The following is a 49,301-nucleotide window of genomic DNA, read 5'->3' on the forward strand; positions in this document are numbered from 1 at the left end:
GAAGCGCCTGACGCTGTCGAGATGGCATCAGCGCGCCCTCTCGGCGACCCCCGACACGCCCGGGTCGCGCAGTTGGGGCAACGTCGTGCCGCGCATCGTCGTCTCCGCCCACTTCACGGATCTCGCGACCGACCGTCGTCTCGGCGTGTTCAACACGCATTTCGACCATGTCTCCCGGAAGTCCAGGAACGCGGCCGCCCTCATGATCCGGGAACTCGTCGTCGCTGAGCACGAAGCCGACCCCGAGGCCGGCTTCGTCGTGATGGGCGACCTCAACGCCGACGCCGGCTCGGTCGTGCACCGACGGCTCGAGGGCGACGGCGTGCTTCGAGATGTGTGGGATGCCGCCGAGGAGCGCATCAGCCCGCAGTGGGGCACGTTCTCGAACTACCGCCGGCGCCGCGTGGGCGGCAAACGCATCGACCTGATCCTCGCGGGGGCGGGCTTCGAGGTGCTGCGCACGGGCATCAACGCCGTGCGCTTCGAGGGCGCCGCGGCATCCGACCACGAGCCGGTGCAGGCCGTGCTGCGATTCACCGAGCTCCCCGCAGCGGCATCGCACGACTGACTCGCGTCGGCGTCGGTCGGGTCAGCCGACGGACGGCTCGGCGTCTCGTTTCACCGTCGCGAGCATGCGGCGCGTGGCGATGACATGTGCCCGCGTGCCGACGAGCATCGTGCGGTAGAGGCGACCCGAGGCTCGGGGGAATGCGGCGCGGGTCTCTGCGCGCAGGCGGCTCCTGCCGTCACCGACGTCGTCGAGGCGGAAGACCAGCTCGTAGTCGGAGTACCGGTGCCGGCCCGCCAGCGCCAGTTCCGCGAGCTCCTCGACGGCGACGACGTGGAACCCCGGCACGGTCGATCCGACAGCAAGCGGGCGTGGGCCGGATGCCTCGGTGTCGAGACATCCGAGGAATCGTGCCAGCCGACCCGGCCCCGCATGCTCGACCATGCGCAGCAGCGCCGGCCATGCCGTGTCGCGGCCCGCATCGATGACCACGGCATGCTCGTCGACCAGCGCCGCCGACGCCGGCGCGCTCATGCGTCGACCACCGGTCGCTCGGAGGCCCGCGCAGCGCGGCGCAGCAGGCGGAATCGCACGACACCGCGGATGTCCCGTCCGTGAAGGCACGGCTCTGCCCACGAGCGGGCATCGTCGGATGCCTCGCGGTTGTCGCCGAGCACGAGGTACCTGCCGGGCGGCACCTCGAACGCGCCGCGGTAGGTGCCCGACGCGCTCGCATACGGCTCGTCGAGCGGCTCACCGTTCACGTGCACGACGCCGCCCGATCCGAACCCGATGCGCTCACCGGGAAGGCCGATCAGTCGCTTGACGAGCGTCGCCCCGCGTTCGCGCGACCGGAACACCACGATGTCGCCCCGTCGCAGTCGCTCGAGGCGATGCACGCAGGTCGTGAGCAGCAGGTCGCCCGACTCGAGTGCCGGGCGCATCGAATCCGAACGCACCAGGGTCGTGAACATCACGAACCGGTTGATGAGCAGCGCCCCGACGGCCACGGCGGCGACCGCGACGAGGGCGACGACCCAGCCGAGCTCAGCGGAGGCCACGTCAGTGGTGATGCTCGTGATGGCCGACGTGCTCGTGCTCGCTGTGCTCGTGCTCCTCGTGCCCGTGCTCCCCGTGCCCATGCTCCTCCCCCTCGGCGAAGTGGAAGAAGTCGACGTACGCCGCGATGAAGGCGCGGCCGGCGGTGACATCGTCGACGTCGAAGTCCTTCGTCGCGAGCACACGTTCGAACCGCTCGCGCAGCTCCTGCAGCTCGGCTTCGGAGAACATCCCCTCGAGCGGTTCCATGCTCCCGGTCGCCACGCAGCGATCGGCCGCCGCGACCGCGTCGTCGATGGGCGTGCCCGCCGGCTTGACGCCGTCGTACGGCGCGCCCTCACCGGCGCGGTGCAGCCGCACGAGCGTCTCCAGGAAGTACTGATCGGCCAGCTCGCGGGCGTCGTCCCCGAGGTCGCGAACTCGTCGGGCGAGCTCGAACGCCTTCGTCAGCTCGGCTTCGTGCGGCTCGCCGATCCACTTGAGCGCGTGGTTCAGGTTGCCCGATTCGAGCGCTCGTCGCCCATCGGCGACGGTCGGGCCGTCCATCGTGTCGCAGTGCGCGCGCGCGGTCTGCGGCACCATGAGTGCGAGTGCGACGGATGCCGCGGCGAGCGCCGCCACCCCGAGTACCAGAAGCATGCTCATGCCGATCGCTCCTTCCGGCCGGCGCGGAGCCGACGCCCTCCGACCAGCCTAGGACGGCAGCGGCGAACCGGCCAGCGTCAGCGATCCACCTCGATGACGCGGGTCTCGTCCCACGGCTCCGACCATCCGAGCTCGTCGAACATGCGGTCCAGCACGATCGCGGTGAAGCCCCAGATGATCCGTCCGTCGACGGTGAAGGCCGGCGCGCGGAAGACGTGGCCCTCGACGGTGTGCGCCGTGCTCCCCCGGTTCGCGGGGTCGAGCAGGTCGCCGACGGGCACCCGGAACACCTCCACCGACTCGTCGTGATCGACGGCGGCCACCTCCGAGGGACGCCTCCACCACGCGGGCACGGGCGTGACGAGGTGATTGCTGATGGGGAGCGGCATCGCGGGCAGCAGGCCCAGGGGCTCGACGCCGTCGGGTTCGACGCCCGTCTCCTCGGCGGCCTCTCGCAGCGCTGCGGCTACCGGACCGGCATCGGATGCCTCGAGCCGCCCGCCGGGGAAGGCGATCTGTCCGGGGTGGCTGCCGAGCGTCGCCGCGCGGCGCAGCAGCAGCACGTCGAGGTCGCGAGGCACGTGGCCGTTGGATGACGCGGGCACGGAGTCGAGCACCCCGAACAGCACGAGCACCGCGGCCGGGCGAGCGCTCGAGACATCGGGAAGCACTCGCGGCATGTCGAGCGACCAGTCGAGGCCGCGCTCGCACAGGGCCACGAGCTCCGCGCGGGGGTCGGCGGTCATCGGGGGCATGGTTCCACCCTACGGAGTTCCGACACGTGGTCGGCAGGGCAGGGGCGCTCGACGGCTGCGCTACGCCGACGGCTCGAGCCGCTGCGGCCCGACACCCGACTCACCGAGCGCGTCGTCGGGGTTCAGGAGCCCGCACGCCTTCATCGAGAGGCAGCCGCAGCCGATGCATCCGGTCAGCTCGCGCTCGAGCCGTTCGATCGCAAGCCGGCGCTCCTCGAGCTGCTTCTTCCATCGACGGGAGGCGCGCTGCCAGTCCTCGTGGCTCGGCGTCGTGTCGAGGGGCACGTGGGCGAACACCGCCTGCACGTCGGTGAGCGGGATACCGAGCCGCTTCGCCACCGAGATGAGCGAGATGCGTCGGAGCATGTGCCGCGGGTAGCGACGCTGGTTGCCGTCGGACCGCAGCGAGGCGATGAGACCGAGGTCTTCGTAGAAGCGAAGGGCGGATGCCGCGACCCCCGTACGCCGGCTCATCTCGCCGATCGTCATGAGCTCGTCGGGGGCGTGCTTCGTCGCATGCTCCGCCGCGGTGGCGACGTCATGCGTGCGCGACATCCGATGACCTCCGATTTGACTTCAAGCATACTTGAGGTCTTACGTTGGGACCATGCGCGTGTTCACCCTGGTGGTTCCCCGATGACCTACGTGATCGCACTGCCGTGCGTCGACCTGAAGGACAAGGCCTGCATCGACGAGTGCCCTGTCGACTGCATCTACGAGGGTGAACGCAGCCTCTACATCCACCCTGACGAGTGCGTCGACTGCGGTGCCTGCGAACCCGTGTGCCCCGTCGAGGCGATCTACTACGAAGACGATCTCCCCGATGTGTGGGCCGACTACTACAAGGCCAACGTCGAGTTCTTCGACGACCTCGGCTCGCCCGGCGGCGCCGCGAAGGTGGGCATGATCGCCAAGGACCACCCGCTCATCGCCGCACTGCCGCCGCAGGGCGGCCACGAGTGACGAACGACGGCACGACGGATGCCGCGGCCGTCGGCGGTGATGCGGCTCCCACTGCCGAGGCCGACCCCGCCGCAGCCGAGGCTGCCCGTGCCGCGGCCCTCAAGGACGTCTTCCGCCTGCATCCGGCCGCCGTCACCCTGATCACCGCGTCGACGCCCCGGGGCCCGGTCGGGCTCACGGCGTCGAGCGTGGCATCCGTCGCCCTCGATCCGCCGACCGTCTCGTTCTCGGTGACGCGCGCCACGGGGTCTGCCGGGGGCCTCCTCTCGGCCGACACCATGCTCGTGCACTTCCTCGCCGACCGTCACGCCGACCTCGCTCGGGCGTTCGCGCACTCGGGCGCTCCGCGTTTCACCCGCGAGCAGGGCTGGACCACGCTCGCGACCGGTGAGCCGCTGCTGCCCGATGCCCGCGCGGCGTTCCGGTGCCGGGCGCTGCACGTCGTCGCGGTGGGCAGCTCCTCCCTCGTCGTGGCCGAGGTGCTCGACGTGCTGCAGGGCGTCCCGGGCGATCCGCTGCTCTACCACGACCGCAGGTTCCACGCCTTCGACCCCGACGCCCCCGACCTCTGACCCACTCCACCTCGAAAGGAACGATCACCATGACCGCGTACACCCTCCCCGACCTGCCGTACGACTACGCTGCGCTCGATCCGCACATCTCGGCGACCATCATGGAGCTGCACCACTCCAAGCACCACCAGGCCTACGTGACCGGCGCGAACACGGCGCTCGAGCAGCTCGCCGAGGCTCGTGAGGCGGGCAACCTCGCGAACGTGAACAAGCTCGAGAAGGACCTCGCGTTCAACCTCGGCGGGCACGTGAACCACAGCGTGTTCTGGCAGAACCTCTCCCCCGAGGGCGGCGGCGAGCCGCAGGGCGAGCTGGCCGCGGCGATCGGCGACGCGTTCGGCTCGTTCGAGAAGTTCCAGGCGCACTTCACCGCGACCGCGCTCGGCGTGCAGGGCTCGGGCTGGGCAGTGCTCGCGTGGGACTCGATCGGCGCCCGCCCGGTGGTCTTCCAGCTGTTCGACCAGCAGGGCAACGTGCCGCTCGGCGTGACGCCGCTGCTGCAGCTCGACGTGTGGGAGCACGCCTACTACCTCGACTACAAGAACGTGCGCGCCGACTACGTGAAGGCGTTCTGGAACATCGCGAACTGGTCGGATGTCGCGTCCCGCTTCGAGCGCGCCCGCACCGCGACGCAGGGACTCATCGTCCCGGGCGCGAACTGACCGAGCGTCGAGCCATGAGCCGTCGGCGCCGCCCGCGCCGACGGCTCTCGGTCGCCCTGCTCGCGGTGCAGGTCCGGCGCTACACGCTCGCGGCCATCGTCGCCCTCACCGCGATCGGCGCGCTCATCGCCGCGATCGGCGGCTGGGGGCATCCGTAGCCCATTCGCGCTCCCGGGAAGCCCTGGGCGCCGTCTGGCGTTGCATCCTGTCGTGACCGACACCCTGCTGGGCGCCCTCGCCGCGCACGACGCGACCGAGATGGTGCGCACGGCCGACGTGGTCGTCATCGGTGCCGGGCAGGCCGGGCTCTCCGCCGCGTACCACCTGCGGCGGCGCAGCTTCGTGTCGGCGACGGATACCGCGGGCCGGCCGAGCGACTTGGAGCCGGGCTCGGGCGCCGGAACCTACGTCGTGCTCGACGCCGAGGGCGGCCCGGGCGGCGCGTGGCGGCACCGCTGGCAGAGCCTGCGGATGGCGACGGTGAACGGCATCAGTGACCTGCCGGGCATCGCCAAGCCCGAGGTCGACCCGAACGAGCCGAGTTCGGCGTTCCTCGCGCGGTACTTCGGCGACTACGAGCGGCAGCTCGACCTGCCGATCCTGCGTCCGGTCTCGGTGTCGGCGGTGCGACGGGAGGACGACGACCCGAACGGGCGGCTCAGAGTCGAGTCATCCGCCGGCGTCTGGTCGACTCGGGCCGTGATCAACGCGACCGGCACCTGGAGCCGGCCGTTCTGGCCGGTGTATCCGGGGCAGTTCACGTTCCTCGGGCGGCAGCTGCACACGAAGGACTACGTCGCGGCGAACGAGTTCGCCGGGCAGCACGTCGTGGTCGTGGGCGGCGGCATCTCGGCGGTGCAGTTCCTCGACGAGATCTCGAAGGTCACCTCGACGACCTGGTTCACCCGGCGTGAGCCCGAATGGCGTGACGCCGAGTTCGATCACCGCGCGGGGCACGACGCGGTCGCCCTCGTCGAGGAGCGCGTGCGCCAGGGGTTGCCGCCGCAGAGCGTCGTCTCGGTCACGGGCCTCCTGTGGACGCCATCGCTGCGCGCGGCGGCGGCCCGCGGCGCGCTGGAGCGGCATCCGATGTTCACCGGCATCGAACCCGACGGTGTGCGCCTGGCCGACGGTTCGTTCCTGCGCGCCGACGTCATCCTGTGGGCGACGGGGTTCCGCGCCGCCCTCGACCACCTGGCGCCCCTGCACCTGCGCGCACCCGGCGGCGGCATCGTGATGGACGGCACGCAGGTCGCCAACGAGCCGCGCGTGCACCTCATCGGCTACGGCCCGTCGTCGTCGACCATCGGCGCGAACCGGGCGGGACGGGCGGCCGTCAGCGGCATCGTGAAGCGGCTCGGGCCGAGCGCCGGCGCCGCCGCGGCCTGACGTTGCGGTTTCGCCTCACTCAATCCGGTCCAGGCGGAAGACGCGGAACTCGCGGCCAGCCGCCCGCTCGTAACGCCGGTATCCGGGCAGCACCCCATCGAGACGTTCCCACGCTTGCTCCCGCTCGGCGCCCGTCAGGAGCGTCGCGGTGACGCGGCTGCGGTGTCGGCCGCGCTCGACCTCGGCGTCGGGGTGCGCCATGAGGTTGTACGTCCACCCCGGATGCCGCGGCCGCGCGAAGCTGCTGCCTGCGACGAGCAGCGTGTCGGCCGAGGCATCCCGAGCACAGATCAGCTCGGCGCGCCGGGCGATCCCGGTGCGGGCACCCGTGGTGTGCAGCACGAGCGACGGCACGGCGAGTTCGCTGATCGGACCCGGCCGTCGCGTCACGGCACGGTAGGCACATTCGAGGGGCGGCATCACCGTCGGCCCGATCGCGCCGAAGAGCCTCGAGTGGGAGGCACTCGCGACGATCCGTCGTACCCATCGGGGCAGCATGCTCCATTGTCCCGTGGCGAGCGCGCGCGACGTACATGCTGCAGATCGAGCACACCTGCGACGTCTTCGACGACGGCTAGATGATCCCCACGGCCCGCGCGGGCCCGGCGTAGGCCCCCGCGAGGTCGGCGACCGTCGCGTGCGCGTTCAGGCCGCTCGGATTCGGGACGACCCAGAGCTCGGCGCCGCCGAGCCGTTCATCCTGCCGTCCGGCCCTCGCCCTGGGGCGGTCGAATCCCTGCCGATACGCGGTGAGCCCGACTATCGCGACGACCTGCGGATGCCACCGCGCCACATCGGCGGCGAGCCGGATGGCGCCCGCCCGCAACTCCTCGCGGGTGAGCTCGTCCGCGCGCACGGTGGCCCGGTTCACGAGGTTCGAGATGCCGATGCCCGCGTCAAGGAACATCCGCCGGTCGTCGTCGGAGAGGCCGTTCGCGAAGTCGGGAAGGCGCGGGATGATGCCCGCCGCGGCCAGCGCGGGATAGAACCGATTTCCCGGGTGGGCGAACGGGGTGTTCGTCGCGGCCGTCCAGAGCCCGGGGTTGATGCCCACGAAGACGAGCCTCGGATACTCCGGCATCAGGTCGTCGACGCTCGCACCGCGATACGCCTCGAGCTCGGCACGCGTGAATCTCACAGGGTGATTCTCCCCCGCCTCACCAGCGGGCACGGCGGGCGCGCGCGGCGAAGGCGTCGAGCGCGGCGAGCACCTCCGTCGCCTGCCAGATGCGGTACCGGGCGCCGCCGGCCACCTTGGTGAGAACGCCGACCTTTGCGAGCTTGTCGATCGAGGTCTGCGCCGCGACCTCGCTCACCCCGGTCGCGATGGCCACCGACGCGGCCGTCACGACCGGATGCTGCAGCAGGTGCGCCTTGACGCGGTGCACCGAGGCATCCGATCGCGCTCGAACGAGCGCATCCCACCCCGCAGCGATCTCCTGCAGCTCGCGCACGAGCGCCCGGCCATTCGCGACCGCTCGGAACGCGGCCTCGGCGACCTTCCCCACGATGTCGTCGGGCTGCCCCTGCCGGTACCGGGTGAGCGCGTTGAAGTAGCCGTCGAGGTCGCCGAGCAGGCCGGCCGAAACCGGCACCGCCACGTTGCGGGTCACGTCGGCGGCGCGGAGCATTCCATGCAGCAGTGCGCGCCCCGTGCGCCCGTTGCCGTCGGGGAATGGGTGGATGGTCTCGAACTGCGCGTGCGCGATCGCCGCGTGCACGAGCGCCGGCACGTCGGTGCGGCTCGCGAACCGCACGAGGTCGCCCATGAGCTCCGGCACCCGATCGTGATGCGGCGGCACGAAGGCGGCGTGATGCGGCGAGAACGACCCGCCGCCGATCCACACCTGCTGATCGCGCCATCCGCCGACATAGTGCGGGGCGGATGCCTCGAGGAGGGCCTCGTGCATCGCGATGATCGCCTGCTCGTCGAGACGGTCGCTCAGCGCGATCGCCGCCTGCATGGCGCGCACGTTCGCCACGACCAGTTGGGCGTTCGCCGAGTCGGATCGGTCGAGCTCGGCGAGCGCCACCTGCTTCGCGCTCGCGGTGAGGTGCTCGACCTCGGAACTCGATGCACTCTCGGTGCGCAGCAGGATCGCCGCGAAGGGCGCTGCGAACGAACCCGCTTCGGCGTCGAACCGGGTCAGCTCCTTGCTGGCGTCGTCGGCGCCCGCCAGGGTCTCGGGCCTGAGCCTCACCTCGCGTTCGGCGATCATCGGCACGAGCGCGGCTCGGTACTCCCCCACGGCCGAGCGCAGCTGACGACGCGATGCGACCTCCATCTCGCCGCGGTGCCACGGTCGGGGCTCGCTGCCGATGGCGGGCCAGTCAGTCCGTGTATTGGCCATACGACCATTCTAAACAAAGACTACCGAATAGTCTTCAGTTAGAAATGCCCTTCTAGTGAGCGGACGCCGCGACATCTGCTGCGGCGATGGCGATCGCGGCGGCGACGTACACGACCAGGTCACGGGCATCGAACACCGTGCCCAGCACCAGCATCGACGGAGGGAAAGCGTCGCCGAGTACCAGCGGGATGCCGGTGAGCTGGAACAGTTCGACCGCGATGCACCACGCGGCGGAGATCGCCCCGACCGCCAACGGTTGCAGCCGCGGCGCCACGATGACGACGGCGAGGTACACCGCCGCCGCGTAGAGCGCGTCGCCGGCGATGTCGGTCGCGGCCGTATCGGCGAGCAGCGTGTGCACCGCGAGTCCGGACGCGATGTCGGCCGCGAGGAGAACGGCGGCAGCGATTCGGCGTCGCGGGGAACGGGCGGTGGCCATCCGCCCATCCTGCCGTGGTTGTCTCGGCGGCGTGCAACCCGGCCTCGACGCGAGCGCAGTCGATTGCTAGAGTCATCCGGTAACTCGGACGCCCTTGTTCGACATACTTCAATGCCTCGAACGGGCGCTCAACGCGAACGAGACCTGGGTCTCAGCGAGGAGGAGAGTGTGATGACCGGGCAACGGGGCAGGGTCGTCTGCGACCTGACGATCTCGGCAGATGGATACTCGGCGGGGCCCAACCAGACCGAGGAACGGCCGTTCGGCGACGATGGCGGCGACGGCTGGGGCGACGGGCTGCATGCCTGGCTCGCGGACAACGCCGACGAGAACCGGGCGGAGATCGACACGTTGTCGGCCGCCGGCCAGGCCCGCGTTGTGGCCGGCGACGACGAGATCGCGGTGCAGGGCGGAGCGACGACCGTCAACGAGTACCTCGCCGCCGGCCTGATCGACGAACTGCGACTGCACATCGCGCCGCTCACGCTCGGCGGCGGCACACGACTCTTCGAGGGCGTGCCGCCGCTGAACCTCGAACAGGTGGACGCGCGCGCCGCGACGCAAATCACGCACGTGACCTACCGCGTGCGGGCCTGAGCCGAGGGGGCAGACGATGGCATCCACAGTGCTCTACATGTCCATGTCCCTCGACGGATTCATCGCCGGGCCGAACGACGGTCCCGGAAACGGGCTCGGCGATGGCGGCGAGCGGCTGCACGACTGGGTGTTCCCCGATGCCGAAGGGGGCGACTTCGCGGCGGCGGAGGCACGGCTGACCGGGGTGAACCGCCAGATCTACGACGAGTTCATGTCGACCGGCGCGGTCGTCGCCGGTCGCGGCACCTTCGAACCCGCGCAGGGCTGGGGCGGCGACCACCATGAGGGCGTGCCGATCTTCATCCTGAGTCGACATGGGGCGCCGACGTGGGCGGCCGGCTGGCCGAACGTGCGGTACACGTCGGACCTGGCAGCGGCGATGAGCGACGCCAAGGCCGCCGCCGGCGAGAAGGACGTGCTCGTGCATGGTGCCGGCATCGCGCAGCGGGCGCTGCGCGAGGGGGTGCTCGACGAGATCGAGGTCCACCTCGTGCCGATCCTCATGGGAGCGGGTCGACCGCTCTTCGAGCACCTGGGCACCGACCAGCGCGAACTCGAGCGGGTCCGGGTGCTCGAGGGCGAGCGCGGCGTCGTGCATCTGCGGTATCGCGTGCGGCGGTAGTCGTCCGGCAATGCCCGCGCCTGTGATCCCATGAAGACATGCGTCGGTGCCCGGCCGAGGGCCGGGTACCGACGGGGAGATCACCCGTAGAACCCGCCGTAATACGCTCCGAGGCGGTTCCGATAGTCGGGGTCGTCGTAGGTGGTCGTCTCGCCCAACTCCGGCGAATCCTTGATCTGGTCCTTCGTGAGGTCGACGTAGACCTTCTTGTCGTCGTCATCGACACGTTCGACGGTCCCCGCAGGGAGCACCACCTTCCGGCCGAAGATCCAGGGGCCGGTGTCGACGACGAGACGGCTGCTACCGACCTCGTCGGTGGCCTCGTCGATCTTGCCGATGTCGCCGTCGGTGGCGTGCACGTGGTAGCCGACCAGGCTGGCCCCCGGCGTGCGAGTGGCGGATTCTCGATAGGCCCACGGTTCCCATGCGTTACTCATCTTTGCTCCTTCTTCAATTTCTCGGCCGTTGCTCTCCTCGGCCTGTCCCTGGTTGGACCGTAGGTCGGTTCACGGATCGCCGGAATGGGGTTGCCTCTCCGGCGGGTTCCCGTCGGCGACAACGTGCAATAGGTGAGGATGGATCGTGTGATGAGCACGTTCTTGCGGCCGCCGAGGGGTTGGGCAGAGGTGCTCGCAGATGCGGTGCGGATCCTCGGCGCGATCAGCGTCATCGTCGCCGGCATCGGTTGGGGCCCGCTCGCGGCGGCGACCGTCGGGTTCGCGTCGTTCGGCACGCTCGTTCCCCGCCTCGTGGGCGTGCGACCCGGATTCGACATTGCGTTCGCGCTCGTCATCCTCACCGCTGGCTGGAGCAGCGTGCTCGAGATCTACCTCGCGGCCCGCTGGTGGGACATCCCCATTCACTTCGCCGCGACAGGGCTGGCAGCGGCGCTGCTGTACCTGCTCCTCATGCAACGCCGCATCCTGGCGGATGCGGCTTCCGCACCGCGCCCCGTTGCCGCAGCGGTCCTCGTGACGACGGCACTCGGCCTCTCGCTCAGCGTGTTCTGGGAGGTCGCCGAGTGGTTCGGACACACGTTCATCGACGAGGAGATCTACGTCGGGTACGCCGACTCGATCGGCGACATGGTCGCGGGCGGCCTCGGCGCGCTGGTCGCAGGCTCCTCCATGCGCGCCCTGTCGGCGCACTCCCGAGCCGACGCCGTGCGGTTGAATGAGCGGATGGCTCGCGAACTCACCCACCACTTCCACCGCATCCTCTCCGCCCCCGTGTTCGGGCATCTCGCCACGGTGCGACACGACGGCGCCGTTCAGGTCAACCCGATGTGGTTCGAGTTCGACGCGGCATCCGGCACCATCCGGTTCACGCACACCACCACGCGACGCAAGTTCAAGAACCTGCAGGGCAATCCGACGATGACACTCGAAGCGCTCGATCCCGAGAACCCGCACCGCTACGTCGAGGTGCGTGGCTCGCTCGTCGACGTGACCCCCGACCCCGAGGGCGACTTCTACGTGCGTCTCGGGCGTCGGTACGGAAACCCCGACCAGCAGCCACCCGCCGACAAGGCGGATCGGGTCATCCTCGTGATGCAGGTCGAGAAGCTCGCCGGGAGGTAGGCCACGGCGATCCGTCGACCGACCGGGACGCGACCGGGTTGTACGATACCGCACAAGGTCATCCGTAAACCGGATACGCCACTGCAGAGCTGCACTGATCATCGTGAGGAGGCTGAGTCGATGGGCGCCTTGCGCACACCACGAGAGAAGTGGATCGATGAAGGGCTTCGTGCTCTGGCTGAACGCGGTGTCGACGCGGTGCGGATCGAGGTCCTCGCCAAAGCCCTCGGGGTGACCAAGGGCGGCTTCTACGGCTACTTCGATGACCGAGCAGCGTTACTCACGGAGATGCTCGACACCTGGGAGCGCGAGAGCGTCGACGATGTCGTCAGCCGCATCGACACTGAGGGCGGTGACGTGCTGGAGCAGGTACGCCGGGCGGGCGAACTCACGTTCTCCGATGACCGCCTGCTGCCCATCGACCTGGCTGTCCGCGACTGGGCTCGCCGTGACCCGCGCGTCGCCGAGCGACTGCGCCGCGTGGACAACCGACGGATGCAAGTCCTACGCGATGCGATCAGCACCTTCTGTTCCGACCCTGACGAAGTCGAGGCCCGCTCCCTGATCGCCTTCTGTGTCGCCATCGGCAGTCATTTCCTCGCCGCCGACCACCCTGGCCGAACTCGCAATGAGGTCATCGCCCGCGCAGCGGATGTCATCCTCGATCGCTCGAGCGATGCCTCCGCACCGTGAGGAGTGGCGAGCCGGCTGGTCTATTCGTTGCGACCGACGGTGCGGTCCCGCGAGGGAACGATGGCCTCGAGGCCGGTGATGATGCGCTCCAGCCCGAACCGCGCATCGAGTTCGTTGTCGTCGAGGAGCCCCGCGGCGAGCACGCGTGCCACCACGGGGAAGCGCTCGGGCGTGAGGAGCCCGTTGAGCCAGCGCGAGGGCGACGGAGCGCCATCCTCGACCGGCCGGACATTCCCGATGAGCTGAGCGGTACCGCGCAGGTGGATGTCGACGAGCAGCGCAGCCTCGAGACACGTACGAAGGGAGAACCCCGTGGTGTCCAGCACCTGGAGGATCTGTTCGAGCCAACGAGCGTAATTGGGTGTCATCGGCGGACCGCCCACCGGTGCATCGATCATCCACGGATGCGCGGTGTACCGCTCGAGGAGCGCCTCTGCCCAGACCCGTAGCCGGTCCTGCCAGGGGGTGGCGTCCGTCGTCTCGGGGGGTGGCGGCCCCATCGCTCGGTCGAACATCAGGATGACGAGGGCCTCACGTGAGTCCACATGGCGATAGAGCGCCATCGGCGACACGGACAGGCGCGTGGCGATCCGCCTGATCGACAGTTCGGCCAATCCGGACTCATCCGCGATGTCGACTGCCGTCGTGACGATCGACGGCACGGAAAGCGCCCTGCCGGGGAGAGGTTCGACGCCGGGGACGCCCCAGGCGGTCCGAGCCCAGCGTGGTGGTATCGGATGCTCGGGGACGCCCGCGGTAGCGGCAGCCTCAACGGAATTCGACTCGACCATCGATACAGCGTACACGTCGCTTGACAGCGATGCGTACACCGTATATCTTTACGCGTACAGTGTAAACAACCGCTCGCACCGAACCCGCGATCGGACCGGCCAAGGGTGTTGTGCGGTTGCGTATATACGGTCTAGGCTGGCGTTGTGCTCAACCGTATAAACGCCCTCAGGTGGGCCACCACTGAGAGCACGGCGCCGCCGCAAAGTGCGGCCCGCACATATGGAAGGAGACACCTGATGAACAAGTGGGCGGGAGGGCTCATCGTGCTCTACGGAGCCGCGCACACCGTCGGCGCACTGACCGCGCTGGGCGCCGCACGCCACGCAGGAACATGGGTCAGCGGGAAACTGTGGGCGGAGGACCTCGCCGACATGAGCCCCGCCATGAGCGCGTACTGGCTGACGGTCAATAGTTTCGGTCCGCCGCTCGTCCTGATCGGAGCCACCGTGCTCTGGATGGACCGCCGCGGCATCACCCCTCCCCCATTCGTCGCATGGGCGCTGGGAACCTGGGTCGCCGTCGATGCCGTGCTCTCGGGGCCCGGGATCGGGCAGGGCGTCATCCCGCTGACCGCCGCCGGGCTGCTGCTGGCCAGCGCTCACCGCTCCAAGGTTCGCGAAGGCGTCGCAGCGTGACCGGCCGATCACAGGTGGCCGAGCGTCCTGGTCTCGATCGGCAGCCCGACACCGTCATCGCGATGTTCGACCGGGTCGCGCCGCGCTACGACCTGCTCAACTCACTGATGACCGGCGGCTACGTGAGCCGGTGGCGCCGGGCGACGACCGCAGCCATCGCACCGCGGCCCGATGAGGACATCCTCGACGTCGCAGCGGGAACCGGCACCTCGTCGCTCCCGCTCGCCATGGCGGGCGCCCGCGTGATCGCCTCGGACCCCTCCCCCGGCATGCTGGCCGCCGGACGGCGCAGACATCCGCAGCTCGACTTCGTTCATGCGGACGCGCTCGCCCTGCCATTCGCCGACGACAGCTTCGATGCCGTCACCATCGTGTTCGGTCTCCGCAACATCGGCGATCCGAAGCATGCGCTTCGCGAGATGGCGCGAGTCTGCCGCCCGGGTGGACGTCTGGTGGTCTGCGAGTTCTCCACACCGACGACTCCCCTCCTCCGTGCCGGCCACCGCCTGGTCGTGCGCGCACTCCTGCCGACGCTGGGCCGGCTCGCGTCATCCGATCCACCCGCCTACCACTACCTCGCCGACACGGTGTTGGACTGGCCCGACCAGCACGCACTCGCCGTTGCCATCGCGCAATGCGGCTGGGAGCGTGTCGAGCATCGCAACCTCAGCGGCGGCATCGTCGCCCTGCATCGGGCGACGCGCCCGCAGATCGCCGCTCGCCTGGACCCCATCGCGTGAACTCGCACGTCACCTTCCCCAGCCTGGGTGGCCGTGTCGTCATGACAACGGCGTGGGCCGGAATTGCGGTGCTCATCATCATCACCCTCGTGTTCGCCTCCATCCGCGCGGCGACGGACCTCCCTCAACTCCTCAGTGCGCGGACGGCCGATCCGGGAAGCTTCGAGGCCCGCTATGTCGACGCCCCGTGGCTCGCGTACCTGCACATCATCCCCGGGGTGGTCTACCTGATGGGCGCTCCGATGCAGCTCTGGCGCGGCTTCCGGGAACGACACCTCGACGTGCACCGAATCATGGGCCGGATCGTGTTGCCGGCCGGAATCATCAGCGGCGTCTTCGCACTCGCGTTCGGCGTTCCGTTCTCCTTCGGCGGCGCATTCCAGTCACTGGCCACCGCCGTGTTCGGGTCGTGGTTCCTGCTCTGCCTGCTCATCGCCTACGCCGCAATCCGCCGCAGAGACGTGCAGATGCATCGACGCTGGATGATCCGTGCATTCGCCGTGGGTATCGGGGTCGGCACCATCCGGCTGTGGATCGGACTGCTCACCTCCCTTTCCGAGATCCCAGTAGCTGACAGCTTCGCGCTGGCGTTCTGGCTCGGCCTCGGCATGAACGTCGTCGCTGGGGAACTCTGGGTGGCGATGCGCGGCAGGCGTAGCCTCGAGGTGGTCCGTTGAGCTCCGCCGACGAGATCCTCGACATCGTCGACGAGAACGACGAGGTGATCGGCCGGGCTCGGCGCGCCGATGCGTACTCGCGGGGCCTGCGACACCGATGCGTCTATATCCAGGTCAGGAACTCGCGGGGTGAGGTCTTCGTGCACCGACGCACCGCTTCCAAGCTGATCTTCCCCTCCTTGTACGACATGTTCGTCGGCGGGGTCGTGGGGGCGGGCGAGACCTACGACGCCGCGGCGCTGCGGGAGGCCGAGGAGGAGCTCGGCATCTCCGGGCTGCCGCGGCCCGTCCGGCTCTTCACGTTCCTCTACGATGACGGCGAGCATCGCTGGTGGTCGGCGGTGTACGAGGTGCGGTGCGAACTGCCCGTGCACCCACAGGCGGAGGAGGTCGCGTGGGCGGCCTTCATGCCGGAGGCCGAACTGCGGGAACGGCTGGACGAATGGTCATGGGTCCCCGACGGCCTGGCGGCCTACTCGCGGCTGCAGAGACTTCGCGAGGCCCAGGTGGACGGGAAACCGATGGAATCGAAACCCACGCCGAACCACGAGGGACCAACATGAAGAGCACTGCACTGACGGCCGCCGGCGGCTGGGTGGCGATCGTCGGTCCAGTGATTCACGTGACACTGACGTCGATCCCCCGCGCCGATGTCTGGGGTCGAATCGTCTCCGCCGGGTGGTGGAACACCGCCACGTTGCGGCCGAGCACCGAGCAACTCGAAGTCGCGGAGTCGTTCTGGATCAGCGCGGGCAGCTTCGCCGTGCCGCTGTTCGTGCTGGGGGTCCTCGCGGTGCTCTCCGCACGGGAAGGTCGGCCGATGCCCCGCTTCGTCGGCTGGATCCTGATCCTGTGGGGAATGTTCTCCGCGAGCCTGATGCCGATCTCCGGCGCGTGGGTGTTCATCGTGGTCGGTGTGCTGTTCCTGGTCGACACCTGGGCGGCGCGCCGAGGTCGACGCGATGCGATTGAATGAGCGGATGGCGTCCCGAACTCACCCACCACTTCCCCGCATCCTCTCCGCTCCCGTGTTCGGCCATCTCGCCACGGTGCGACACGACGGCGCCCTTCAGGTCAACCCGATGTGGTCCGAGTTCGACGCGGCATCCGGCACCATCCGGTTCACGCACACGACCACGCGACGGAAGTTCGAGAACCTGCAGTCAGCTCGCAGCCGAGCTGACGAGGTGCGCGCCGTCGACCACCGACTCGCTGCCGACGCGGTGCCAGGCTCGATTCCGATAGACGAGCCCGTCGTCTTCGACGGAGCGGTCTGAGACGCTCGCATCGACGCCCTCCGCGACGAACACGGTTGAACCTCCGGCATCGATGCGGTGGACGATGCGCACACGCAGCCACACACCGGCCTCTGCGAACACGGGCTCGCCCGTCGGGAGCCGGCTCCACCTGGTCTCGTCGGCGAAGCGGTCCACCCCGCTCGCAGCGCCGAGTGTGGCAAGTTCGAGATTGCCCGCGGTGAGCAGGTGGACGATCACGGCATCCGCTCGCTTCAACACTTCGGCACTGGACGACAGCACCGAGATCGAGAACATCAGCAATGGCGGCTCAGCACTGACCGCGGAAACCGACGATGCTGTCAGGGCAACCTGCGTGCCGCTGACGTTCGCCGAGATGAGCGCGACTCCGCTCGGGTGGAGCCGGAACGCCGACTTGAACTCCTCCGCGGTGATCATGATTGCGCAGCCAGGTATCGGACGGCCGCTTGCCGCCAGTTGAGTGTGACGTGGTGGGAGATCATCTCGACATCCCGCTTGGCACGGGAAACCGGATGGTCGGCGTTGCCGGCCTTCGCACCGACGAGCGAGAAGATCTGCTGGACGGCTCGCAGCGAGGTGCGGGTGACGAGCGCATTGTCTCGCATCTCGCGAGCGACGTCGGACTCCGACGATTCCTCCCGCCGGCGGGCACGCTCGGATGCCTCGAAGCTTCGACGTTCGATCAAGAGTCGCGCCATCTCGATGTCTCCCTGCGCCTGGGCGAACTCGCTCGCGACATAGTCCTGATCCGCGAGTCGGACAGTGCCGCCGAGGGCGTTCGCAACGCGGGTGCTGGAACCCGCGGTTTCGGCGAAATGCTCGGCGGCGCCCCAGGCAGCGCCGACCGCGCAGCTGGCGAACGGAAACCGACCATTCGACGGCCAAGTAGCCCACATCGTGTCGAACGTTGGGTGAACGGACCGGCGTTCCTTCAGTTTGCGCACCGTGTCCTTCGTCGCTTGGACCCGGTGCTCCGGGACGAAGACATTATGGACGGCCATCGTGCGACTGCCGGTGCCTCGCATTCCGGTGGGGAACCAGTCATCGACGGTCGTGGTGTCCTCGCGCGGGACGATGAACATGTGGCCTTCGCCATCCTCACCGACAGGTGCGTTGAAGATCAGCCACTCGGAGAAATCGGAGCCGCTGCAGAAGCCCCACTGGCCGGTGAGGCGGTAGCCGCCCGGCACACGCTCCGTGACGGCCTTCGGGTTGAGGTTGGTGTTGCCGGCGAGGGTGGCGTACGTGTCGATGCTCCAGATCTCGTCTTGCGCCTCCTCGGGGTAGGCGAGGATCGCCATGTTGTCGGAGCTGAGGATCGAGAAGATCCAGGCGGTGGAGGCGCATCCACGCGCGAGCGTCATCGCAATTCGTGCGTGCTCGTGCTCGCTGAGCTCGAGGCCGCCGAACTTCTTGGGCTTGAGCACGTGGAAGAAGCCGGCGTCCCCGAGGCGACGGTAGGTGTCCTCGTGGATGCGACGTTCCCGGTCGACCTCCGCGGCACGCTCGCGCAATACGGGGATGAGTGCCTCGGCAGACGCGATGAGGTCATCGGCGGTGAGCGCCGTCGAAGGCGCGGGGCGGATGCCAGTTCGGCGTTCTTGGAGAATGGTGGTGTCCATGGCGATTCGCCTCTCCGCGGCGAGTGCCGCGATCGTCGTTGATGGACCCAATCCTCAGAGGCGAACCATTCTGCGGTCAAGCAAAACAATTCGCTGAACATCCACTACTCAGTCGCATATACCTCGCTCGGCGGGTACTGACCGTGCACCAAGTCGGCCAGCGCCCGAACGCGGGAGGACATCTCCACCTCGCGCGACCGCGCAAGCACGACCGGCACGGCCAGCGGTGGCGGCACGATATCCTTCTCGATGATCGGAAGCCCTTCATAACTGAGCTTGTTCGCGGGGCGTTGAACGAGGATGGCGTACTCGGTCTCCGATCGTGCGACGAGCGAACGCGTCAGCTCGAATGCGTGCGTGCGGTGACGGACGTTCGGCGTGAGACCCTCTGCCTCGAAGATCGACATCGCATACCGCGTGCTGGGCGCCTGATCGTAGAGGACGAGGGGAACCGAGGCCAGTTCTTCCAGGGTGACGGTCTCACGTGCAGCGAGCGGATGGCGTTCGCCGAACAACGCGTACCCACGCGCTTCGTACAGGGTGAATCGGTCGAGTGCCTCCATGCCTCCGACGTCGTACATGATCGCGGCATCAATCGCCCCGCCGACCAGCGCGTCCTGCAACTCGTCCTGTGCGCCGACCACGAAATCCACCGATACGCGCGGATGCAGCGACTCGTACTCGTGGAGCAGCCGCGGCAGCACGGTGGGCGCGAGCGTCACGAAGCAGCCGATCACGAGCGGGCCAACAAGTTCGCTGCCACCCCCGCCGACCGCGTAGCTCAACTCAGCCACATCCTCGAGCAGGCGCTTGGCCTTGTCGAAGATCAGGCGCCCGGACGGCGTGAGCTTCACGCCCTGTGCCCGCCGGCGAACACACAGCTCGGCGCCGAGCGCGCGCTCGAGCTCGGTGATTGACGACGAGATCGCCGAGGCCGAGTAGTTCAATCGCCCGGCCGCGCCGCTGATCGTTCCTTCCTCTGCCGCAGCGACGAAGTTGGCGAGCTGCCGCAGTGTCAACTCACCCCTGGCGACACCGTCGTCGATGCCTTCGGCACTGAATCTCATTCGCCAAGGCTAATCCACAACTCAATCGTGGTTCTTCATCGAGTTGTTCTGTTTGACTGAAGAAGAGCCTCAACACAAGATGGTGTCGCGTCGATGAGCCCGCGACCAGCGTCGGTCGCGGCAGGCACAGGAGGCACGACACCCATGACAATCACTCCAGTTCGGCGACGGACCACCGCGATCATCGCGGCCGTCGGCATCCTCGCACTCGGGCTCACCGCGTGCGCTCGCGGAGGAGACAGCGGGCGGGAAGGAGGCGAGGACGCCGGCGCCTCGCCCGGAATCACCGACACCACCCTCACCCTCGGATCGACTTCACCCCTCACCGGCAACGCCGCCGGCGTCGGCAACTGCGCGATCGACGGTGCCATCGCCTACTTCGAAACGAAGAACGCCGAGGGCGGTATCACGTTCGGGGACGGCAAGACACGCACCATCGAGGTGAAGGCGTACGACGATGGCTACGATCCTCAGAAGGCGCTCGCGAACTTCCAACAGATGGTAAGCGATGGGGTATTCGCGACCACGTTGAGCCTCGGCACCCCGACCAACCGAGCGTGGCGTGAGGCCGCCATCGATGAAGAAGTGCCCCAGGTTCTCCTGCAGACCGGCGACCCACTGTTCAGCGATCGTGAGGAGAGCCCCTGGCAACTCGGACTGCTCCCGGTCTATCCGCAGGAAGGCGAGGCGTTCGGCGAGCTCCTCGCGGCGTCCCCGAACGATCACAAGGTCGCCATCCTGTACCAGAACGATGACTACGGCCACGGCTACGTCGAGGGCCTGAAGGCCGCACTCGAGGGAGCGGACAACGTCGAGATCGTCAAGGAGCTCACCTATGAGGCGACCGACGTCGATGTCTCCGCGCAGATCACCGAGCTGGCCAGCACGGGTGCCGACGTCTTCTTCAACGCGATGTCGTCCCTTGCGCCCCTCGTGCTCGGCTCTCTGCAGCGATCGCACGCGCTTGGATGGCACCCGAGTTGGTTCCTCCCCTCGACGACGTCCAGTCCCGGCGTCTACCTCACGCCGTCGGGCGTGGCCGACCAGTTCCCCGCGATCTACACGACGGCATCCTCGCTCGTCGCAGGGTCCCCGGCCTTCCAGGAGAGCGAGGACGGCAAGGCATTCCTCGCCGCGGTCGACGAATACACCGACCAAGATGGCGTGCCCGGGTTCCCCCAGTGCGTGTGGAGCTGGATCGGCGCGTCGGTCCTCGAGCAGGCCTTCATGAACATGGAAGAGCCGACCCGCGAGAGCTTCATGGACGCTCTCTCCTCGATCGAAGGATTCGAAGCCCCCTTCCTGCTTCCCGGCGGAACGATCGACACCACCGAGGACGGACTCCCGGCCATGAGCGATATCAAGGTGATGGAGTTCAACGGCACCGGGTTCGCTCCGGTGGACTCTCTCGAGTAGACGGAGTCGACGAGACCGGAGCGGAGTCGGATGTGGATCGGGTCCCATCTGACTCCGCTCCAATTTCCAAGGACCCGATGCCTCACGGGAGTGCGGAACTTGAACGCAGGGAGCGCGACGAGCGGATCCCGTTTCTCAACTGGAAAGTCCCGGAAACCCTTGAGTTTCCGGGACTTTTCGGTCGGGCTGACAGGATTTGAACCTGCGACCCCTTGACCCCCAGTCAAGTGCGCTACCAAGCTGCGCCACAGCCCGATGCCGTCCGATTCCTCGGAAGACAACTTGACCATCATAGCGGCATCCGTGAGCGTGCTCATGCACACCACGGGTATCGAAACGTCGACCCTCACCCACGGAAACAATCCCTATGCGGCACATAGGTTCCCGCCGTAGGCTCGCGGAGGCGGGTACCGACCCTACGCCACAGCGACCCGAGCGCAGCCCGAACAACCCACCCCAGGAGGAACCCTTGACGAACGCCACCACGCGCCGCCCCAGCCTGAACATCCCACTCATCGCCCTTTGGGTGGTCTCCGTCGGCGTCGGCCTCTTCGGGCTGTTCTTCCTGCTCTCGGGCAACACCGCGCAGGCCGACTTCTACAACACGGGCGGTTCCGACTACCTCCAGTACCTCAGCCTCCAGACGCAGAGCACGATCGGCGGGATGCTCCTGACGGCCGGTGTCGTCGGCGTGTTCCTCGCCCTCGCGACCCACTCGCGCAACTGGGCCGCCGCGAAGGTCGCGGCCGACCAGCTCGCGCATGATGACCTCTACGCGCGTGAGCTCGACGACGAGGAGGACGGCGACGACGGCTTCGACTCCACGGGTCTCCGCGACGACGACGCCGTCGCAACCACACCGACGGTGCGAGCGGCGGATGCCACGGGTGCCCCGTCAACCACCGCAGCAGCCGACGACGCGCCCGGCCTCGCCGAGCCCGACACGGTCGTTCCGCAGACCGACCGCCCGAAGGACGCGACCGACCGCCCCTGACGTCGCAGGATCAACGCGACCACCGACGACCCGGCGGCCCGCGGGCGTTCAGAGGTGCTTCCGCACCTCGTCCATGAACGACCGCGGGTCGTCGACCCAGATGCGCACGCCCGTGATGGTCTGACGGATGCCTCTCGCCGCTCCTGCACCGCAACACTCATGCCGAGGCCCCCTCGGGGTCGGCGCTGCGCGCCTGTTCGGCCGCCACGAGTTCGCGGAGGCGCGTCGCGATCGCGTCGACGCCGCGTTCGAACCCCGCTCGGTCGGCGGGTGCCACCGCCCCCAGGAGCTCCGCCGACAACTCCGCGTGCTCGCGCTGCATCTGCCGCATCATGCGCCGAGCGGATGTCGCGAGCGACACGATCGTGGCGCGCCGGTCGGTCGGGTGCGGCGAGCGCTCAACGTAGCCGCCCGCCTCGAGCGCGTCGACGAGTCCGGTGATGTTGCGCGCGCTGACACCGAGCCTCGTCGCGAGAGCCTGTTGCGTCGCGGGCCCGTCGTGCTGCAGGTCCCAGAGCACACGGGCGCGTGCGGCGGTGAGCGGCGTGCCCTCGAAGGCCCGGGCCATGTCCTTCTGGAAGAGCTCGCCGACCTCGAGGAGTCGGTCGAGCACGGTGATCTCCGCTGCCATATCCTGATGTTACTTCATCATTACCTCACTTCACGAGTTCTCGACGGCACGCCATAGGCTGACGACATGGTCTCGGAACAGCCGCCGCGCATCGTGCAGTTCCTCAATCGGGTCCCGATCGGGCTCTACCGCGCACGCCTCGGTTGGCTCCTCGGCGGTCACTTCCTCCTGCTCACGATGACGGGACGCAAGACCGGACGCACGCGCCGGGTCGTGCTCGAGGTCGCGCGCCGCGCCTCAGGGCCGGGCTCGATGCCGACGATCTGGGTGATCGCGAGCCGCGGCCGGCGCACCGACTGGTACGCGAACGCCGTCGCCGGCGGCCCCACGACGGTCACCTGGAAACGGCTCACGTTCACTCCCCGTGTCCATGCGCTCACACCCGCCGAGCGCGCCGAGCTGCTCGCCGACTACCAGCGTCGGCATCCTCGTGCCGCGGCGCTGCTCGGCAAGGCCATCCTGGGCGCCGAGTACACGACCGACCCCGACCAGCTGCAACGGCTTGCCGAGGAACTGCGCGCCCTGCGGCTCGATCCCCCGGCGCCGGATGTCGCCGCCGCACGTTAACGTGGCGTCATGACCCACACGGCCAGCGACGAGACCGACCGAGCCGACCTGCGCATCGTGCCCGCAGGCGACGTGCCCTTCGATGACGTGGCGGCCGTCTTCGGCACGAGGGGCGACCCCGCGCACTGCTGGTGCCAGTGGTACAAGATCCCCGGCAGCAACTGGCGCTCCGTCGGCGACGAGGGGCTGCGCGATCGCCTCGCGGCGCAGCTCGCGAGATCCGATTCCGGTCCGGGCCTCGTCGCCTACGACGGTGACACGCCGGTCGGCTGGTGCGCGGTCGAGCCGCGACCGCACCTCGAGCGGCTCCGCAGCAGTCGCCTCATCACCGGCGGCACCGCGCATCCCGACCTCGAGGATCCCGCGGTCTGGGCGGTCACGTGCTTCGTCGTCCCACGGGCGTACCGGAAGCGCGGCGTCGGGCGGGCCCTCGCCTCGGCCGCGGTGACGTATGCGCACGAGCATGGCGCCCACGTCGTCGAGGCCTACGCGGTGGACGGCGAGCTCCGCGAGAAGGCGTCCGCCGCCGACCTCTTCCACGGCACGGTCACGATGTTCGAAGCCGCGGGGTTCGCCGAGGTCGCTCGGCCCAGGCCCGACCGCGCGGTCATGGAGGTGCGGCTCGGCGCCTAGCCCGCCGCGCCCATTCGATGCTCAGGCTCGCATGGTCTACTCCAACGCATGGGCTCGGTTCGGGATCGCTGGCGATCGCACCTCCTGCAGACACTGTCGGGCACCGATGACGGGCGCCCGGCATGGGTCGACGAGCTCGAACAGGGCGTCGACGCCGGCTACTTCGGTCCGGGATCCGCGGCGTGGGCAGTGCACGGCGGCATGGCGACCATGGTCGCGGGCATCCGCGCGCTGCTCGTGCAGGCGATGCATCCCGGCGCGCTGGCCGGGGTCCACGACTGGTCGCGCTACGAGGAGGACCCGCTCGGGCGCCTCACCGGCACCATCCGCTGGCTCGTCACGGTCACGTTCGGCGATCGTGCCACGGCCGAGCGCGCGTCAGCGCGCGTGCGCGGGCTGCACCGGCGCGTGCAGGGCGAGTACGTCGATGCTCGAGGCATCCGTCGCCCCTATCGCGCGAGCGACCCCGAGCTCCTCGAGTGGGTGCACGTCGCGTTCACCGAGTCCTTCCTCACCTGCCACGAACTGTGGGAGGGGCCGATTCCGGGCGGCCCCGACGCGTACGTGCGCGAGTGGGCCGTCGCCGGCGAACTCCTCGGGCTGACGGATGCCCCGCAGACCGCGGCCGAGCTCCGTGCACGCCTCGACGGCTTCGCGACGACCGGGGTGCTGAAGCACGACGAACGCGTCGATAGCACGATGCGGTTCATCCGCAACCCGCCGCTCGCGCGCGGCATGATCCCCGCCTATCGGGTGATGTTCGCGGGCGCCGTGCAGTCGCTCTCCCCCGACCAGCGGCGCCTGCTGGGACTCACCGCGCCGCCATTCCCGGCGGTCGCCGCGACCGGCGCGGTGCTGCGTTCAGTGCGCACCGTGCTCGGCGACCGGTCCACCTCGGAGGACGCGGCGCGGTCGCGGCTCGCGCGGCTCGAACGCGACGCGGCGGCGTGATCGCATGACGCGCCGCCGTCGTGTTGCCGATCTCGGGTTCCGGTTCCTCTCGCGAGCGCACGCGACGATCCTCCGGCTCACCGGGTGGCATGTCGGAGCGAGCATCGTGGGCATGCCGATCGTCGAGCTCCACACGATCGGGCGCCGCAGCGGCAGGCCGCGGTCGGTCGTGCTCTCAGCACCCGTCGTCGACGGCGAGCGCGTCGTGCTCGTGGCCTCGCGCGGCGGTGACGACGAGCACCCCGGCTGGTACCGCAACCTGCTCGCGAACCCCCGAGTCGAACTGACGATGCGCGGGGTCACGAGACCCATGACGGCACGGCGAGCGGATGCCGCGGAACGCGCCGAGCTGTGGCCGCGGGTCGTGCGCGCCTATCGCGGCTACGCCGCCTACCAGCGCCGCACGTCCCGGCAGATCCCGCTCGTCATCTGCGAGCCTCGCGGCTGACGTGCACGGCCACCGGGAACGCCGGATCGCGGCGCCGGTGGGCGTAGACGAAGACAGGGTTCGACCGCGGCATCCGTTCGGCGGGTGGCCGGCGGATGCCGCGAGCCACGCGTGCTCAGCGGGCGGTGTAGCCGCCGTCGACCACGAGCTCCGAACCGGTCATGAACGACGCGTCGTCGCTCGCGGCGAAGAGGATCACTGCGGCGACCTCTTCGGGGCGGCCGAGACGGCCGACGGGCTCGGTCGAGATGAGCTGTTCACGGTCGGTGTCGCCGAGGATGGGGGTGTCGATGAACCCGGGGTGCACGGAGTTCACGCGCACGCCCTCAGTGGCCCAGGCCAGCGCGGTGTTCTTGGTGAGCGTGCGAACGGCGCCCTTCGCGGCGTGGTACGCGGGGCTCGTGCCGAAGCCGCCGACGATGCCGTACATGGAGCTGACGTTGACGACCGCGCCGTCGCCGCTCGCCTTGAGCGCGGCGCTGGCGGCCTTCTCGCCCAGGAAGACGCTGGTCTGCGTCACGGCCACGACCTTGTTGTACGTCTCGATGGTCGTGTCCTCGATGAGCTGGTTGTCGCCGATGCCGGCGTTGTTGACGAGCACGTCGAGGCGACCGAACTCGGCGACCACGGCGGCGACGGCGTCGTTCCAGCCCTGCTCACTCGTCACGTCGAGGTGCACGGCCTTGGCCGTGCCGCCGGCGGCCTGGATCTCGGCGACCACCTGGGCGGCCATCTCGTCCTGCACATCGGCGACGATCGCCGTTCCGCCTTCGGCGGCGAACCGGGTCGCGGTCGCGCGACCGATGCCGCTCGCGCCGCCGGTGATGATGCCGACGCGTCCATCGAAGCGAGCCATGGTGAATCCTTTCCTCGTTCGGAGCGGACGATCGTGTCGCGTCGCTCCGGGGCAACTATCCAACAAATGTTGGATAAACTGTAGAACACCAGAGAGCGCGGAGGTATTTCATCGGATGCCTGAACACGAGGCTCGAGTCGATCCGCGCGCCGCGCGCAGCAGGGCACGGTTGGCCGCGGCGGTGCTCGACCTGGCGAGTTCCCGGCCCATCGGTGACGTGACCGTCGCAGAACTCGCCGCCATCGCCGACGTCAACCGTTCGACCTTCTACCAGCACGCGTCGTCTCCCCCCGCGCTGCTTCGCTCAGTGCTGACCGACGAACTCGACACGATCCGCGACCGATATCTCATGGCGTCGACCGAACCCGACATCCGAACCGCGGTCGGCGCCGTGACCGGCGCGGTGCTCGAGCACGTGCAGGCGCACCGCACCATCTACCACCGCGGCCTGACTGCGGCCGACGACGGTGCCGGCCTGCATGCGATGCTCGGCTCGCACTTCGAAATCTCGGCGAGGATGCTGCTCGAGGAGCACCGCATCGAACTTCCCACCGACAGTGGACGCGCGGTGCCGCTCGCCACCGCCGCGCGATACATCGCATACGGCATTGTGGGCGCGATCGAGGCGTGGATGGAGGAGGAGCCGCCGCGACCGCTCGACGAGCTGCTCAGCGACATCCGCCTGCTGCTGCCGTCGTGGTGGCCGCTCGGCTGACGTCCGTCCAGGGACACGTCACCGGCGCCTCAGCGCGCGGCCCATCGGTCAGCCGCGTGCCGCAACTCCCCCCGCGCCTTCGCGAGCTTGTCGAGGTGCGCTGCCGCGCGTCGATCGGCCGCCTCGGCCAGCTGCGCGAGCACCTCCACCGGTTCACCCCGGTGTGCGGCGTGTGCTGCCGCACGCCGCACATGCTCGGCGAACAGCACCTCGTCGCGGTGGTCGCCCAGCACGTCGTGCAGGTCCTCCCCGGCCTCGGCGAGCGCTTCGGCCCGGGAGCCGAACAGCTCGACGGGTTCCATGGTGAGGGCTTCGGCGGCGTACCGCAGCCGCCGGCCCGCCTTGCGCACGGCGTGCAGCTGCTCGGGCGTGGGCGACGACGTCAGGCGATCGGCGCGGCGCACCGCACGCTTCGCCTCGCGCTCGATGAGGTCGCCGAGCACCTCGTCGACCGGGCCTGCAGCGAGCGGCGTCAGGGGCGGGGCGTCGAGGAAGTCGGCGAGCATCAGGCGCCGGGCCGACGCACGCGGCATCCGCTGCCGTTCCACGAAGCGGGCGTGCGCCAGCCGGTGGGCCTCGAGCTCGGCGTCGACCAGGTGCCCACGCACCGCGGCGAGCCCGCCCGGAGTCGACCCTTCCGGCGGATCCTCGAGCGCGGCTTCGGCCACCTGCACCCGCACCTCGATGTCCCGCACCGTGCCGAGTTCACGGCCGAACTCGCGGTACCGGCGGCGGATCCGCTCGGCGATGGATGCGTCGAACAGGGGCCCGAACGCCGCGAGCAAGCTCCGCAGGCGCCGCACGTGCGTCCGAAGCTGGTGCACCCCGTCGGGCTCGTCGGCGAGCGCGGCGGGTTCGAGGGCGTCGAGGCGCTCGGCGAGGGCGCGCAGCGCGAGGACCGCCGCCGTGCCCGCGTCGGAGTCGGCGACATCCGGTGCCGCCTTCTCGTCAGCCACGGCTCAGTCCGTGTCGCGCCATGAGATCGCCGTCGCGCTCGAGACGGCGCAGCACCTCGTCGGGTCCGAGCTGCGTGACGCCCGGTTCCAGCTCGTCCCACTCGCGCGGCGCCGCGACCTGCGGTCGTTCGCGTCCGCGCATCGTGTACGGGGTGGCGGTCGAGCGGGCGGCGCTGTTCTGGCTCCAGTCGATGAACACGCGACCCACGCGCTTCTCCTTGCCCACCTCGGCGACGAGGGTATCGGGATGCGCTGCGGCGAGCTCCTTCGCCACCCGACCGACGTAGGCGTGCACGGCCTGCGACGAGCGCCGGCCGGTGAGCGCCGCGTAGACGTGCAGGCCCTTGCTTCCGCTCGTCACCGGCCAGGCCTCGAGGTCGTCCTCGGCGAGCCGCGCGCGGATGAGTCGCGCCGCACCGACGCACTCGTCGAGTCCGGCGCCGTCGCCCGGGTCGAGGTCGATGACGAGCCGGTCGGGATTCCGGATGCCGCCACGCGGCCCTGCCCGCCACTGCGGCGTGTGCAGCTCGATGGCCGATTGATTCGACATCCATTCGAGCCCGCGCACGTCGTCGATGAACGGGTAGGTCACGAGCTTGGCGGGCTTCGACGACCCGGGATCGGACGAGAGCGGCATCCGTCGCAGCCAGTCAGGGGTGTACTTCGGCGCGTGCTTCTCGAAGAAGCGCACGCCGCCCACTCCTTCGGGAAAGCGGATGCGAGTGACCGGCCGGTCGGCGAGCTGGGGCAGGATCACGTCGGCGACCGCGCGGTAGTACGCGACGAGGTCTCCCTTCGTGAAGCCGGTCTCGAAGAGCTGCCGCTCGGGGTGCGTGATCCGCGCCCCTTGGGCGGGCCCGTCGGCGGATCGACGGGTGGTTGGACGGGTCACAGCGTGAACCTCCGTTCTTGGCCGGTGGCGAGCTCGGACTCGACCCCATCGACGACGATGCGGATCGGCGCGGCGCGCCCCTCCGCCGAGGTGATATGCAACTCCGCCTGCGAGAGGGTCACGCTGAGGGCCTGGTCGCGATAGGTGAGGTGGAACTTGACGGAGCCGATCTCGACGGGAAGCAGGGGGTGGAACCAGAGCCGATCCGCGCGCATCTCGATGCCGGCGTAGCACCGCGTCACGAGGTCGACCGACCCGGCCATGGCGGCGATGTGCACGCCCTCTCGCGTGGTGCCGCCCTGGATGTCGGCGAGGTCGGAGCGCAGCGCCTCCTGCAGGAACCGCCATGAACGTGCGCGGTCGCGACGGGCCTCGAGCCACGAGTGCACCACGTTCGAGAGCGTCGACCCGTACGTGCTCGTCGCCGAGTAGCGCTCGACCGTGCGCAGGATCGCCTCGGGCGGCAGCTCGTAGCCCATGTCCTCGAACAGCTCCCGGAGCTCCTCGGCCGAGAGCAGGTACAGGAGCATGAGCGCGTCGGGTTGCTTCGACACCTGGTAGCGGTTGGTGGTGTCGCCCTCGGCGTTGAGGATGAGGTCGAGCCGGCCGATCCAGCCGTGCCGGTGGCGGTACCGGTCGAGGTCGATGGGCTCGAGGTCGTCGTAGCCGTCGAACTGCGAGAGCGTGCCGTCGCGGTTGAACACCACGGTGAGCCGGGCGGCGATCTGCGCCCACGCCTCGCGCTCCCCCGGCTCGATACCGAGACGTTGCCAGTGCAGGCGGCCCGGATGCCCCTCCAGCACGTCGAGGGTCGTCATCGCCCGCCGCAGCACCCACGACGTCATCACGTTCGTGTAGGTGTTGTCGCGCAGACCCTGGCCGGGGCGGTCGAGGTAGCCGTCGTGGAACTCGTCGGGACCCATGACGTTGTCGATCGAATACCGGTCGCGCGCCGGGTCGTAGACCGCGAGCGAGGCGAAGAATCGTGCGACCCCCACGATGAGGTCGGCGCCCTCGTGCAGGAGGAACTGCGTGTCGCCCGTCGACTCGTAGTACTGCCAGGCGCTGTACGCGACCGCGAGACCGACGTGGCGCTGCAGGCGCGAGTTGTCGGGGATCCATGCGCCGCTGAGCGGATTGAACAACGCTCTCGGCGTGACGTCGTCGCCCGCGATGCCGCTCTGCCAGGGGAACATGGCCCCGGCGTGCCCCGCGCGTCGTGCCGCCGCCTTGGCCGCCCCGAGACGGCGGTGCCGATAGGCGAGCAGGGCCGGCGTCAACGGCGGACGACGCAGGGTGATGAAGGGATAGACGAACAGCTCGTCCCAGAACACGTGGCCGTCGTACGCCTCGCCGTGGAGGCCGCGAGCGGGGATGCCGGCATCGAGGTCGGCGTTCACGGCGTTGAGCGTCTGCAGCACGTGGAAGGCGTTGAAGTGCAGCGCGAGCGCCTCCTCGCCGGCGGGCCGCAGCTCCACGGCGAACTCGAGCCACAGCCGTTCCCATGCCCGTACGTGCGCGACGAGGAGTTCATCGAACGGGGCGACCCTCGCCACGCCGTCGGCGGCCGTCTCGTCGGGCGACAGCACCGCCCGGTCACGCGACGTCGAGACGTACACGACCTTCTCGATCACGAGCGGCGTGCCGGCTGCGGCATCCGTCGTGAACTCCTGGGCGACCACACCCCACTCGTCCGAATCGAACGAGCATTCGGGCGAGATCGCCCGCTCCCCCGCCCGCACCGTCGTTCGTGCCGCCGTCGCGATGCGGATCTTCGATCGATCGGTCTCGACCTCGAGGAGCACCGTGTCACGAGCGCATTGACGCTGCGAGATCGGGCGCAGATGCCGATGCGTGCGCGGCGAATGGCTGGGCACGTTCGTGTTCGCCACGTTGCCGTCGATCCCCGAGCGCACGGTGACGGGACCCGACCAGTTGACCGGCAGGATCGACACGCGCATGGCCGCGACCCGTGGCGTGTCCTGGGAGACGAACCGGTCGCTGCGCACGGTGGTCACCCGGCCGTGGTCGTCGCGGAACGTCACCCGTCTCGTGAGGATGCCGTGCCGCACGTCGAGCTCCTGGTGGAACTCGCCGAGGTCGGCGTCGGCGAGCGCGTCGAGCCCGAACCAGTCGCCGCCCTCGAGCCGGAACCGCAGCGGCAACCAGTTCGGGGCGTTGACCATCTCCTCGTCGGGCATCATCACGCCCTCCACCTGCCAGTCGACGACGTCGTAGACGCCCGCGAAGTACGTGCCCGGGTAGTGCACGTCGTCGGCCGACGACTCCTCACCCGCGCCGCGCGTGCCCCAGTACCCGTTCGCGAGGGTGCACAGCGCCTCGCGTGTGCCCTCGTGGGTGGGCAGGTAGTCGTCGAACGCGACCACCCACGTCTCGGCGTCGCCGGGCTCCCCGTCGGGATGGGCGACGCCGCAGAGGCGCTCGTCGAGTGGGCGAAGCGCTGCCATGAGCCAACGCTACGCCGGGGCATCCGCTCAGCGCCGCAACCCCACGGGGCCGGGTGGGAACCCGCGCCTACCCGGCGTCGTCGATGCGAACGCGCTTGATGCGCGACGACTCGCCGCGCAGGATCGTCACCTTCGAGCGCGCCACCCCGAAGTGCGCGGCGAGCGCGGCCACGACGCCCGCGTTCGCGGCACCGTCGACGGCGCGCTCGCGCACGTACACGGTGACGGATGCCGCTGGGTCGCCCTCGGTCTCCTCGACGAGCGGCCCCTTGCGGCTGCCGGGCTTCACCCGCACGGTCAGGTCCATCGCGCTCCTCAGTACCTCGGTTCGTGCCGTTTCGGCAGCAGACCAGCGGGTGGCGTTCCGGCCTCGTGGAACTCGCACTCGAACCAGCCCTCGTAGCCGAAGAGGAACCCGAAGGCACGGTTGCGCACCTCCAGGTGCACGCGGAACACGCCGGCCTCCTCGTCGAACCGCTCCCGAAGCTCGGCGTACCCCGAGAACAGCATCGGGAATCGGAAGTCGACCGGCCCCTCGCGGAATCGCTGCTCCCCCGAGCGCAGGAGCAGCGAGCCGTCCTGCTCCACCGTGAGGTCGAGGTCGACGGCGAGATGCTGGTGCGTGCCGAGGTAGTCGACGACGATGCCCCGGGCGGGATCCACGACCATCGTCGCATCGAAGCGACTCGGCCGTCGGCCGGGCAGACGGTACTCGCGAACGAACGTCACGGTCTCGCGTCCGAACGGGTCGAGGTAGGGCTCGTTCTCGATCGTGAACGGCACGTCGTCACCGACATCCGGAATGAGGATGTTCCGAAGCCGTCCGACCTGCAGGAACGGCACCGTCCACCACGGCCCGCGGCGGATGCGCGTCATCACGCCTCGGCCGAGGCAGGCGTACCCGCCGTCGAGCGAGACCCCGAACCGCCGTTGCAGCATCGGGTGGAGCCGCCCGAAGTCGTCGCCGAGTGCTCGCGGGAACACCGGGCCGACGGTCGCGGTCGAGCGTCCGCTCACGGCGCCGTCAACCCCGCGAGGGTCGGCGGTGCGTCGGCGAAGACGCCGCGGGGCGACACCGTGCGGCAGCGGCGCGCTTTCGGTCGCTCCGCCCTCCAGCATGCGAACGCGGATGCGACGGGCCAACGCTCGGGCGGCACGCCGGTCTCCGCCCAGATGCGCAGCCGGTCGAAGCTCCACGCCGTCATCCATCGCACGAGCGGACGGATGAGACGGTCGACGACATATCCGATGCGCCCGAAGCCCGGCTCGTAGTCGTACCCAGTGATGAACCGCACGCCCGCTGCGGTCGGCACGTACCGCCAGTACCCGCGGCCGGAGCGGAGCGGCGACCACGGGTCGTCCGTGGTGAACCGCAGCGCGGACGTGCTCGAGCCGTCGGCGCCCGTGCGCTGCCCGATCGAGATCCCCGTCCCGCGGATCGTGTGCAGGCGACCGAGCCGTCGCTCGTAAACGAACCGCACAGCACCGTCGTCGAGCTGCCCGATCGGCGCGATCGCTGAGAAACGCAGGTCCCACCGCGCATGTTCCGCCGGATCCTGGGTCAGCCGCCAGACCGTCTCGAGGTCGGCGCGGATGAGCGTCTCGACGTACAGGGCACGCGACCGCCCATCGCCCACCTGCGGGCGATGCGGGGACGACGCTCGCGCCATCGGGCGCCTACCGCTGGCGACGCTCGCGGACGCGCATGTTTATCACGATCGGCGAGCCCTCGAAGCCGTAGATCTCGCGCAGCCGACGCTGGATGAATCGGCGGTAGCCCGGGTCGAGGAACCCGGTCGTGAACAGCACGAAGGTCGGCGGGCGGCTCGCGGCCTGCGTGCCGAACAGGATGCGGGGCTGCTTGCCGCCGCGCACCGGGTGCGGATGCTCCTGCGTGAGCTCGGTGAGGAAGGCGTTGAACTTGCCCGTGGGAATGCGGGTGTCCCACGACTCGAGCGCCGTCTCGAGGGCGGGCACGAGCTTCTCGAGGTGCCGGCCGGTCTTCGCGGAGATGTTCACCCGCGGCGCCCAGGCGACGTGGTGCAGGTCCTGCTCGATCTCGCGCTCGAGGTAGCGTCGGCGGTCGTCGTCGAGGAGGTCCCACTTGTTGTACGCGAGCACGAGCGCTCGGCCCGACTCGAGCACGAGGTCGATGATGCGCACGTCCTGCTCGGAGATCGGCTCCGAGACATCCAACATCACGACTGCGACCTCGGCCTTCTCGAGGGCTGCCTGGGTGCGCAGCGACGCGTAGAAGTCGGCACCCTGCTGCAGGTGCACACGACGGCGGATGCCGGCGGTGTCGACGAAGCGCCACACCTTGCCGCCCAGCTCGATCTGCTCGTCGACGGGATCGCGGGTGGTGCCCGCCAGCTCGTTGACGACCACGCGCTCTTCGCGGGCGGCCTTGTTCAGCAGGCTCGACTTGCCGACGTTCGGCCGGCCGAGGATCGCCACCCGGCGCGGACCGCCGAACTCGTCCTTCGCGACAGCCGACACCTGCGGCAGCACCTTGAAGACCGCCTCGAGGAGGTCGGCCACACCACGCCCGTGCAGCGCCGAGACCGGATACGGCTCGCCGAGGCCGAGGTTCCACAGTGCGGCCGCCTCGGGCTCCTGGCGTGCGTCGTCGACCTTGTTGGCCACGAGGAATACCGGCTTCTTCGCCTTGCGGAGCAGGCGCACGACGTGCTCGTCGGTGGAGGTGGCGCCGACTCTGGAATCGACGACGAAGAGCACCACGTCGGACAGGTCGATCGCGACCTCGGCCTGGGCGGCGACGGATGCGTCGATGCCCCTCGCGTCGGGCTCCCAGCCACCGGTGTCGACGAGACTGAAGCGGCGATCGAGGTACTCGCCCTTGTACGAGACGCGGTCACGCGTGACGCCCGGAGTGTCTTCGACGACGGCCTCACGGCGGCCGAGGATGCGGTTGACGAGCGCCGACTTGCCGACGTTCGGGCGCCCGACGATCGCGATGACCGGCAGGGCCGGGAGGTAGCGGATGGCCTCCTCGCCCTCTTCGGAGATCTCGAGCACGCCGAGGTCGTCCTCGTCGAGCTCGTAGTCGGCGAGCCCTGACCGCAGGGTGGCGGCCCGCTGTTCGGCGAGATCCTCGTCGACGTCGGCGAGGCGCTCGGCCAGGTCGTCGTCGACGACGGCCTCGTCGTCGTAGTCGCGCTGCTGGTCGGTCATGGTGTCTCCTCTAAGTCTGTGCGCGTCCGGGCGCCTGCCCGTTGCGGCTACCGCACCGCCTCGGGCTGCGCGGCCCGGATCACGCCGATGACCGCCTCGACGGTCTGCTCGAAGTCGAGCTCCGTCGAATCGACGGTCGTCACGCCCTCGGCGGCGGTCATGAAGTCGACGACCTTCGCGTCGGCTTCGTCGCGCCGGCGCAACTGCTCCCCCGTGTGCTCTGGTGTGGTGTCGACGAGCTCGGCGGAGCGCCTGGCTATTCTAGTCTGCTCAGCTGCGGTGAGCAGGATCCGCACGGGCGCATCGGGCGCGACGACGGTCGTGATGTCACGACCCTCGACCACGACACCCGGCCTGCGCTCGTCGGCCATGATGCCGCGGAACTGCTCGATGAGGTGGGTTCGCACCTCGGGGATCCGCGCCACGCGGCTCACGACCGCCGAGATGTCGGGGTCGCGGATCGCGAGGGTCACGTCGACATCGCCGACGTGCACGGCGTATCCGGCGGGATCGGTGCCGATGCGGACCTCGAAGCTCGAGAGGCAGGAGATGACGGATGCCGCGTCATCCATGTCGACCCCGCAGGCCTCTGCGTGCCACGCCAGCGCGCGGTACGCGGCGCCCGTGTCGAGGAAGCCGTAGCCGAGGCGACGTGCGACCTCCTTGGACACGCTCGACTTGCCGCTGCCGGCAGGGCCGTCGATGGCGACGACGAGGGGGTAGACGGGAGTGTGTTCGTTCACGTTCACCTGTTCAGCCTGCGATCCGCCAACCGCGTGCGGCAAGCTCGTCGGTGAGGCGCTCGACCACCTCGGGAAGCACGAAGACCTCGGCGAGACCCACCTGGGCGCCCGGGGAGTGCTCGAGGCGGAAGTCCTCGAGGTTCACGCCGGCGTCGCCGACGTCGTTGAAGAGGCGGGCGAGCTGGCCCGGGCGGTCGTCGACCATGACGATGAGGCTCGCGTACCGGCGGTCGACGCCGTGCTTGCCCGGCAGGCGCTCGACCCCGGTGTTGCCGCCGAAGAGCTCCTCCGCGATACGGCGCCGGGCGCCGGGCGCCTCGAAGTCCTCGAGGGCGGTGACGAACCGATCGAGGTCGTCGCGGTAGGCGCGAAGGATGTCGGCCACGGGCCGGGCGTTCTGCCCGAGGATCTGCACCCACAGCTCGGGATCGCTCGAGGCGATGCGGGTGACGTCGCGCAACCCCTGCCCCGCGAGGTTGAGGGAGGCGTGCGGCGCCTCGATGAGCCGGCGTGCGAGCAGGCTCGACACGACCTGGGGAACGTGGGAGACGAGGGCGACCGCCTGGTCGTGCTGCTCGGGTGTGAGCTCGACGAGTGTGGCGCCGAGATCGAGGATGAGGTCGTCGATGGCGGCGGCGTTCTGGTACGAGACGTTCCCGTGGTCGACGACGACCCACGGGCGTCCCACGAAGAGGTCGGCCCGACCCGACATGGGTCCACCGCGCTCACGGCCCGCCATCGGATGGGTGCCGATGTAGCGCGCGAGGTCGGCGCCACGCGCCTTGAGGTCCTCGTAGACGGCGACCTTGACGCTCGCGACATCCGTCACCAGCGCCTCGGGATAGGCGTCGAGCTCGGCGGCGACGACGTCGGCCGTGACGTCGGGCGGCACGCACACGACGATGAGCTGCGGCCGGTCGCCGGGTTCTGCGGGCCGGCCGGCACCGTAGTCGACGGCGATCGCGAGATGCGTGGGTGACGCGTCGGCGAGGATGACGTCGATGCCCTTCGCCTTGAGGCCGAGGCCGATGCTCGCACCGAGCAGACCGACGCCGACGACACGCACCGGTCCGATCAGGCGTGATTCGGTCACGAGTCCCCTTCGTTCGATGCGGCGCGTTCGTTCGACCCGGCGCCGCGCGCGGCGTCCGCAGCGCGGGAGATCGTGAGCAGTTGGCCGAGTTCCACCTTAGTCAACTCGCGCATGGCGCCCGACGTGAGGGTGCCGAGGTGCAGGGGCCCGAAGCTGCGCCGAACGAGGTCGGTGACCGGATGCCCCACCGCGTCGAGCATCCGTCGCACGATCCGGTTGCGCCCCGAGTGCAGGGTCACCTCGACCATGGTGTGGCGGTCGTCGCCCTGCTGCTGCAGGATGCGTCCGCGGTCGATCGCGATGAGACCGTCATCGAGCTCGATTCCCTGCTTCAGTCGCTGTATCGTCTGCGGCGTCATCCGGCCGCGCACCTTCGCGATGTACGTCTTCTCCACGCCGAACGACGGGTGCGCGAGCACGTGCGCGAGCTCGCCGTCGTTGGTGAGGAGCAGCAGGCCGCTCGTCTCCGCGTCGAGCCGGCCGACGTTGAAGACGCGCTCCTCGAGCCCATCGGTGAAGCGCCTGAGGTCGGGACGACCCTGCTCGTCGCGCATCGACGACACGACGCCGCGCGGCTTGTTCAGCATGTAGTAGCGCTTCGCGGGGTCGAGCTGCACCGCGACGCCGTCGACGGCGACCAGGTCGGTCGTGGGGTCGACCCGGCTGCCGAGCTCGGTGACGACCTGGCCGTTGACCTCGACGCGGCCCTCGACGATGAGCTGCTCCGAGACCCGGCGGCTCGCTACACCCGCCGCCGCGAGCACCTTCTGGAGCCGTTCCCCGCTGCGGTCGCGCTCGTCAGTCAAGATCGAATCCTCCCTGGCCGTCGTCGAGCAACGGCGAGATGTGCGGCAGTTCGTCGATCGAGTTGATGCCGAGGTTCGTGAGCAGCATGTCGGTCGTGCCGTAGAGGATCGCGCCAGTCTCGGCATCCGTGTCGGCCTCGGTGATGAGGCCGCGACCGAGCAGGGTGCGCACGACGGAGTCGACGTTGACCGCGCGGATCGAGGCGATCGACGAGCGTGAGATCGGCTGCTTGTACGCGATCACCGCGAGCGTCTCGAGGGCCGCCTGCGACAGCTTCGATGATGACTGGGTGAGCACGAAGTCGGCCACGAGCGCGTCGTACTCGGCGCGCACGTAGAAGCGCCAGCCACCGCCGACCTCCCGAAGTTCGAAGCCGCGACGGATGCCGCGAGCCGCCGCCGCCTCCTCGGCGACGTCGGTGCGGGGCTCGCCCGACGTGCCCGTGCCGTCGTAGTCGGCCACGAGGCGAGCGATGGCGGCGCGCACCTCCGCGACCGGGCGCGCGACCGCGGCCGCGAGCTGCACGACGCCCTGCGGCTCGTCGGCGATGAACAGGATCGCCTCGAGCGCGCGGTCGAGGTCGAGCCGCGGCTGTCCGGGCACATCGAGCGGGGTGACGATCGACAGCTCGGGCCCGCGTTCCTCCGCGGCATCCGTCAGCTCCGCGGCATCCGTCTCACTCGTCATAGTCAGCCCCCAGGCTCTCGAGGTTCTCATCCGACCAGCTCTCGGCGGCCCAGCGCAGCGTGAGCTCGCCGAGCGGCTCGAGTTGTTCGAAGCCGATGGCCGCGTGCCGGTACAACTCGAGCACCGCGAGGAAGCGGGCCACGACCACACCGGGCTGGGCGATGCCCGCGATGAGCTCGCGGAACGTCACCGGATCGCCCCGGCGCAGCACGGCCACGACGTGGGCGGCCTGCTCGCGGATCGACACGAGTGGCGCGTGCAGGTGGTCGAGACCGACGACGGGGATCTCGCGCGGCGTGAGCGCGAGCGTCGCGAGCGCGGCGAAGTCCTCGAGGCTCAGTGTCCACCGCAGCTCGGGCTCACGCTGGCGGAACTGGTCTTCCAGGCGCACGCTGCGCGGATGCCGCCGCGACTCGGCTTCGAGGTGCGACCCGAACCAGCGCGACGCCTCCTTGAACGCGCGGTACTGCAGCAGCCGTGCGAAGAGCAGGTCGCGCGCCTCGAGGAGCGCCACGTCCTCGGCGTCGACGAGCTCGCCCTGCGGCAGGAGCCCCGCGACCTTGAGGTCGAGCAACGTCGCGGCCACGACGAGGAACTCCGAGGCGCGATCGAGCTCCTCCTCGGAGTCGAGTCCCTTCAGGTACGAGATGAACTCGTCGGTCACCGCCGAGAGCGACACCTCGGTGATGTCGAGCTCGTGCTTGGCGATGAGCGAGAGCAGCAGGTCGAATGGGCCCTCGAAGTTCGAGAGGGCGACGCGGAATCCCGTGGAGGTCTCATCGGCTGCCGCACCGGCCGCGGGCACGCCGCCGACCGTCAGTGACTCGACGGGCACGCCGTCGTCGGCAACCGGAAGGCGCTCAGGCGACCGCGCCACGGAAGATCAGCTCCCTCGCGAGCTGGCGGTACGACCTCGACGCCTGGTGCTCGGGCGCGAACTCGGTGATCGGGGTCGCGGCGACCGTGGCATCGGGGAACTTCACCGTGCGCGTGATGACGGTCTCGAGCACCTTCTCGCCGAAGGCGTCGACCACCCGCTCGAGCACCTCGCGCGAGTGCAGCGTGCGCGCGTCGTACATGGTCGCGAGGATGCCGTCGAGCTCGATCGCCGGGTTCAGGCGGTCGCGCACCTTGTCGATCGTCTCGATGAGCAGGGCGACGCCGCGCAGCGCGAAGAACTCGCACTCGAGCGGGATGACCACGCCGTGACTGGCGGTGAGCGCGTTGACCGTAAGCAGGCCGAGCGACGGCTGGCAGTCGATGAGGATCACGTCGTAGTCAGCCGAGACCCGTCGCAGCACCCCCGCGAGGATCTGCTCGCGCGCGACCTCGGTGACGAGGTGGACCTCGGCGGCCGACAGGTCGATGTTCGCGGGGATCACGTCGAGCCCCTCGATCATGGTGTGCTGGATCGCGTCGGCGGGCTCGAGGGTGCGCGAGAGCAGCAGGTCGTAGATCGTGGGCGCGTCGTGCGTGAGCACGCCGAGACCCGCCGAGAGCGCACCCTGCGGGTCGAAGTCGACGGCGAGCACGCGCCTGCCGTACTCGGCGAGCGTGGCGCCGAGGTTGATGGTCGTCGTCGTCTTGCCGACGCCGCCCTTCTGGTTGCAGAGCGCGATGATGCGGGCAGGACCGTGCGACCGCAGGGCCTTCGGGTCGGGGAAATCGCGAAGTGGGCGACCGGTCGGACCGACCTCCGGCTCCAGCGACGCGATTCCGTCTGCCGGGTCCTGTGTCTGGTGGGTCACGTGTGGTCCCTCTCCTGCATCGTCAGAGCCGGCATCCGTGTGGCGTGCTTGGTCGATTCTAGCGAGCACGAGGGTGGGCTGCCGTGTACATCTCCCGGAGTGTATCGGCTGTGACCAGCGTGTAGATCTGGGTGGTCGCGACCGAGGAATGGCCGAGCAGTTCCTGCACCACCCGCACGTCGGCACCGCCCTCGAGCAGGTGCGTCGCGAACGAGTGCCGCAGGGTGTGCGGTGAGACGGATGCCCCGAGCCCGGCCCGTTCGGCTGCCCGGTGGATCACGTCCCACGCGGCCTGCCGCGACATCCGCCGACCGCGGAGTCCGAGGAAGAGCGCCGGTGTGGCCGAGCCGCGCGCCGACAGCGCCGGACGCCCACGCACGAGGTACGCGTCGATCGCGCGTCGCGCGTACGAGCCGAGCGGCACGATGCGCTGCTTGCCGCCCTTGCCGAACAGGCGCACGACCTCTTCGTCGACGAGGTCGTCGACGTTCAGCGACACCGCCTCGGAGACACGCGCGCCGGTGGCGTAGAGGAGCTCGAGCAGCGCCGTGTCGCGAAGCTCGTGCAACTCCTCGCCGCCGACCGCCGCGATGAGCGCCTCGACCTCTTCGACGGGAATCGCCTTCGGCAGCCGCATCGGCAGTTTCGGCGGACGCAGCTCGCGCGAGACATCCCCCTCGACGACGCCCTCCTCGGCGAGGAAGCGGTGCAGGCCCCGCACCGCCGAGAGCACGCGTGCGATCGAGGAGGTCGCGAGCGGCGGCCGGCGATCGGCGCCGAGGAAGCGCACGAAGTCGGCGAGGTCCTGCTCCCCCACCGCCCCGGGGCCGTCGAACCCGCGGTCGGCGAGCCAGTCGGCGTAGAGCCCGAGGTCCCGGCGATACGACGTGACGGTGTTGCGCGCGAGGCCGCGTTCCACGGTGAGGTGCCGCAGGTACCCCTCGACGGATGCGGTGGCGGCGGTCACGGCCGCGCCGGCTCCCCGCGCGGGGTCGAACGGCCGGGCCACGGGGCATCCGCAGGTCCGAGTCCCTGCCACCCCCGTGCGCGTGCCGCGAACGCGGCGAGCGTGCCGTAGACGAGGGAGGAGTTCTGCACGCGCCGCGCGAGCACCGCGTCGACGCACGCATCGAGGCCGGCCCACCGCGTCTCCATGTCGGCCTCCTCGGCCTCGCGCTCGAACATCTCGTCGGCCGGCCGAAGTCCACGTGCGAGATAGATGCGGATCGCCTCGTCACTGCCGCCCGGCGACGTGAAGACATCGATGAGCACGGCCCATTCGGATGCCACGAGGTCGCCCTCCTCGGCCAGTTCGCGCTTGGCCGTGGCGAGCGGATCCTCCCCGTTCACGTCGAGGAGTCCCGCCGGGATCTCCCACTCGCGGGTGCGCACCGGATGCCGGTACTGGCGGATCAGGAAGACCCGGTCGTGGTCGTCGAGCGCGACCACGGCGACCGCGCCGGGATGATCGACGTACTCGCGCACGAGGTGGTCGCCGCCGTACTCGAACGTGTCGCGACGCACGTCCCAGATGCGACCGTCGAACACCCGCTCGCTCGCGATGAGCGGCAGGTCGACGCGCTCGTCTGCGAGCAGACCGGCCGGTGACCCCGCCGGCTGCTCAGCCATTGGCGACGTCGAAGAGCAGGCTGGCCTGCTGTCGCTCGAGCGCCGCGCCCACGAGCCCGCGGAAGAGCGGGTGCGCGTTGTTCGGGCGGCTACGGAGTTCGGGGTGAGCCTGCGTCCCCACGTAGAACGGGTGCACCTCGCGGGGCAGCTCCACGAACTCGACGAGGTGCCGATCGGGCGACATGCCCGAGAACACCATGCCGGCCTGGGCGATGCGATCGCGGTAGGCGTTGTTCACCTCGTAGCGGTGGCGGTGGCGCTCGGAGACCTCGTTCGACCCGTAGAGCTCCGCCGCGATCGAGCCGTCGGCGAGTTTCGCGGGGTAGAGGCCGAGGCGCATCGTGCCGCCGAGGTCACCGCCGGCGATGATCTCGACCTGCTCCTCCATGGTCGCGATGACCGGGAACTCGGTGTCGGGGTCGAACTCGCTCGACGAGGCGCCCGGGAGGCCGACGACGTTGCGCGAGTACTCGATGACCATGCACTGCAGGCCCAGGCAGAGCCCGAGCGCGGGGATCCCGTTCTCGCGCGCGAACCGCAGCGCGCCGAGCTTGCCCTCGATACCGCGCACGCCGAATCCGCCGGGCACGCAGATGCCGTCGAGATGCCCGAGGTGCTTCTGCGCACCCTCGGGCGTTCGGCACTCGTCGGAGGGGATCCACTCGATGCTGACCTTGGTGTCGTTCGCGAACCCGCCGGCGCGCAGCGCCTCGGTGACCGAGAGGTATGCGTCGGGCAGGTCGATGTACTTGCCGACGAGGCCGATGGTGACCTCGTGCTTCGGCTCGTGCACCACCTCGAGGAGCTCGCTCCAGCCAGACCAGTCGACGTCGGCGGCCTTGCCGTCGAGACCGAGCGCTTCGATGATGTACGCGTCCAGCCCCTGGTCGTGCAGCATCGTGGGGATGTCGTAGATCGACGGCACGTCGACCGCGTTCACGACGGCGGCCTCGTCGACGTCGCACATGAGCGCGATCTTGCGCTTGTTCGCCTCGGTGACGGGGCGGTCGCTGCGCAGCACGAGCGCATCGGGCTGGATGCCGATGGAGCGAAGCGCCGCCACGGAGTGCTGGGTGGGCTTCGTCTTCTGCTCGCCCGAGGCGCCCATGTACGGCACGAGCGAGACGTGCACGAAGAACACGTTCTTGCGGCCGAGCTCGTGGCGCACCTGGCGGGCCGACTCGATGAATGGCTGCGACTCGATGTCGCCCACGGTGCCGCCGATCTCGGTGATGATGACGTCGGGCTTCGGGCTCTCGGTGGCCTGCAGTCGCATCCGGCGCTTGATCTCGTCGGTGATGTGCGGAATCACCTGCACCGTGTCGCCGAGGTACTCGCCGCGTCGCTCCTTGGCGATCACCGTCGAGTAGATCTGCCCGGTCGTCACGTTGGCGGCCTGCGACAGGTTGATGTCGAGGAACCGCTCGTAGTGGCCGATGTCGAGGTCGGTCTCGGCGCCGTCGTCGGTCACGAAGACCTCGCCGTGCTGGAACGGGTTCATCGTGCCCGGGTCGACGTTGAGGTACGGATCGAGCTTCTGCATCACGACCCGAAGCCCCCTGGCTGTCAGGAGATTGCCGAGACTGGCCGCCGTGAGACCCTTGCCCAACGAAGAAACGACACCACCGGTCACGAAGATGTGCTTGGTTACGCCGTTAATGGGCTCAGGGTTGGAAATGTCTGTGCTCGAAAGAGCTCTGCCGCGTTCATCCACCACGGGCTTATAGTCTAACCCACGTTCTTCGCCAGCCCGGCCGACATGCCCCACGCGCTCCCCCTTCTTCGATGGCGTCAGGTCGACGCCGCATCCGCGCGGCGCGGTGCCGCCGTGCTCATGCCGCCCGATCCGAGGCGATCTCCAACAGCTCCCGCGCATGCGCGAGGCCGCTCTCGGAATCGGCGAGCCCAGACAGCAACCGCGCCATCTCGGCTTCGCGCTCGGCGCCGGTCAGTTGCCGCACGCTCGATGACGTCACCTGCCCGTCGGTGCCCTTCACGACACTCAAGTGGTTCGTGGCGAATGCGGCGACCTGGGCGAGGTGGGTGACCACGATCACCTGCGACCGTTCGGCGAGCCGCGCGAGCCGCCGGCCGATCTCGATGGCCGCCGCACCGCCGACACCCGCGTCGACCTCGTCGAACACGAACGTCGGCACGGGATCGGTGCCGGCGATGACCACCTCGATCGCGAGCATGACGCGCGAGAGTTCGCCGCCCGATGCCCCACGGGACACGGGCCGCGGCTCGGCTCCGGGGTGCGGCTGCAGCAGGATGGCCACCTGGTCGCGGCCGTGCGACGCGGGTTCGTGGTCGGCGTCGACCGTGACGCTCAGACGCGCGTCGGGCATCGCGAGCGCGCCGAGCTCGGCGGTCACGGCCGCGGCGAGTCGTTCGGCCGCATCGGCACGCAGCTCGGTGAGCCGGGCGGCCAGTCGGGCGACGTCGTCGCCCAGTCGGGCGACGGAGGCTTCGAGCACCGAGATGCGGTCGTCGTCGCCGTCGAGTTCGACGAGGCGGAGCCCCCCGTTGCGACGGAACTCGAGCACCTCATCGAGCGAACCGCCATGGCGACGGATGAGCGCCGTGATGAGCGCCCGCCGCTCCTGCACGATCTCGAGCTCGCGCGCGCTGTCGGCGTCGAGGCCGGCGAGGTAGCCCGCGAGCTCGGTCGAGGCATCGGCGAGCAGGAACCCGGCGCTCTCGAGCGCCTCGGCGATGGGCGCGAGGGTCGCATCGTGCTCGACCACGTGCTCGAGGTTGCGCTTCGCGCTGTCGACGAGGGCGATCGCGTCGGGCGCGCCGTCGGTGAGGTCTTCCGCCGAGATCAGGGCTCGCGCCTGCGCGGCGGCGAGGCGGAGCTCCTCGAGGTTCGAGAGGCGGTCGGCGCGCTCGGCGAGCTCGACATCCTCGCCGGGCTGGGGGTCGGTCGCCTCGACCTCGTCGAGAGCTTCGCGGAGTTCCTCGGCCTCGCGGGCCCGGGCGTCGTGCGCGTCGCGGAGCCGTTCGAGCTCGGCGGCATCGATACGCCAGGCGGTGAACGCGTCGCGATACTCGGCGAGGGCGGCCGCGAGCGGCGCACCGGCGAACCGGTCGAGCGCATCGCGCTGAGCCACCGCCGATCGCAGCCGCTGCTGGTCGGCCTGCCCGTGCACCACCACGAGCTCGTCGCCGAGGTCGCCGAGCACGCCGACGGGGGCGCTGCGGCCGCCCACGACCGCGCGGCTGCGGCCCTCGGACGAAACCGATCGGCCGAGCAGCAACTCACCGTCGTCGAGCTCGCCGCCGGTCTCGGCGACGCGTTCGGCGATGGCACCGTCGTCGGGCACGAGCCAGCGCCCCTCGACCCACGCCTGCTTCGCTCCGGCGCGCACCGCGCCAGCATCGGCGCGGGCGCCGAGCAGCAGACCGAGGGCGGTGACGACCATAGTCTTTCCCGCGCCGGTCTCGCCGGTGACAGCAGTGAATCCCGCCCCGAGCGGAAGTGTCGCCTCGGCGATCACGCCCAGGTCGCGGATGCCGAGCTCCTCAATCACGGCGGCCCTCACTCACGCGGCCCTCACTCACGACGGCCCGGCCCTCGCCAGCCGGTGACGGGCAGCTGGAACTTGTTGACGAGGCGGTCGGTGAACGGCGCCTCATGCAGGCGCGCGAGGCGCACGGGCACGGGCGACCGCCGCACGATGACGCGCGCGCCGGGCGGGAGGTCGAATGTGCGGCGACCGTCGCACCAGATGACTGCCGCGGCCTCGGTGCGCTGCAGGATCTCGACGGCGAGCGAGGACTCGGGGCCCACCACGAGCGGGCGAGCGAAGAGCGCGTGGGCGCTGAGTGGCACGAGCAGCAGGGCCTCGAGGCTCGGCCACACGATGGGTCCGCCGGCCGAGAACGAGTACGCCGTCGACCCCGTGGGCGTCGACATGACGATGCCGTCGCACCCGAACGACGACAGCGGCCGGCGGTCGACCTCGACCACGACCTCGAGCATGCGCTCGCGCTCGGCCTTCTCGACGGTCACCTCGTTGAGCGCCCAGCTCTCGTAGACGACCTCGTTGCCGACCTTCGCACGGACCGCGAGCGTCATGCGCTCCTCGACCGTGTAGTCGCGGGCCAGGGCACGTGCGACGGTGTAGCCGAGGTCATCGCGTTCGCTCTCGGCCAGGAAGCCGACGTGACCGAGGTTCACGCCGAGCAGCGCGACGGAATGGTCGCGCATGAGCTCGGCCGCCCGCAGGATCGTGCCATCGCCGCCCAAGACGATGACGAGTTCGATGACACTCGGGTCGATCTCCTCGAACCGCTTGACCTCTCCGTCGAGCTCGGGCACGAAGGCGTGCACTTCGTCCCAGTGCTCGGCCGCGATGACCGGCACCGCGCCTTCAGCGAGGAGCTGCGAGCACACCTCGCCCGTCGCCTCGAGGGCTGACTGCCTGCCGGTGTGGGAGACCACGAGGAAGTGCCGTGCGTCGTTCACGCGTTCGTGCCTCCAGTCAGCTGCTCCACCCGACGCATCCATTCTGTCGGATTCACCCCTCTCGACGCGCTGAGATCGACGAGGTATTCACGATTGCCATGACTGCCCACGATTGGGGAGGACAAGACCCCGGCGGTGCCCAGCCCGAGGTCGAATGCCGCCCACAAGACGTTCGACACCGCCTCGGAACGAAGCGCGGCATCCCGAACGACCCCCTCGCGCACCCCGCCGCGCCCGACCTCGAACTGCGGCTTCACGAGCAGCACGAAGTCGGCATCGTCGGCAGCAGTGGCTCGCAGCGCAGGCAGCACGGTGGTGAGCGAGATGAACGACAGGTCGGCGGTCACGAGCGACGGCGGCTCGCTCACGCCAGTCAGCTCGGCGAGACGGACCCGGTCGAGGCCGCGCACGTTGCAGCCCTCGACGAGCACGAGACCAGGTGCGCCCTGCAGTTCGGGCGCGAGCTGGCCGTGACCGACGTCGACCGCGAGCACGGCGCGGGCGCCGCGTTCGAGGAGCACCTGGGTGAACCCGCCGGTCGACGCGCCGGCGTCGAGCACGACGCGACCAGCGGGGTCAACGCCGAACCCGTCGAGCGCCGCGATGAGCTTGTGGGCGGCTCGGCTCACGTAGTGGCCGGATGTCGCGACCACGAGTTCAGCGCCCTCGGAGACCTTCATCGCGGGCTTCACCGCCGGCCGGCCGTCGACCATCACCACGCCACTGGCGATGAGCATGGCCGCATGCGTACGCGAGCGCGCCAGTCCACGTGCGGCGAGGGCGGCATCGAGCCGCTGCTCGGGCATCGTCAACGCTGACCGCGCGAGGGGTCGGAATGCTCGAGTTCCGTGCGCAGCCGGTCGGCGAGCTGTTGGTAAGCGTCGGCACGCTCGGCAAGCGGCTTGGACTCGATGTCGCGAAGCTCGGCAACCGTATCGTCGGGTGCCGAGCCGCTCGAGTCGCGGGAGCTCGGCGTGCCCGCGGCATCCGTCGCGTCGGTCGGATCGACCGTGCCGGGCTCGTCGTCAGTGCTCACCCGACCACGCTACCCCGCCGAGCCGACGGCGCGGCATCGCGCCGACGGCATTGCGCTCAGGAGTACAGCCGGGGCGGCACCTCGAGCGCGTGGATCGGCGTGCCCGACGACCAGATCGCGGCGCAGGCTGCGCGCAGCAGGTCGAGTCCGCCGTCGCCGTCGGCCACGACGACCACCCGGTTGCCGTCGATGCGGACGCGCGCCGCACCCACTCGCACGGCACCGCCGCGCACCGTCTCGACGCCCGGGTAGGGCTCGTGCAGTTCCCGCAGGTCGCCGAGGATGAAGTCGGGGCGACTGGTGGCATCGGCGGCGAGCACCTGCTTGGCGTGGTCGATGCCCGTGAGGACGAGGGCGCTCGTCATGCCGGCGCGATTCGCGCCGAGGATGTCGGTGTCGAGCCGGTCGCCGACGACGAGTGGGCGTTCGGCGCCGAACCGTCGTTTCGCCTCCTCGAAGATGGGCGTCTCGGGCTTTCCCGCCACGACCGGCAGGCGTCCGACGGCGGTGTGCACCGCGGAGACGAGCGTGCCGTTGCCGGGCGCGATGCCCCGCGCGACGGGGATCGTCCAGTCCATGTTCGTGGCGATCCACGGGATGCCCGGGGTCGCGGCATGCGGACCGCCGTGCGCGTTCAGGGCGAACGACGCCTCGGCGAGCTCCCGCCAGCCCACCTCGGGCGCGAACCCCTGCACGACGGCGGCGGGCGAGTCATCCGCCGACCGCGTGACCCGGTAGCCGCGTTTCTCAAGCTCGGCGACGATCCCCTCGCCGCCGACGACGAAGACGAGCGCGCCCGGGTCGACGCGGCCTTCGAGCAGCCGCATGGCCGCCTGCGGCGAGGTCACCACGTCGTCGGGGGTGACGTCGAGCCCCAACTCGGCGAGGTGACGGGCGACGGATGCATCGCTTCGCGAGGCGTTGTTGGTGATGTATCCGACCGCGTGCGTGGCCCTCGTGCGGTTGAGGCTCTCGACGGCATGCGGAATGGCGCCGTGGCCGGCGTAGACGACGCCGTCGAGGTCGGCGAACACCGCGTCGATCCCGTCGAGCGGCGTCGACGCCTCAGTCCGCGTGCGGAACAGGCCCATCGGGCGCGTCCTCGTCGTTCCGGTCGGTCTCGCGGTCAAGGCGCTCGCCTTCGGCGAGCACTTCAGCCACATCGTCCTCGAGCACGGCGCCGGGGTCGTCGATCGGGTCGGTCGAGGTGGAGGCGACGGATGCCGCTGCAGGCGCCTCATCCTCGACGACCGGCTGGTCCTCCTCGTCCTCCTCGAGCTCGACCTCGAAGATCTCGACGAGCTCCGACTCGGCCGGACCGCCCAGTGCCTCCTCGGCGCGATCGGCGCGGACTCGCCACTCGCCGGCCTCTGCGGTGCGCCCGATCTCCTCGAGCACCTCCGCATACGCGGAGAAGAGCGCGGGACTGTACGAGAAGGCGCGGTCGGGGTCGAGCTGCGGGATCTCGAGCTCGGCGAGAGCCAGCTCGGGCTGGCCCAGGTCGAGGCGCGCTCCCGACATCGCGATGGCGAGCCCCACCTGCACGGCGGATGGGAGGGTCGCGCGGTCGACGGAACGGCCGACCTCGAGCGCACGATCGGGGCGACCGACACCGCGCTCGCTGTCGACCATGAGCGGCAACTGGTCGTTGCGGCCGGAGATGCGGCGATACGTACGCAGCTCGCGCAGCGCAAGCACGAAGTCGCCGACCGCGTAGGCCGTGATCGCAAGGGTCTCGCGCACTACGGCGATCCGACCGGCGCGACGCCCGGCCGATTGCGCGTGCAGGTGCGCCAACTCGGGGTCGACATCGAGGTACATGGATGCCGCAACGAGGTGCCTTGCCACCCAGTCCGCGTTCTCCTTGCTCAGCGTCTTCAGCTCGGCGCGGGCGCTCTTCTCGAGGTCGCGTGCCTCGATCGACTCGGGGATCTCGGGATCGTCGTGGCGCGGGCGCACCGCGAGGTCGGGGGCTCCGAAGGTCTCACGGGGCGGCTGCGCCTCACGCCGGCCATCGCGCGCATCGGGCCGCCCGCCGCGACGGTCATCGCTGCGTGCGCCGGCGTAGGGACGCTTCTCGCCAGCGCCGGAGTAGGGACGCTTCTCGCCACCACCCGAATACGGACGCTTCTCGCCACCACCCGAATACGGACGCTTCGCATCCCGATCACCGGAGTAGGGACGCTTCTCGCCACCACTCGAGTACGGACGCTTCGCATCCCGATCACCGGAGTAGGGACGCTTCTCGCCACCACCCGAGTACGGACGCTTCGCATCCCGATCACCGGAGTGCGGACGCTTCTCGCCACCACCGGAGTAGGGACGCTTCGCATCCCGATCGCCGGAGTAGGGACGCTTCTCGCCACCACCCGAGTACGGACGCTTCGCGGGCCGGTCTCCAGATGGGCGACCTCCTGCGGCTCCACGACCGCCACTCTGGGGGCGCTGACCGGGCCGTTCGCCGCGGCGCGGTCGCTCCCTGCCGTCGGATTCGTCCTTGGAGTCGCTCACGAGTTTCCTGTCGGGTGTGGAGTCATCTTCGGACTCAACCGTACTGCGGCCGGCGAAGCCTGGCCCGTTAACGAGAAATGGCCACCCGTCCTCGGGTGGCCACTCCTCAATGTGTGTCCGGCGGTGTCCTACTCTCCCACAGGGTCGCCCCTGCAGTACCATCGGCGCTGCGAGTCTTAGCTTCCGGGTTCGGAATGTGTCCGGGCGTT

At 69.7% G+C, this 49,301-nt stretch carries 62 protein-coding genes, 1 tRNA gene and 1 rRNA gene (1 of these 64 cut by a window edge); 24 read left to right on the plus strand and 40 right to left on the minus strand.

All coding sequences use genetic code 11. From position 1 onward, the window contains the following. Positions 1-568, plus strand: the 3' portion of a protein-coding gene (locus AB0K73_RS14985; protein WP_360514500.1) for an endonuclease/exonuclease/phosphatase family protein. The gene continues 296 nt to the left of window position 1, outside the view; only the last 568 of its 864 coding nucleotides appear in the window; its start codon lies off the left edge, out of view; it ends in the stop codon at positions 566-568. 21 nt (positions 569-589) lie between these two features. On the opposite strand, the gene AB0K73_RS14990 is transcribed toward AB0K73_RS14985, so the two are convergent. The 5 genes from AB0K73_RS14990 to soxR form a co-directional block, all read right to left on the minus strand. Beyond that, complete coding sequence (locus AB0K73_RS14990) at positions 590-1,042, minus strand: hypothetical protein (protein ID WP_360514503.1); 453 nt, start codon at positions 1,040-1,042, stop codon at positions 590-592. Then, entirely contained in the window at positions 1,039-1,569 is a 531-nt protein-coding gene (lepB, locus tag AB0K73_RS14995; RefSeq protein ID WP_360514506.1) for a signal peptidase I, read from the minus strand. Before lepB ends, AB0K73_RS14990 begins: the two co-directional genes overlap by 4 nt. A gap of 1 nt (position 1,570) precedes the next feature. Further along, entirely contained in the window at positions 1,571-2,212 is a 642-nt protein-coding gene (locus AB0K73_RS15000; protein WP_360514509.1) for a DUF6448 family protein, read from the minus strand. 77 nt (positions 2,213-2,289) lie between these two features. Continuing rightward, positions 2,290-2,958, minus strand: coding sequence for a CoA pyrophosphatase (locus tag AB0K73_RS15005; RefSeq protein WP_360514512.1), 669 nt, complete (start codon positions 2,956-2,958; stop codon positions 2,290-2,292). 69 nt (positions 2,959-3,027) lie between these two features. Next, positions 3,028-3,522: a redox-sensitive transcriptional activator SoxR gene (gene soxR, locus AB0K73_RS15010; RefSeq protein WP_360514515.1), complete on the minus strand. Its 495-nt coding sequence runs from the start codon at positions 3,520-3,522 to the stop codon at positions 3,028-3,030. 81 nt (positions 3,523-3,603) lie between these two features. On the opposite strand from soxR, the gene fdxA reads away from it, so the two are divergent. From fdxA to AB0K73_RS15035, 5 genes are all read left to right on the plus strand, one after another. Further along, a complete protein-coding gene (gene fdxA, locus AB0K73_RS15015; protein WP_360514519.1) occupies positions 3,604-3,930 on the plus strand; it encodes a ferredoxin in 327 nt (108 codons plus the stop codon). A 116-nt stretch (positions 3,931-4,046) separates the two neighbouring features. Beyond that, positions 4,047-4,502 carry a flavin reductase family protein gene (locus tag AB0K73_RS15020; protein ID WP_360514703.1) on the plus strand — a complete coding sequence of 152 codons (456 nt, stop codon included), beginning with the start codon at positions 4,047-4,049 and terminating at the stop codon, positions 4,500-4,502. A gap of 29 nt (positions 4,503-4,531) precedes the next feature. Next, positions 4,532-5,164, plus strand: a complete 633-nt coding sequence (locus tag AB0K73_RS15025) for a superoxide dismutase (protein WP_360514522.1) — start codon at positions 4,532-4,534, stop codon at positions 5,162-5,164. Positions 5,165-5,178: 14 nt separating this feature from the next. After that, positions 5,179-5,322, plus strand: a complete 144-nt coding sequence (locus tag AB0K73_RS15030) for a hypothetical protein (protein WP_360514525.1) — start codon at positions 5,179-5,181, stop codon at positions 5,320-5,322. Between the two features lie 100 nt (positions 5,323-5,422). After that, the gene (locus tag AB0K73_RS15035) at positions 5,423-6,553 is read left to right on the plus strand and encodes an NAD(P)-binding domain-containing protein (RefSeq protein ID WP_360514706.1); all 1,131 of its coding nucleotides are present in this window, start codon (positions 5,423-5,425) and stop codon (positions 6,551-6,553) included. Positions 6,554-6,568: 15 nt separating this feature from the next. Here AB0K73_RS15035 and AB0K73_RS15040 read toward each other — a convergent pair whose 3' ends face one another. The 4 genes from AB0K73_RS15040 to AB0K73_RS15055 form a co-directional block, all read right to left on the minus strand. Continuing rightward, positions 6,569-6,943, minus strand: coding sequence for a nitroreductase family deazaflavin-dependent oxidoreductase (locus tag AB0K73_RS15040; protein WP_360514528.1), 375 nt, complete (start codon positions 6,941-6,943; stop codon positions 6,569-6,571). A 184-nt stretch (positions 6,944-7,127) separates the two neighbouring features. Beyond that, positions 7,128-7,691 carry a mismatch-specific DNA-glycosylase gene (locus tag AB0K73_RS15045; RefSeq protein WP_360514531.1) on the minus strand — a complete coding sequence of 188 codons (564 nt, stop codon included), beginning with the start codon at positions 7,689-7,691 and terminating at the stop codon, positions 7,128-7,130. A 19-nt stretch (positions 7,692-7,710) separates the two neighbouring features. Next, a complete protein-coding gene (locus tag AB0K73_RS15050) occupies positions 7,711-8,904 on the minus strand; it encodes a Fic family protein (protein ID WP_360514534.1) in 1,194 nt (397 codons plus the stop codon). Between the two features lie 52 nt (positions 8,905-8,956). Then, positions 8,957-9,343, minus strand: a complete 387-nt coding sequence (locus tag AB0K73_RS15055) for a DUF2809 domain-containing protein (protein ID WP_360514537.1) — start codon at positions 9,341-9,343, stop codon at positions 8,957-8,959. A gap of 171 nt (positions 9,344-9,514) precedes the next feature. Between AB0K73_RS15055 and AB0K73_RS15060 the strand changes: the two genes are divergently transcribed. Next, on the plus strand, positions 9,515-9,940 hold the full coding sequence (locus AB0K73_RS15060; protein WP_360514540.1) for a dihydrofolate reductase family protein: 426 nt from the start codon (positions 9,515-9,517) through the stop codon (positions 9,938-9,940). A gap of 16 nt (positions 9,941-9,956) precedes the next feature. Next, positions 9,957-10,562, plus strand: coding sequence for a dihydrofolate reductase family protein (locus AB0K73_RS15065; protein ID WP_360514542.1), 606 nt, complete (start codon positions 9,957-9,959; stop codon positions 10,560-10,562). Positions 10,563-10,642: 80 nt separating this feature from the next. Here the strand turns inward: AB0K73_RS15065 and AB0K73_RS15070 are convergent, their stop codons facing one another. Then, positions 10,643-10,999: a PRC-barrel domain containing protein gene (locus tag AB0K73_RS15070; RefSeq protein WP_360514545.1), complete on the minus strand. Its 357-nt coding sequence runs from the start codon at positions 10,997-10,999 to the stop codon at positions 10,643-10,645. 150 nt (positions 11,000-11,149) lie between these two features. On the opposite strand from AB0K73_RS15070, the gene AB0K73_RS15075 reads away from it, so the two are divergent. Next, positions 11,150-12,142 carry a PPOX class F420-dependent oxidoreductase gene (locus tag AB0K73_RS15075; RefSeq protein ID WP_360514548.1) on the plus strand — a complete coding sequence of 331 codons (993 nt, stop codon included), beginning with the start codon at positions 11,150-11,152 and terminating at the stop codon, positions 12,140-12,142. 120 nt (positions 12,143-12,262) lie between these two features. Then, a complete protein-coding gene (locus tag AB0K73_RS15080) occupies positions 12,263-12,835 on the plus strand; it encodes a TetR/AcrR family transcriptional regulator (protein ID WP_360514551.1) in 573 nt (190 codons plus the stop codon). Between the two features lie 20 nt (positions 12,836-12,855). On the opposite strand, the gene AB0K73_RS15085 is transcribed toward AB0K73_RS15080, so the two are convergent. Further along, the gene (locus AB0K73_RS15085; protein ID WP_360514555.1) at positions 12,856-13,497 is read right to left on the minus strand and encodes a TetR/AcrR family transcriptional regulator; all 642 of its coding nucleotides are present in this window, start codon (positions 13,495-13,497) and stop codon (positions 12,856-12,858) included. 366 nt (positions 13,498-13,863) lie between these two features. On the opposite strand from AB0K73_RS15085, the gene AB0K73_RS15090 reads away from it, so the two are divergent. The 6 genes from AB0K73_RS15090 (at position 13,864) to AB0K73_RS15115 (ending at position 16,956) form a co-directional block, all read left to right on the plus strand. Continuing rightward, on the plus strand, positions 13,864-14,262 hold the full coding sequence (locus AB0K73_RS15090; RefSeq protein ID WP_360514558.1) for a hypothetical protein: 399 nt from the start codon (positions 13,864-13,866) through the stop codon (positions 14,260-14,262). Further along, on the plus strand, positions 14,259-15,002 hold the full coding sequence (locus AB0K73_RS15095) for a class I SAM-dependent methyltransferase (protein WP_360514561.1): 744 nt from the start codon (positions 14,259-14,261) through the stop codon (positions 15,000-15,002). Before AB0K73_RS15090 ends, AB0K73_RS15095 begins: the two co-directional genes overlap by 4 nt. Positions 15,003-15,091: 89 nt before the next feature. Next, the gene (locus AB0K73_RS15100) at positions 15,092-15,679 is read left to right on the plus strand and encodes a DUF2306 domain-containing protein (RefSeq protein ID WP_364775459.1); all 588 of its coding nucleotides are present in this window, start codon (positions 15,092-15,094) and stop codon (positions 15,677-15,679) included. After that, a complete protein-coding gene (locus AB0K73_RS15105) occupies positions 15,676-16,242 on the plus strand; it encodes an NUDIX domain-containing protein (RefSeq protein WP_360514567.1) in 567 nt (188 codons plus the stop codon). Before AB0K73_RS15100 ends, AB0K73_RS15105 begins: the two co-directional genes overlap by 4 nt. Beyond that, entirely contained in the window at positions 16,239-16,655 is a 417-nt protein-coding gene (locus tag AB0K73_RS15110; protein WP_360514570.1) for a DUF6463 family protein, read from the plus strand. Before AB0K73_RS15105 ends, AB0K73_RS15110 begins: the two co-directional genes overlap by 4 nt. Before the next feature lie 4 nt (positions 16,656-16,659). Then, entirely contained in the window at positions 16,660-16,956 is a 297-nt protein-coding gene (locus AB0K73_RS15115; protein ID WP_360514573.1) for a pyridoxamine 5'-phosphate oxidase family protein, read from the plus strand. On the opposite strand, the gene AB0K73_RS15120 is transcribed toward AB0K73_RS15115, so the two are convergent. After that, positions 16,843-17,373 carry a flavin reductase family protein gene (locus tag AB0K73_RS15120; protein WP_360514576.1) on the minus strand — a complete coding sequence of 177 codons (531 nt, stop codon included), beginning with the start codon at positions 17,371-17,373 and terminating at the stop codon, positions 16,843-16,845. The genes AB0K73_RS15115 and AB0K73_RS15120 overlap by 114 nt on opposite strands. Then, on the minus strand, positions 17,370-18,431 hold the full coding sequence (locus tag AB0K73_RS15125) for an acyl-CoA dehydrogenase family protein (protein WP_360514709.1): 1,062 nt from the start codon (positions 18,429-18,431) through the stop codon (positions 17,370-17,372). The genes AB0K73_RS15120 and AB0K73_RS15125 overlap by 4 nt, the downstream gene beginning before the upstream one ends. On the opposite strand from AB0K73_RS15125, the gene AB0K73_RS15130 reads away from it, so the two are divergent. Next, positions 18,333-18,620, plus strand: coding sequence for a hypothetical protein (locus tag AB0K73_RS15130; RefSeq protein WP_360514717.1), 288 nt, complete (start codon positions 18,333-18,335; stop codon positions 18,618-18,620). The two genes, AB0K73_RS15125 and AB0K73_RS15130, sit on opposite strands and share 99 nt — an antisense overlap. A 62-nt stretch (positions 18,621-18,682) precedes the next feature. On the opposite strand, the gene AB0K73_RS15135 is transcribed toward AB0K73_RS15130, so the two are convergent. Beyond that, positions 18,683-19,645, minus strand: coding sequence for a LysR substrate-binding domain-containing protein (locus AB0K73_RS15135; RefSeq protein WP_360514579.1), 963 nt, complete (start codon positions 19,643-19,645; stop codon positions 18,683-18,685). 144 nt (positions 19,646-19,789) lie between these two features. Between AB0K73_RS15135 and AB0K73_RS15140 the strand changes: the two genes are divergently transcribed. Then, on the plus strand, positions 19,790-21,061 hold the full coding sequence (locus tag AB0K73_RS15140) for an ABC transporter substrate-binding protein (RefSeq protein WP_360514582.1): 1,272 nt from the start codon (positions 19,790-19,792) through the stop codon (positions 21,059-21,061). Between the two features lie 181 nt (positions 21,062-21,242). Here the strand turns inward: AB0K73_RS15140 and AB0K73_RS15145 are convergent. Continuing rightward, positions 21,243-21,316: transfer RNA gene (locus AB0K73_RS15145), tRNA-Pro, on the minus strand. Positions 21,317-21,530: 214 nt separating this feature from the next. Here AB0K73_RS15145 and AB0K73_RS15150 point away from each other — a divergent pair. After that, a complete protein-coding gene (locus AB0K73_RS15150) occupies positions 21,531-22,055 on the plus strand; it encodes a hypothetical protein (protein WP_360514585.1) in 525 nt (174 codons plus the stop codon). A 157-nt stretch (positions 22,056-22,212) separates the two neighbouring features. Here AB0K73_RS15150 and AB0K73_RS15155 read toward each other — a convergent pair whose 3' ends face one another. Next, positions 22,213-22,686, minus strand: a complete 474-nt coding sequence (locus tag AB0K73_RS15155) for a MarR family transcriptional regulator (protein ID WP_360514588.1) — start codon at positions 22,684-22,686, stop codon at positions 22,213-22,215. Positions 22,687-22,752: 66 nt separating this feature from the next. Between AB0K73_RS15155 and AB0K73_RS15160 the strand changes: the two genes are divergently transcribed. The 4 genes from AB0K73_RS15160 to AB0K73_RS15175 are packed head-to-tail and all read left to right on the plus strand — an operon-like array spanning position 22,753 to position 25,285. Further along, entirely contained in the window at positions 22,753-23,253 is a 501-nt protein-coding gene (locus tag AB0K73_RS15160) for a nitroreductase family deazaflavin-dependent oxidoreductase (protein ID WP_360514591.1), read from the plus strand. Between the two features lie 9 nt (positions 23,254-23,262). After that, entirely contained in the window at positions 23,263-23,886 is a 624-nt protein-coding gene (locus AB0K73_RS15165) for a GNAT family N-acetyltransferase (protein WP_360514594.1), read from the plus strand. 48 nt (positions 23,887-23,934) lie between these two features. Then, entirely contained in the window at positions 23,935-24,837 is a 903-nt protein-coding gene (locus tag AB0K73_RS15170; protein WP_360514597.1) for an oxygenase MpaB family protein, read from the plus strand. Between the two features lie 4 nt (positions 24,838-24,841). Then, positions 24,842-25,285: a nitroreductase/quinone reductase family protein gene (locus AB0K73_RS15175; protein ID WP_360514600.1), complete on the plus strand. Its 444-nt coding sequence runs from the start codon at positions 24,842-24,844 to the stop codon at positions 25,283-25,285. Between the two features lie 115 nt (positions 25,286-25,400). Here the strand turns inward: AB0K73_RS15175 and AB0K73_RS15180 are convergent, their stop codons facing one another. Continuing rightward, entirely contained in the window at positions 25,401-26,141 is a 741-nt protein-coding gene (locus AB0K73_RS15180) for an SDR family oxidoreductase (protein ID WP_360514603.1), read from the minus strand. Positions 26,142-26,256: 115 nt separating this feature from the next. Between AB0K73_RS15180 and AB0K73_RS15185 the strand changes: the two genes are divergently transcribed. Further along, positions 26,257-26,856, plus strand: a complete 600-nt coding sequence (locus AB0K73_RS15185) for a TetR-like C-terminal domain-containing protein (protein WP_360514606.1) — start codon at positions 26,257-26,259, stop codon at positions 26,854-26,856. 29 nt (positions 26,857-26,885) lie between these two features. Here the strand turns inward: AB0K73_RS15185 and AB0K73_RS15190 are convergent, their stop codons facing one another. From AB0K73_RS15190 to rrf, 23 genes are all read right to left on the minus strand, one after another. Then, on the minus strand, positions 26,886-27,812 hold the full coding sequence (locus tag AB0K73_RS15190; RefSeq protein WP_360514609.1) for a CHAD domain-containing protein: 927 nt from the start codon (positions 27,810-27,812) through the stop codon (positions 26,886-26,888). Beyond that, entirely contained in the window at positions 27,805-28,704 is a 900-nt protein-coding gene (ligD, locus tag AB0K73_RS15195) for a non-homologous end-joining DNA ligase (protein WP_360514612.1), read from the minus strand. The genes AB0K73_RS15190 and ligD overlap by 8 nt, the downstream gene beginning before the upstream one ends. After that, on the minus strand, positions 28,701-31,172 hold the full coding sequence (locus AB0K73_RS15200) for a glycosyl hydrolase family 65 protein (protein ID WP_360514615.1): 2,472 nt from the start codon (positions 31,170-31,172) through the stop codon (positions 28,701-28,703). The genes ligD and AB0K73_RS15200 overlap by 4 nt, the downstream gene beginning before the upstream one ends. 67 nt (positions 31,173-31,239) lie before the next feature. Then, a complete protein-coding gene (locus AB0K73_RS15205; protein WP_360514618.1) occupies positions 31,240-31,479 on the minus strand; it encodes a DUF167 domain-containing protein in 240 nt (79 codons plus the stop codon). Positions 31,480-31,487: 8 nt separating this feature from the next. Then, positions 31,488-32,189 (minus strand): DUF4166 domain-containing protein, encoded by a 702-nt coding sequence (locus AB0K73_RS15210; RefSeq protein WP_360514621.1) that lies wholly within the window; start codon positions 32,187-32,189, stop codon positions 31,488-31,490. Further along, positions 32,186-32,842 carry an SRPBCC family protein gene (locus AB0K73_RS15215; protein ID WP_360514624.1) on the minus strand — a complete coding sequence of 219 codons (657 nt, stop codon included), beginning with the start codon at positions 32,840-32,842 and terminating at the stop codon, positions 32,186-32,188. Before AB0K73_RS15215 ends, AB0K73_RS15210 begins: the two co-directional genes overlap by 4 nt. Before the next feature lie 7 nt (positions 32,843-32,849). Continuing rightward, positions 32,850-34,367 carry a ribosome biogenesis GTPase Der gene (der, locus tag AB0K73_RS15220; protein ID WP_360514627.1) on the minus strand — a complete coding sequence of 506 codons (1,518 nt, stop codon included), beginning with the start codon at positions 34,365-34,367 and terminating at the stop codon, positions 32,850-32,852. 47 nt (positions 34,368-34,414) lie between these two features. Continuing rightward, positions 34,415-35,116: a (d)CMP kinase gene (gene cmk, locus AB0K73_RS15225; protein ID WP_360514630.1), complete on the minus strand. Its 702-nt coding sequence runs from the start codon at positions 35,114-35,116 to the stop codon at positions 34,415-34,417. Between the two features lie 4 nt (positions 35,117-35,120). Then, complete coding sequence (locus AB0K73_RS15230; RefSeq protein ID WP_360514633.1) at positions 35,121-36,203, minus strand: prephenate dehydrogenase; 1,083 nt, start codon at positions 36,201-36,203, stop codon at positions 35,121-35,123. Next, complete coding sequence (locus AB0K73_RS15235) at positions 36,200-37,009, minus strand: pseudouridine synthase (RefSeq protein ID WP_360514636.1); 810 nt, start codon at positions 37,007-37,009, stop codon at positions 36,200-36,202. The genes AB0K73_RS15230 and AB0K73_RS15235 overlap by 4 nt, the downstream gene beginning before the upstream one ends. Then, on the minus strand, positions 37,002-37,697 hold the full coding sequence (gene scpB / locus AB0K73_RS15240) for an SMC-Scp complex subunit ScpB (RefSeq protein ID WP_360514639.1): 696 nt from the start codon (positions 37,695-37,697) through the stop codon (positions 37,002-37,004). Before scpB ends, AB0K73_RS15235 begins: the two co-directional genes overlap by 8 nt. After that, positions 37,687-38,517, minus strand: coding sequence for a ScpA family protein (locus tag AB0K73_RS15245; RefSeq protein ID WP_360514712.1), 831 nt, complete (start codon positions 38,515-38,517; stop codon positions 37,687-37,689). The genes scpB and AB0K73_RS15245 overlap by 11 nt, the downstream gene beginning before the upstream one ends. 40 nt (positions 38,518-38,557) lie before the next feature. Continuing rightward, positions 38,558-39,445 (minus strand): ParA family protein, encoded by an 888-nt coding sequence (locus AB0K73_RS15250; protein WP_360514642.1) that lies wholly within the window; start codon positions 39,443-39,445, stop codon positions 38,558-38,560. A 58-nt stretch (positions 39,446-39,503) separates the two neighbouring features. Continuing rightward, positions 39,504-40,412: a site-specific tyrosine recombinase XerD gene (xerD, locus tag AB0K73_RS15255; RefSeq protein ID WP_360514645.1), complete on the minus strand. Its 909-nt coding sequence runs from the start codon at positions 40,410-40,412 to the stop codon at positions 39,504-39,506. Further along, positions 40,409-41,074: an NUDIX hydrolase gene (locus tag AB0K73_RS15260; RefSeq protein ID WP_360514648.1), complete on the minus strand. Its 666-nt coding sequence runs from the start codon at positions 41,072-41,074 to the stop codon at positions 40,409-40,411. The genes xerD and AB0K73_RS15260 overlap by 4 nt, the downstream gene beginning before the upstream one ends. Then, positions 41,067-42,752, minus strand: a complete 1,686-nt coding sequence (locus AB0K73_RS15265) for a CTP synthase (RefSeq protein WP_360514714.1) — start codon at positions 42,750-42,752, stop codon at positions 41,067-41,069. Before AB0K73_RS15265 ends, AB0K73_RS15260 begins: the two co-directional genes overlap by 8 nt. Before the next feature lie 154 nt (positions 42,753-42,906). Then, complete coding sequence (gene recN, locus AB0K73_RS15270) at positions 42,907-44,607, minus strand: DNA repair protein RecN (RefSeq protein ID WP_360514651.1); 1,701 nt, start codon at positions 44,605-44,607, stop codon at positions 42,907-42,909. A 23-nt stretch (positions 44,608-44,630) separates the two neighbouring features. Beyond that, complete coding sequence (locus tag AB0K73_RS15275) at positions 44,631-45,545, minus strand: NAD kinase (RefSeq protein WP_360514654.1); 915 nt, start codon at positions 45,543-45,545, stop codon at positions 44,631-44,633. Further along, positions 45,542-46,351, minus strand: a complete 810-nt coding sequence (locus tag AB0K73_RS15280) for a TlyA family RNA methyltransferase (RefSeq protein WP_360514657.1) — start codon at positions 46,349-46,351, stop codon at positions 45,542-45,544. Before AB0K73_RS15280 ends, AB0K73_RS15275 begins: the two co-directional genes overlap by 4 nt. A 2-nt stretch (positions 46,352-46,353) precedes the next feature. Beyond that, complete coding sequence (locus tag AB0K73_RS15285; RefSeq protein WP_360514660.1) at positions 46,354-46,581, minus strand: hypothetical protein; 228 nt, start codon at positions 46,579-46,581, stop codon at positions 46,354-46,356. Between the two features lie 56 nt (positions 46,582-46,637). Then, positions 46,638-47,672, minus strand: coding sequence for an HAD-IIA family hydrolase (locus tag AB0K73_RS15290; RefSeq protein WP_360514663.1), 1,035 nt, complete (start codon positions 47,670-47,672; stop codon positions 46,638-46,640). Beyond that, the gene (locus AB0K73_RS15295) at positions 47,647-49,092 is read right to left on the minus strand and encodes a hypothetical protein (RefSeq protein ID WP_360514666.1); all 1,446 of its coding nucleotides are present in this window, start codon (positions 49,090-49,092) and stop codon (positions 47,647-47,649) included. Before AB0K73_RS15295 ends, AB0K73_RS15290 begins: the two co-directional genes overlap by 26 nt. A 115-nt stretch (positions 49,093-49,207) precedes the next feature. Continuing rightward, a 5S ribosomal RNA gene (gene rrf, locus AB0K73_RS15300) occupies positions 49,208-49,301 on the minus strand; the annotation flags it as partial.

This window comes from Agromyces sp. NPDC052230 (assembly GCF_040679595.1).
Taxonomy (GTDB): Bacteria; Actinomycetota; Actinomycetes; order Actinomycetales; family Microbacteriaceae; genus Agromyces.

Excerpts from the sequence above, each read along its gene's own strand:
- AB0K73_RS15000 (WP_360514509.1), bottom strand. The coding sequence starts at position 2,212 with ATGAGCATGCTTCTGGTACTCGGGGTGGCGGCGCTCGCCGCGGCATCC.
- soxR (WP_360514515.1), bottom strand. The coding sequence starts at position 3,522 with ATGTCGCGCACGCATGACGTCGCCACCGCGGCGGAGCATGCGACGAAG.
- AB0K73_RS15025 (WP_360514522.1), top strand. The coding sequence starts at position 4,532 with ATGACCGCGTACACCCTCCCCGACCTGCCGTACGACTACGCTGCGCTC.
- AB0K73_RS15140 (WP_360514582.1), top strand. The coding sequence starts at position 19,790 with ATGACAATCACTCCAGTTCGGCGACGGACCACCGCGATCATCGCGGCC.
- AB0K73_RS15035 (WP_360514706.1), top strand. The coding sequence starts at position 5,423 with ATGGTGCGCACGGCCGACGTGGTCGTCATCGGTGCCGGGCAGGCCGGG.
- AB0K73_RS15050 (WP_360514534.1), bottom strand. The coding sequence starts at position 8,904 with ATGGCCAATACACGGACTGACTGGCCCGCCATCGGCAGCGAGCCCCGA.
- AB0K73_RS15060 (WP_360514540.1), top strand. The coding sequence starts at position 9,515 with ATGACCGGGCAACGGGGCAGGGTCGTCTGCGACCTGACGATCTCGGCA.
- AB0K73_RS15075 (WP_360514548.1), top strand. The coding sequence starts at position 11,150 with ATGAGCACGTTCTTGCGGCCGCCGAGGGGTTGGGCAGAGGTGCTCGCA.
- AB0K73_RS15185 (WP_360514606.1), top strand. The coding sequence starts at position 26,257 with ATGCCTGAACACGAGGCTCGAGTCGATCCGCGCGCCGCGCGCAGCAGG.
- AB0K73_RS15135 (WP_360514579.1), bottom strand. The coding sequence starts at position 19,645 with ATGAGATTCAGTGCCGAAGGCATCGACGACGGTGTCGCCAGGGGTGAG.
- AB0K73_RS15070 (WP_360514545.1), bottom strand. The coding sequence starts at position 10,999 with ATGAGTAACGCATGGGAACCGTGGGCCTATCGAGAATCCGCCACTCGC.
- AB0K73_RS15115 (WP_360514573.1), top strand. The coding sequence starts at position 16,660 with ATGGCGTCCCGAACTCACCCACCACTTCCCCGCATCCTCTCCGCTCCC.
- AB0K73_RS15175 (WP_360514600.1), top strand. The coding sequence starts at position 24,842 with ATGACGCGCCGCCGTCGTGTTGCCGATCTCGGGTTCCGGTTCCTCTCG.
- AB0K73_RS15080 (WP_360514551.1), top strand. The coding sequence starts at position 12,263 with ATGGGCGCCTTGCGCACACCACGAGAGAAGTGGATCGATGAAGGGCTT.
- AB0K73_RS15260 (WP_360514648.1), bottom strand. The coding sequence starts at position 41,074 with ATGGCTGAGCAGCCGGCGGGGTCACCGGCCGGTCTGCTCGCAGACGAG.
- der (WP_360514627.1), bottom strand. The coding sequence starts at position 34,367 with ATGACCGACCAGCAGCGCGACTACGACGACGAGGCCGTCGTCGACGAC.
- AB0K73_RS15160 (WP_360514591.1), top strand. The coding sequence starts at position 22,753 with ATGGTCTCGGAACAGCCGCCGCGCATCGTGCAGTTCCTCAATCGGGTC.
- AB0K73_RS15065 (WP_360514542.1), top strand. The coding sequence starts at position 9,957 with ATGGCATCCACAGTGCTCTACATGTCCATGTCCCTCGACGGATTCATC.
- AB0K73_RS15290 (WP_360514663.1), bottom strand. The coding sequence starts at position 47,672 with ATGGGCCTGTTCCGCACGCGGACTGAGGCGTCGACGCCGCTCGACGGG.
- AB0K73_RS15205 (WP_360514618.1), bottom strand. The coding sequence starts at position 31,479 with ATGGACCTGACCGTGCGGGTGAAGCCCGGCAGCCGCAAGGGGCCGCTC.
- fdxA (WP_360514519.1), top strand. The coding sequence starts at position 3,604 with ATGACCTACGTGATCGCACTGCCGTGCGTCGACCTGAAGGACAAGGCC.
- AB0K73_RS15120 (WP_360514576.1), bottom strand. The coding sequence starts at position 17,373 with ATGATCACCGCGGAGGAGTTCAAGTCGGCGTTCCGGCTCCACCCGAGC.
- AB0K73_RS15165 (WP_360514594.1), top strand. The coding sequence starts at position 23,263 with ATGACCCACACGGCCAGCGACGAGACCGACCGAGCCGACCTGCGCATC.
- AB0K73_RS15155 (WP_360514588.1), bottom strand. The coding sequence starts at position 22,686 with ATGGCAGCGGAGATCACCGTGCTCGACCGACTCCTCGAGGTCGGCGAG.
- AB0K73_RS15030 (WP_360514525.1), top strand. The coding sequence starts at position 5,179 with ATGAGCCGTCGGCGCCGCCCGCGCCGACGGCTCTCGGTCGCCCTGCTC.
- AB0K73_RS15180 (WP_360514603.1), bottom strand. The coding sequence starts at position 26,141 with ATGGCTCGCTTCGATGGACGCGTCGGCATCATCACCGGCGGCGCGAGC.
- AB0K73_RS15280 (WP_360514657.1), bottom strand. The coding sequence starts at position 46,351 with ATGCCCGAGCAGCGGCTCGATGCCGCCCTCGCCGCACGTGGACTGGCG.
- AB0K73_RS15090 (WP_360514558.1), top strand. The coding sequence starts at position 13,864 with ATGAACAAGTGGGCGGGAGGGCTCATCGTGCTCTACGGAGCCGCGCAC.
- AB0K73_RS15200 (WP_360514615.1), bottom strand. The coding sequence starts at position 31,172 with ATGGCAGCGCTTCGCCCACTCGACGAGCGCCTCTGCGGCGTCGCCCAT.
- AB0K73_RS14990 (WP_360514503.1), bottom strand. The coding sequence starts at position 1,042 with ATGAGCGCGCCGGCGTCGGCGGCGCTGGTCGACGAGCATGCCGTGGTC.
- AB0K73_RS15110 (WP_360514570.1), top strand. The coding sequence starts at position 16,239 with ATGAAGAGCACTGCACTGACGGCCGCCGGCGGCTGGGTGGCGATCGTC.
- AB0K73_RS15005 (WP_360514512.1), bottom strand. The coding sequence starts at position 2,958 with ATGACCGCCGACCCCCGCGCGGAGCTCGTGGCCCTGTGCGAGCGCGGC.
- AB0K73_RS15215 (WP_360514624.1), bottom strand. The coding sequence starts at position 32,842 with ATGGCGCGAGCGTCGTCCCCGCATCGCCCGCAGGTGGGCGATGGGCGG.
- AB0K73_RS15055 (WP_360514537.1), bottom strand. The coding sequence starts at position 9,343 with ATGGCCACCGCCCGTTCCCCGCGACGCCGAATCGCTGCCGCCGTTCTC.
- AB0K73_RS15170 (WP_360514597.1), top strand. The coding sequence starts at position 23,935 with ATGGGCTCGGTTCGGGATCGCTGGCGATCGCACCTCCTGCAGACACTG.
- scpB (WP_360514639.1), bottom strand. The coding sequence starts at position 37,697 with ATGACGAGTGAGACGGATGCCGCGGAGCTGACGGATGCCGCGGAGGAA.